50 protein-coding genes (1 of these 50 running past the window's edge) are annotated in these 56,831 nt (G+C 70.2%); 32 read left to right on the forward strand and 18 right to left on the reverse strand.

The annotated features are described in order from the left end of the window. Nucleotides 1–697: 697 nt before the first annotated feature. The 3 genes from AB0E94_RS00005 to AB0E94_RS00015 all read right to left on the reverse strand — a co-directional run bounded on the left by AB0E94_RS00005 (nt 698) and on the right by AB0E94_RS00015 (nt 3,764). The gene (locus AB0E94_RS00005) at nt 698–1,714 is read right to left on the reverse strand and encodes a hypothetical protein (protein ID WP_360319866.1); all 1,017 of its coding nucleotides are present in this window, start codon (nt 1,712–1,714) and stop codon (nt 698–700) included. Nucleotides 1,715–1,893: 179 nt separating this feature from the next. Beyond that, entirely contained in the window at nt 1,894–2,412 is a 519-nt protein-coding gene (locus AB0E94_RS00010; protein WP_360319869.1) for a MarR family transcriptional regulator, read from the reverse strand. Between the two features lie 17 nt (nt 2,413–2,429). Beyond that, complete coding sequence (locus AB0E94_RS00015; protein WP_360319872.1) at nt 2,430–3,764, reverse strand: glutamine synthetase family protein; 1,335 nt, start codon at nt 3,762–3,764, stop codon at nt 2,430–2,432. Nucleotides 3,765–3,928: 164 nt separating this feature from the next. On the opposite strand from AB0E94_RS00015, the gene AB0E94_RS00020 reads away from it, so the two are divergent. The 3 genes from AB0E94_RS00020 to AB0E94_RS00030 are packed head-to-tail and all read left to right on the forward strand — an operon-like array spanning nt 3,929 to nt 6,901. Then, nucleotides 3,929–5,329 carry an APC family permease gene (locus AB0E94_RS00020; RefSeq protein ID WP_360319875.1) on the forward strand — a complete coding sequence of 467 codons (1,401 nt, stop codon included), beginning with the start codon at nt 3,929–3,931 and terminating at the stop codon, nt 5,327–5,329. 50 nt (nt 5,330–5,379) lie between these two features. Then, a complete protein-coding gene (locus AB0E94_RS00025; protein ID WP_360319878.1) occupies nt 5,380–6,531 on the forward strand; it encodes an MFS transporter in 1,152 nt (383 codons plus the stop codon). 22 nt (nt 6,532–6,553) lie between these two features. Then, a complete protein-coding gene (locus AB0E94_RS00030) occupies nt 6,554–6,901 on the forward strand; it encodes a hypothetical protein (RefSeq protein ID WP_360319881.1) in 348 nt (115 codons plus the stop codon). Between the two features lie 5 nt (nt 6,902–6,906). Here the strand turns inward: AB0E94_RS00030 and AB0E94_RS00035 are convergent, their stop codons facing one another. Continuing rightward, complete coding sequence (locus AB0E94_RS00035; protein WP_360319884.1) at nt 6,907–7,176, reverse strand: hypothetical protein; 270 nt, start codon at nt 7,174–7,176, stop codon at nt 6,907–6,909. A gap of 227 nt (nt 7,177–7,403) precedes the next feature. Between AB0E94_RS00035 and AB0E94_RS00040 the strand changes: the two genes are divergently transcribed. After that, nucleotides 7,404–8,108: a DivIVA domain-containing protein gene (locus AB0E94_RS00040; protein WP_360319887.1), complete on the forward strand. Its 705-nt coding sequence runs from the start codon at nt 7,404–7,406 to the stop codon at nt 8,106–8,108. A gap of 57 nt (nt 8,109–8,165) precedes the next feature. On the opposite strand, the gene AB0E94_RS00045 is transcribed toward AB0E94_RS00040, so the two are convergent. Further along, entirely contained in the window at nt 8,166–9,800 is a 1,635-nt protein-coding gene (locus tag AB0E94_RS00045) for a M28 family metallopeptidase (RefSeq protein WP_360319890.1), read from the reverse strand. Between the two features lie 204 nt (nt 9,801–10,004). Between AB0E94_RS00045 and AB0E94_RS00050 the strand changes: the two genes are divergently transcribed. The 4 genes from AB0E94_RS00050 to AB0E94_RS00065 all read left to right on the forward strand — a co-directional run bounded on the left by AB0E94_RS00050 (nt 10,005) and on the right by AB0E94_RS00065 (nt 14,143). Beyond that, a complete protein-coding gene (locus AB0E94_RS00050; protein ID WP_360319893.1) occupies nt 10,005–11,492 on the forward strand; it encodes a hypothetical protein in 1,488 nt (495 codons plus the stop codon). Nucleotides 11,493–11,766: 274 nt separating this feature from the next. Continuing rightward, a complete protein-coding gene (locus AB0E94_RS00055; protein ID WP_360319896.1) occupies nt 11,767–12,939 on the forward strand; it encodes a YbhN family protein in 1,173 nt (390 codons plus the stop codon). Between the two features lie 6 nt (nt 12,940–12,945). Next, entirely contained in the window at nt 12,946–13,731 is a 786-nt protein-coding gene (locus AB0E94_RS00060; protein WP_360319899.1) for a CPBP family intramembrane glutamic endopeptidase, read from the forward strand. Nucleotides 13,732–13,786: 55 nt separating this feature from the next. Then, nucleotides 13,787–14,143 carry a VOC family protein gene (locus AB0E94_RS00065; RefSeq protein ID WP_360319902.1) on the forward strand — a complete coding sequence of 119 codons (357 nt, stop codon included), beginning with the start codon at nt 13,787–13,789 and terminating at the stop codon, nt 14,141–14,143. A 44-nt stretch (nt 14,144–14,187) separates the two neighbouring features. On the opposite strand, the gene AB0E94_RS00070 is transcribed toward AB0E94_RS00065, so the two are convergent. From AB0E94_RS00070 to AB0E94_RS00085, 4 genes are all read right to left on the reverse strand, one after another. Next, a complete protein-coding gene (locus tag AB0E94_RS00070) occupies nt 14,188–17,250 on the reverse strand; it encodes an RICIN domain-containing protein (RefSeq protein WP_360319905.1) in 3,063 nt (1,020 codons plus the stop codon). 155 nt (nt 17,251–17,405) lie between these two features. Then, nucleotides 17,406–22,124 carry a family 43 glycosylhydrolase gene (locus AB0E94_RS00075; protein WP_360319908.1) on the reverse strand — a complete coding sequence of 1,573 codons (4,719 nt, stop codon included), beginning with the start codon at nt 22,122–22,124 and terminating at the stop codon, nt 17,406–17,408. Between the two features lie 1,078 nt (nt 22,125–23,202). After that, nucleotides 23,203–23,868 (reverse strand): hypothetical protein, encoded by a 666-nt coding sequence (locus AB0E94_RS00080; protein ID WP_360319911.1) that lies wholly within the window; start codon nt 23,866–23,868, stop codon nt 23,203–23,205. Between the two features lie 42 nt (nt 23,869–23,910). Next, on the reverse strand, nt 23,911–25,023 hold the full coding sequence (locus AB0E94_RS00085; protein WP_360319914.1) for a LysE family transporter: 1,113 nt from the start codon (nt 25,021–25,023) through the stop codon (nt 23,911–23,913). 77 nt (nt 25,024–25,100) lie between these two features. Between AB0E94_RS00085 and AB0E94_RS00090 the strand changes: the two genes are divergently transcribed. From AB0E94_RS00090 to AB0E94_RS00110, 5 genes are read left to right on the forward strand one after another with little or no spacing between them, the layout of a single operon-like run. Further along, nucleotides 25,101–26,012: a LysR family transcriptional regulator gene (locus AB0E94_RS00090; RefSeq protein WP_360319917.1), complete on the forward strand. Its 912-nt coding sequence runs from the start codon at nt 25,101–25,103 to the stop codon at nt 26,010–26,012. Continuing rightward, nucleotides 26,005–26,766, forward strand: a complete 762-nt coding sequence (locus AB0E94_RS00095; RefSeq protein WP_360319920.1) for an NYN domain-containing protein — start codon at nt 26,005–26,007, stop codon at nt 26,764–26,766. Before AB0E94_RS00090 ends, AB0E94_RS00095 begins: the two co-directional genes overlap by 8 nt. Next, nucleotides 26,763–27,386, forward strand: coding sequence for a TetR/AcrR family transcriptional regulator (locus AB0E94_RS00100; protein ID WP_360319923.1), 624 nt, complete (start codon nt 26,763–26,765; stop codon nt 27,384–27,386). The genes AB0E94_RS00095 and AB0E94_RS00100 overlap by 4 nt, the downstream gene beginning before the upstream one ends. A 22-nt stretch (nt 27,387–27,408) precedes the next feature. Further along, nucleotides 27,409–27,738: a DoxX family protein gene (locus tag AB0E94_RS00105; RefSeq protein ID WP_360319926.1), complete on the forward strand. Its 330-nt coding sequence runs from the start codon at nt 27,409–27,411 to the stop codon at nt 27,736–27,738. Between the two features lie 60 nt (nt 27,739–27,798). Further along, complete coding sequence (locus tag AB0E94_RS00110) at nt 27,799–28,902, forward strand: FAD-dependent monooxygenase (RefSeq protein ID WP_360320812.1); 1,104 nt, start codon at nt 27,799–27,801, stop codon at nt 28,900–28,902. Nucleotides 28,903–29,811: 909 nt separating this feature from the next. Here the strand turns inward: AB0E94_RS00110 and AB0E94_RS00115 are convergent. After that, the gene (locus AB0E94_RS00115) at nt 29,812–30,258 is read right to left on the reverse strand and encodes a hypothetical protein (protein ID WP_360319929.1); all 447 of its coding nucleotides are present in this window, start codon (nt 30,256–30,258) and stop codon (nt 29,812–29,814) included. Nucleotides 30,259–30,736: 478 nt separating this feature from the next. Further along, the gene (locus AB0E94_RS00120; protein WP_360319932.1) at nt 30,737–31,954 is read right to left on the reverse strand and encodes an MFS transporter; all 1,218 of its coding nucleotides are present in this window, start codon (nt 31,952–31,954) and stop codon (nt 30,737–30,739) included. A 30-nt stretch (nt 31,955–31,984) separates the two neighbouring features. Here AB0E94_RS00120 and AB0E94_RS00125 point away from each other — a divergent pair, with 30 nt between their 5' ends. Both AB0E94_RS00125 and AB0E94_RS00130 read left to right on the forward strand, forming a co-directional pair. Continuing rightward, nucleotides 31,985–32,854, forward strand: a complete 870-nt coding sequence (locus tag AB0E94_RS00125; protein WP_360319935.1) for an arylamine N-acetyltransferase — start codon at nt 31,985–31,987, stop codon at nt 32,852–32,854. A gap of 138 nt (nt 32,855–32,992) precedes the next feature. Further along, nucleotides 32,993–33,478: a GNAT family N-acetyltransferase gene (locus AB0E94_RS00130; protein ID WP_360319938.1), complete on the forward strand. Its 486-nt coding sequence runs from the start codon at nt 32,993–32,995 to the stop codon at nt 33,476–33,478. Here AB0E94_RS00130 and AB0E94_RS00135 read toward each other — a convergent pair. Then, nucleotides 33,470–33,991, reverse strand: coding sequence for a helix-turn-helix domain-containing protein (locus tag AB0E94_RS00135; protein WP_360319941.1), 522 nt, complete (start codon nt 33,989–33,991; stop codon nt 33,470–33,472). The two genes, AB0E94_RS00130 and AB0E94_RS00135, sit on opposite strands and share 9 nt — an antisense overlap. Before the next feature lie 56 nt (nt 33,992–34,047). Here AB0E94_RS00135 and AB0E94_RS00140 point away from each other — a divergent pair, with 56 nt between their 5' ends. Beyond that, nucleotides 34,048–34,560, forward strand: a complete 513-nt coding sequence (locus AB0E94_RS00140) for a PaaI family thioesterase (RefSeq protein WP_360319944.1) — start codon at nt 34,048–34,050, stop codon at nt 34,558–34,560. Between the two features lie 49 nt (nt 34,561–34,609). Here AB0E94_RS00140 and AB0E94_RS00145 read toward each other — a convergent pair whose 3' ends face one another. Continuing rightward, nucleotides 34,610–35,152 (reverse strand): DinB family protein, encoded by a 543-nt coding sequence (locus AB0E94_RS00145; RefSeq protein ID WP_360319947.1) that lies wholly within the window; start codon nt 35,150–35,152, stop codon nt 34,610–34,612. Nucleotides 35,153–35,223: 71 nt separating this feature from the next. Here AB0E94_RS00145 and AB0E94_RS00150 point away from each other — a divergent pair, with 71 nt between their 5' ends. Beyond that, nucleotides 35,224–36,183, forward strand: coding sequence for a WYL domain-containing protein (locus tag AB0E94_RS00150; protein ID WP_360319950.1), 960 nt, complete (start codon nt 35,224–35,226; stop codon nt 36,181–36,183). 55 nt (nt 36,184–36,238) lie between these two features. Next, a complete protein-coding gene (locus AB0E94_RS00155; protein ID WP_360319953.1) occupies nt 36,239–36,574 on the forward strand; it encodes an antibiotic biosynthesis monooxygenase in 336 nt (111 codons plus the stop codon). Between the two features lie 34 nt (nt 36,575–36,608). Here the strand turns inward: AB0E94_RS00155 and AB0E94_RS00160 are convergent, their stop codons facing one another. Next, a complete protein-coding gene (locus tag AB0E94_RS00160) occupies nt 36,609–37,190 on the reverse strand; it encodes a DUF2231 domain-containing protein (RefSeq protein WP_360319956.1) in 582 nt (193 codons plus the stop codon). A gap of 202 nt (nt 37,191–37,392) precedes the next feature. Between AB0E94_RS00160 and AB0E94_RS00165 the strand changes: the two genes are divergently transcribed. From AB0E94_RS00165 to AB0E94_RS00185, 5 genes are all read left to right on the forward strand, one after another. Beyond that, nucleotides 37,393–39,414 carry a GGDEF domain-containing protein gene (locus AB0E94_RS00165; protein WP_360319959.1) on the forward strand — a complete coding sequence of 674 codons (2,022 nt, stop codon included), beginning with the start codon at nt 37,393–37,395 and terminating at the stop codon, nt 39,412–39,414. 95 nt (nt 39,415–39,509) lie between these two features. Continuing rightward, nucleotides 39,510–40,238, forward strand: a complete 729-nt coding sequence (locus AB0E94_RS00170; protein ID WP_360319962.1) for a matrixin family metalloprotease — start codon at nt 39,510–39,512, stop codon at nt 40,236–40,238. Nucleotides 40,239–40,276: 38 nt separating this feature from the next. After that, nucleotides 40,277–42,043: a cellulase family glycosylhydrolase gene (locus AB0E94_RS00175; RefSeq protein WP_360319965.1), complete on the forward strand. Its 1,767-nt coding sequence runs from the start codon at nt 40,277–40,279 to the stop codon at nt 42,041–42,043. Between the two features lie 68 nt (nt 42,044–42,111). Then, a complete protein-coding gene (locus AB0E94_RS00180; RefSeq protein WP_360319968.1) occupies nt 42,112–42,966 on the forward strand; it encodes a hypothetical protein in 855 nt (284 codons plus the stop codon). 78 nt (nt 42,967–43,044) lie between these two features. Beyond that, nucleotides 43,045–43,404, forward strand: coding sequence for an STAS domain-containing protein (locus tag AB0E94_RS00185; protein ID WP_360319971.1), 360 nt, complete (start codon nt 43,045–43,047; stop codon nt 43,402–43,404). On the opposite strand, the gene AB0E94_RS00190 is transcribed toward AB0E94_RS00185, so the two are convergent. Then, nucleotides 43,368–44,030, reverse strand: coding sequence for a carbonic anhydrase (locus AB0E94_RS00190; protein WP_360319974.1), 663 nt, complete (start codon nt 44,028–44,030; stop codon nt 43,368–43,370). The two genes, AB0E94_RS00185 and AB0E94_RS00190, sit on opposite strands and share 37 nt — an antisense overlap. Nucleotides 44,031–44,469: 439 nt before the next feature. On the opposite strand from AB0E94_RS00190, the gene AB0E94_RS00195 reads away from it, so the two are divergent. The 5 genes from AB0E94_RS00195 to AB0E94_RS00215 are packed head-to-tail and all read left to right on the forward strand — an operon-like array spanning nt 44,470 to nt 51,173. Continuing rightward, complete coding sequence (locus tag AB0E94_RS00195; protein ID WP_360319977.1) at nt 44,470–45,714, forward strand: glycosyltransferase; 1,245 nt, start codon at nt 44,470–44,472, stop codon at nt 45,712–45,714. After that, the gene (locus AB0E94_RS00200) at nt 45,711–47,315 is read left to right on the forward strand and encodes a phospholipid carrier-dependent glycosyltransferase (RefSeq protein ID WP_360319980.1); all 1,605 of its coding nucleotides are present in this window, start codon (nt 45,711–45,713) and stop codon (nt 47,313–47,315) included. The genes AB0E94_RS00195 and AB0E94_RS00200 overlap by 4 nt, the downstream gene beginning before the upstream one ends. Then, nucleotides 47,312–48,559 carry a glycosyltransferase family 2 protein gene (locus AB0E94_RS00205; protein ID WP_360319983.1) on the forward strand — a complete coding sequence of 416 codons (1,248 nt, stop codon included), beginning with the start codon at nt 47,312–47,314 and terminating at the stop codon, nt 48,557–48,559. The genes AB0E94_RS00200 and AB0E94_RS00205 overlap by 4 nt, the downstream gene beginning before the upstream one ends. A 17-nt stretch (nt 48,560–48,576) precedes the next feature. Beyond that, nucleotides 48,577–50,646: a galactose oxidase early set domain-containing protein gene (locus AB0E94_RS00210; RefSeq protein ID WP_360319986.1), complete on the forward strand. Its 2,070-nt coding sequence runs from the start codon at nt 48,577–48,579 to the stop codon at nt 50,644–50,646. After that, a complete protein-coding gene (locus tag AB0E94_RS00215; RefSeq protein ID WP_360319989.1) occupies nt 50,643–51,173 on the forward strand; it encodes a hypothetical protein in 531 nt (176 codons plus the stop codon). The genes AB0E94_RS00210 and AB0E94_RS00215 overlap by 4 nt, the downstream gene beginning before the upstream one ends. Nucleotides 51,174–51,212: 39 nt before the next feature. Here the strand turns inward: AB0E94_RS00215 and AB0E94_RS00220 are convergent, their stop codons facing one another. Next, the gene (locus AB0E94_RS00220; RefSeq protein ID WP_360319992.1) at nt 51,213–52,367 is read right to left on the reverse strand and encodes a PQQ-binding-like beta-propeller repeat protein; all 1,155 of its coding nucleotides are present in this window, start codon (nt 52,365–52,367) and stop codon (nt 51,213–51,215) included. Nucleotides 52,368–52,438: 71 nt separating this feature from the next. Here AB0E94_RS00220 and AB0E94_RS00225 point away from each other — a divergent pair, with 71 nt between their 5' ends. From AB0E94_RS00225 to AB0E94_RS00235, 3 genes are all read left to right on the forward strand, one after another. Then, entirely contained in the window at nt 52,439–53,008 is a 570-nt protein-coding gene (locus tag AB0E94_RS00225; RefSeq protein ID WP_360319995.1) for a GNAT family N-acetyltransferase, read from the forward strand. Between the two features lie 55 nt (nt 53,009–53,063). Then, nucleotides 53,064–53,540: a DUF4265 domain-containing protein gene (locus tag AB0E94_RS00230; protein ID WP_360319998.1), complete on the forward strand. Its 477-nt coding sequence runs from the start codon at nt 53,064–53,066 to the stop codon at nt 53,538–53,540. Between the two features lie 85 nt (nt 53,541–53,625). Continuing rightward, nucleotides 53,626–53,985, forward strand: a complete 360-nt coding sequence (locus AB0E94_RS00235) for a hypothetical protein (RefSeq protein WP_360320001.1) — start codon at nt 53,626–53,628, stop codon at nt 53,983–53,985. Nucleotides 53,986–54,716: 731 nt separating this feature from the next. Here AB0E94_RS00235 and AB0E94_RS00240 read toward each other — a convergent pair. Beyond that, entirely contained in the window at nt 54,717–55,523 is an 807-nt protein-coding gene (locus AB0E94_RS00240; RefSeq protein ID WP_360320004.1) for an alpha/beta fold hydrolase, read from the reverse strand. 56 nt (nt 55,524–55,579) lie between these two features. Here AB0E94_RS00240 and AB0E94_RS00245 point away from each other — a divergent pair, with 56 nt between their 5' ends. Further along, nucleotides 55,580–56,218, forward strand: a complete 639-nt coding sequence (locus tag AB0E94_RS00245) for a TetR family transcriptional regulator (protein WP_360320007.1) — start codon at nt 55,580–55,582, stop codon at nt 56,216–56,218. Between the two features lie 27 nt (nt 56,219–56,245). Here AB0E94_RS00245 and AB0E94_RS00250 read toward each other — a convergent pair whose 3' ends face one another. Continuing rightward, nucleotides 56,246–56,831, reverse strand: the 3' portion of a protein-coding gene (locus AB0E94_RS00250; RefSeq protein WP_360320010.1) for a hypothetical protein. Its footprint extends 263 nt past the window's final position; the window shows 586 of its 849 coding nt (coding positions 264–849); its start codon lies off the right edge, out of view — the gene reads right to left on this strand; the stop codon is at nt 56,246–56,248.

The raw sequence follows: 56,831 nt of genomic DNA on the forward strand, positions 1-56,831 counted from the left end.
CTCGCTCGCCCGCTCGCCCGCTCGCTCGCCCGCTCGCCCGCTCGCTCGCCCGCTCGCCCGCTCGCTCGCCCGCTCGCCCGTTCGGCTCGGTCGCGGCCGTGACCGCGAGCCGTCGCTGAACACCGGAATGCGGGCGGTTTTACCACGCTGGGCGACGGCCGGGGGCTTTCGGCCCGTTCCGCAGGACCTGCTGCTGCCGGTTGCGTGCGTCGCGGGTCGGCAAGGGCTGCCGGTAGCGTTGACCAGCGCACACACTGGCCGATCGTGTGCTCCGGTACTTGCCCCGGCGGTGACAAGAGCACGCGCACGGCCGATCGTGAGCGTTCAGCCACGCCAGGACCACTACACGAGCACACACAACGTCAACGTGTGCGCCCGTCACCGCTACGGAGCCTGTTGCCTTGGGCCGCGACCTGCGACCTTGGCGCACCGAACATGGATCGCCGAGGCGGGACGCCGACACGGCCTTTTCTGATCGCGGTGAGCGATGCCTCCAAACGGCAGGCCCTACGGCGAGGTCTGCCAGTCGCACTCGACATGCCAGGCGGCGGAAGGTCCGCAGAGCGGGACGCGGCTCCGACCGGCTGTGGCCTCGACCGGCTGTGGCCTCGACCGGCCGTCGTTCAGCGCGGTAAAGCCGCCCGCATTCCAGTGTTCAGCGACGGCTCGCGGTCTCGGGGCCGGCTGCGGACGATGTCTAGCTGAGGGTGGCGGCCTGCAGGTCGATGTTGCCGCAGGTGGGGTGGTAGACGGCGGTCGCTGTCCAGGTCACGGTCAGTTCGGTGCCGGCGGCCGCCCGGTAGTGGATGTCGAAACGGGCCGTGCTGATCGCGTTCCGGTTCTCCAGGGTCTGGGTGGCGGTCGCCGCGCCGGGGACGGTCACCGTCAAACGGCCCGCGGCCATCCACACGCCGGCGTAGACACGCAGCGTCCGGGTGGTCGGGGAAGCCGGGGCACGCAGAGTGAACGTCGCGCCCTGGCCGCACGTGTAGACGCCGGTCGGGGTGCGCGTGGCGGTGTTCGCCGGGCTGCCGCCGGTCCACGTGTACAGCTGCGGGTTGTTGTCGTAGCGGCCCCGGGGTGTGCCGCCCAGGTCCTTGATCGCGGAGGCGCCGCGGCGGCGGTTCACCGAGGTGGCGTCGGTGAGGCCCCAGTGCACCCAGTCCTGCACGCCTTCGGAGCTCAGGTCGACGACCGCGGGGACCGGCGCGGCGGTGACCGAGACCGTGGGGGTCACCGGTTTCGCCGGGGTCGTCGGCGTCCGGGACGGCTGGGCCGGCGGGACCTGGGTGGCGACCGGCACCGACGGGATCGCGGTGGGCACGGGCGGGGCCGGCTCGGCCGACGGCTGCGGGGCGATCGACACCGGCGGGGTCGGCACCGACCACGGGTCGCCGGTCCACAGCGGCAGTGACGTGCCGGGGGTGGCGCCCGGGTCGGAGTCGTCGGCGATCTGCACCGCGGCGATCACCCCGAGCACGACGGCGGCCGATGCGGCGGCCAGGCGCCACCAGCGGCGGACGGCGCGGTGCCGGCCGGTGTGCACGGTTCCGGTGGAGGCGGCGGTGCCGGCGGCGGCTGACGTGGGCCCGGCGGGCAGGGCCAGTGGCCGGGTCGGGCCGGTGAGGGCCCGGCTGTCGTCGATCGGCCGGGCGCCCGGTTCGAGCCATCCGCCGATTCGGAGCGGACTGGGCTCCTCGCCGTTACCGTGCACTGCGGCGACTCCCCACGTCGTCCGGCCAAAGCTGAGAACGCCGACTAACATACGGCCTGCGTTCGCATCTGTCGATCACGTGGGATTCGGTGACCAAAGGCTCCGGCCCGGCGCTCGCGCTATGGCCTTGACCTGGGAAAACGTCGCGTGGTAGGTGGGTGCCTGAGTAGCTCGTACAATTAAGGTTGTTTATCTTTTAGGTCTTCGATGTCGGTGACGATCGTGCGCAGAGACGCCGTGAGGTCCTTTTTCCGGCGTTCCGAGAGGCCGCTGACCACGCGCGATTCGATCGCGTTGAACCGCGGGAAGATCTCTTTCATCAGGTCGATGCCGGCCGGGGTGAGGCGCAGGTCGACGAGGCGCCGATCGTCCTGGCGCTGCTGTTTGGTGAGCAGGCCGCGGGTCTCCAGGGTCTTGACGACGCCGGTGAGGGTGCCCTTGGAGATGGCGGCGGCCTCGGCGGCGTGGCGCGTCTCCAGGCCGTCCCAGATCCAGACGACCCAGAGCACCACGAAACCCGTCCAGCTGAGGTCGACCGGGCGCAGGACCTCGTTGGTGACGTGCCCCCGGACGGCGTTCGCGGCCCGGTAGATGCTGGCGACGGCCTGCGCCGACTCGAAGTCGAGGGCCGGGTCGAGCTGCTCCATGTGGGCGCGCGCGGCCCGCTCGGTCGCCACGAGCGAGTACTGGTCCGTCATGTGGGCGATCGTACGGGTCAGAGGTGGTAGGAGTATTCGCGGAACTCCCAGTCGGTCACGTGCCGATGGAACCGTTCCAGCTCGTTGCGCTTGTAGTCGAGGAAGGTCTTGACGAATTGGGGACCGAGCAGCGTGCCGAAATCGGTGTCCGCCTCCAGCGCGTCGAGGGCGGTCCCGAGGTGCTGCGGCAGGAGTTCGGCCTTGGACCTGTCGTAGCCGTAACCGGCGAGCGGGGCCGGTGGGGCGAGCGCGTCGCGGATGCCGAGCAGCGCCGCGGCGAGCATGCCGGCGATGGCGAGGTACGGGTTCGCGGTCGCGTCGCCGAGCCGGAGTTCGAGCCGGGTCGCCCCGCCACGCTCGGGTGGGATCCGGATCATGGCGCTGCGGTTGTCCAGCCCCCAGTCGATCAGCCAGGGCGCGAGCGTGTCCGGCCCGAAGCGTTTGTACGAGTTGACAGTCGGGTTGTTCAGTGCGGCGAGCGCGGGCGCGTGCGCGATGATCCCGGCGATGGCCGACTCGGCGAGCTTGGACAGGCCGTCCGCACTGGCGAAGGCGTTCCCGCCCTGCTGATCCAGGGCCGAGAAGTGCAGGTGGAAACCCGACCCGCCCTCGTCGTTGAACGGCTTGGCCATGAACGTGGCGAGCCGGTCCTCCATCCGGGAGAGCTCCTTGACCGCGGTCTTGAACCGGAACGCCCGGTCGGCCGCGTCGAGCGCCGCCGAATGCCAGAGGTTGATCTCGAACTGGCCGCTGGAGAACTCGTGGTTGGCCGCGACCACGTCGAGCCCGTACCCGTCGAGCTGCCGCAGCTTGCGGATCAGGATGTTCTGCGGGTCGCCCTTGCGCCCGGTGACGTAGACGTTGCCGGTGGCCTCGCCGTACCGCCGCCAGCCGCCCGCCCCGTCCGGCTCCAGCACGTAGAACTCCAGCTCGGGTCCGACGACCGGGTTCAGGCCGAGAGCGTGGAACGCGTCGACCACCCGTTTCAGCACGTTGCGCGGGCTGGTCTCGCAGACGCTGCCGTCGGCGTCGTGGATGTCGGCGATCACGTGCGCGACACCCTCCTCCCACGGCACGTCGTGCAGCGTGTCCAGGTCGGGGACGGCGATGACGTCGGGCAGGCCGTCGCCGATGCCGCCGTCGATCGGGACGACGTCACCCATCGGGCTGGTCGCGAAGACCGACTTGCAGAACGCGACCCCGCCGGCCGCGGCCCGGGGGAGATGGGTGACGAGCAGGTCGCGGCCGCGTTCGGCGCCGGTCAGGTCGGCGTAGCCGACCCGGAGCACGTCGATGCCGCGCGCGGTGAGCTGTTCGGCCGTCTCGGCCAGGCGAGCGGGGTCGAGGAACACGGCGCCTCCCAGGGTCGTTTGGACCCGTACGATAGGAGTCGGAGGTCCCGTACACAAGGGTCGCCGGTAACAACCGCGAGAATTCGGCAAACCGTTGACATGGGCGAGTTCGGCGGCGCACTCTTCGGACCCAAACGTTCGTAGCCGAACGACCTGGAGCCCGAATGAGCGTCTCGACCGATCGACTGAAACCCAACGCGCTGGGCGTGGTGGGCATCCTCTTCTTCGTCTTCTCCGCGCAGGCCCCGCTGACCGGCATCGCCGGCGCCGCCCCGCTCGCCATCGTGCTCGGCAACGGCGCCGGGCTGCCGATGGCCTACCTGGCGGCCGGCCTGATCATCCTGCTGTTCTCCATCGGGTTCGTGGCCATGGGCCGGCACGTGGTGCACGCCGGCGCCTTCTACGCCTACATCGGCCGCGGCCTGGGGCAGATCACCGGCATCTCCTCAGCTGCAGTCGCTTTATTCGCATATAACGTGATCCAGGCAGCCATGTACGGCCTGTACGGCGTGATCGTCGAAGGCCTCTTCGGGTTCGGCCCGTGGTGGCTCTGGACGCTGCTCACCATGGCGATCGTCCAGGCCCTCGGCGCCCTCGGCATCGACATCGGCGCCCGGGTCCTGGCCGTCCTGGTTGCCGCCGAGTTCAGCCTGCTCGGCGCGTTCGCCCTGGTCACCCTCTTCACCGCGGACAACCTCGCAGCCGGCGAGGTGTTCTCCCTGGACACCGCGCTGGCCGGCGCGCCCGGCGTGGCCCTGATGTTCGCGATCGCGTCGATGTTCGGGTTCGAGTCCACCGCCATCTACGGCGAGGAGGCCCGCGACCCGCAGAAGACCGTGCCCCGCGCCACCTACCTCGCGGTCGTCATCGTGTCCGGCTTCTTCGCGTTCGTGACCTGGATGCTCGTCGCCTACTACGGCCCGCAGAACGTGGTGGGCGCGGCCGGCGCGGCCCTGGACGCCGGGGACGGCGCCGGGTTCGTCTTCGCCGCGGTCGGCGGCCAACTCGGCGACTGGACCGGCAAGGTCCTCGAGATCCTGCTCGCCACCTCGCTCTTCGCCGGCATCCTGGCCTTCCACAACTCGATCACCCGGTACCTCTACTCGCTCAGCCGCGACAAGGTGCTGCACCACTCGGTCGCCCGCCTCAACCGGCGGCACTCGCCCGGCCTGGCCGGTGCCATCCAGACCGCCTGCGTCCTGGTGCTGGTGCTGCCGTTCGCGATCCTCGGACAGGACCCGGTGCTCACCCTCTTCTCCTGGTTCAGCGGCGTCGCGGTGGTCGCCATGATGGTCAACTACTTCCTCACCAGCGTCTCGGTGATCGCCTTCTTCCGCCGCGAGGTCCCCGGCAGCCCGGTCCTCACCACCCTGATCGCCCCGCTGCTCGGCGCGATCGGCATCGCCCTCGCCGTCTGGGTGATCCTCGCCAACTTCACCACCCTGATCGGCGGCACCACGGCCACCGCGGCCTGGCTGATCGGCACGGTGCCGGCGGTCGCCCTGGCCGGCCTCGCCGTCGCGATCGCCCGCCGCGGCGTGATCAACCCGCACGTCGTCGACTAGCGGAAACCCACCGGGCCCCCGGCCCACCGGTCCATCGATACGGTGGGCCGGTGGGCAACCTACTGGCGCTGGCCGCCGCGGCGTTCTGCTACGTCGCCACCGAGACGATGCCTATCGGCATCCTGACCCTCGTCTCGGGAGACCTCGGCGTCCCACCCGAGGCGATCGGTCTTTTGATCACCGGGTACGCCGTGACGGTCGCCATCGTGACCATCCCCCTGACGTTCGCCACCCGGAACGTGCCCCGGCGCCGTCTCATGATCCTGCTGGTGGCCGTCCTGGTGCTGGCCAACCTGCTCTCCGCCGCCGCGCCGTCCTACCCGGTGCTGCTCGGCGCCCGCCTGCTGGCCGCCCTCTCCCAGGCGATCTTCTGGGCCGTGGTCTCCCCGGTGGTGGCGGCCATGTTCGACGTCACGGTCCGCGGCCGGGTCGGCGCCGTGGTCTTCGCCGGCGCGTCCCTCGGCCCGATGCTGGGCGTCCCGGCCGGCACCTGGATCGGCCAGCAGTACGGCTGGCGGGCCGCCTTCCTCGCCCTGTCCGCGCTGGCCTTCGCCGCCTTCCTGGCCCTGGTCGCCGGCATGCCCGCGGTTCAGGTTTCGGCCACCCACGCGGCCACCGGCACCAACCCCGACCGCCGGCGGTACGCGATCCTCGTCGCCGTCACCACCCTCGCCGTGGCCGGGCTGTACGCGTCGTTCACGTACACCGAGGTGTTCCTGACCCAGGTGACCGGATTCGCGGCCGCCGCCGTGGCGCCGCTGCTGCTCGCCCGGGGGATCGCCGACTTCGGCGGCATCGCGGCCGGCGGCTGGGCCAGCGACCGATGGCAGCGCGGCGCGGTGACCGGATCGGTGGCCCTGCTCGCCGCCGCCCTGATCACCATGTACCTCACCGCCGACGACCGGGCCGCCACCGTGCTGCTGCTGGCCGTCACCGGGTTCGCGATCGGCGCGCTCACCCCGGCACTACAGAACCGGGTGCTCGAAGTCGCGCCCGGCAGCACCGACATGGCCTCGGCCGGCAACTCGGTGGCCTTCAACATCGGCATCGCGGCCGGGTCGCTGCTCGGCGCGGCGGTCCTCGACGGCCCCGGCGCCCGGGCCACCACCCTGGCCGGTGGGGTGCTCGCCCTGGCCGCCCTGGCGCTCTTCCTGGCCGAACCGGTGCTCACCCGGCGTACCCCCGGGGTCATCCGCAGGTGATCGCCCTGGCAAGCTTCGGCAGGTGGAAGCACTGCGGCTGATTCTTCTCTTCATTCACCTGGTCGGTTTCGCCCTGTTGCTCGGCGGCGCCGTCACTCAGTTCGTGTCCGGAAAGTTCCGGATCAACCCGGCGGTCCTCTGGGGCGCGATCATCCAGCTCGCCAGCGGCATCGCCCTGTCGGCGCCGCTGCGCGGAGGCGGCGACGACGAGCCGAACCCGGTCAAGCTCGGTGTGAAGCTGCTTTTCGCCGTGCTGATCTTCATCATGGTGTTCATCCCGCGCAAGCGCGAAGAGGTCAACAAGGGGCACTTCATCGGGATCATCACGCTGACCCTGGTGAACGCCGCGGTCGCCGTCTTCTGGCACTGAGAACCTTACGGACAGTACTCTTCCGCGCCCGCCTGGAAGCCCCGGTCGAAGCCGAGGTCGAACCCGCGGGTGTAGTCGGTGGCCTCGTAGGTCTGCGCCCGGATCGGCTTGGCACAGTCGGTCCGGGCGGCAGCCATGCCTCTGTCGAAGCCGTCCTGATAGCCCTGCTTGAACTGGCGGCCGTCAGCCGGAGCGGCGACAGCGGGCGCCGGAGCGACCGGGCCCAGAACCGCCGTGACCAGCAGCAGCGCGATGCCGAATCGTCTCGCTTTCATGACCTTCAGAATCTACGCGGCCTGCTCGCCCCCTGTGCGGCGAACGGAAGAACCCGCGAATGAGTGTGATGCGGACGGCGTGGGCGTGCGCGGCGGGGCGGGCGCCGGTAGTCTCGGTCGGATTCTTGTGGGTAGGAGGCCCGCTCGATCACGCCCACGGCAGGGGCACCGGGCCGTTGCGTAGGATTTCTGGCCGCACGACCCAACCAAGGGAACCGAGGAGCACGATGCCGCTCACTCCAGCAGACATTCACAACGTGGCGTTCAAGAAGCCGCCGATCGGGAAGCGTGGATACGACGAGGAAGAGGTCGACGCCTTCCTCGACGAGGTCGAGTCCGAGCTGACCCGGCTCCTGGAGGAGAACGGCGCTCTCAAGGACCAGCTCCAGCGCGGTGGTGGCGGAGGCGGCGGCAACCCGGCCGCGACGATGGTCCTCAACAACGAGTTCGCCGACCTGGCCGCCCAGCTGGAGCGGCTCCAGGAGGCCCGGGCCCGGGCCGAGCAGAACGCCCGTAACGTGCAGGATCAGCTTCAGCGCGCCCGCAGCCAGGCGCCGTCGGGGGCGCTGCCGGCGCTCAACGCCGCCGACGACGACCGCAACTCGCGGGTGCTGATGATGGCCCAGCGGACCGCCGACGAGCACATGCGCGACGCGCAGCGCGAGTCCGAGACGCTGATCACCGGCGCTCAGGGCAAGGCCGACCAGCTCGTCAGCGAGGCCCAGATCAAGGCCGCCACGATCGAGTCGGACGCCCGGCGCAACCACACCGAGGCGATGGACAGCCTGGTCGAGAAGCGGTCGGCGGCGCTGGACGAGATCGAGCGGCTCGGCCAGCTCGCCACCAGCTACCAGGAGGCGCTGACCAACCACGTCCAGCAGCAGCTGATGGACCTGACCGCGGCGCCCGAGCCGGGCGGCCGCGACATCTGACGCCGTTGTACGGAGAAGGCCCGCCCCGATGGGGCGGGCCTTCCGCGTTTCAGCTGCTTACGCTTCCGGGTGGTGCGGCTCGTGGCCGCCGTCGCCGGTGTTGAACGTGCCCTGCGGACCGGCCGGGGCCGGCAGCTTGAACGGCTTGCCGGGGACCGGCTTGCCCTTCACGCCGTTCACCGGCTCGGTCGAGAAGGCGTAGGTGAGCTGCGCGAACGCGATCAGGTCGCTGTTCACCTCGAGGGCCTTGCGGTCCAGGTTGGTGATGTCGTCGCCGGCCGCGTGGTAGTTCGGGTCGAACGACGCGCCGGCCGTGCCGCCCCAGATCGTGGCCTGCTGCTCGGTCTTGACCACCTCGGCGCCGGTGAACAGGCCACCGGACGGGATGCCCGCCTCGATGAACGCCTGGTAGTCGCTGCGGCCGGAGAACTCCGCATCGTCGTACGGCAGCTTCTTCCACGTGTAGTACGACTCGAACAGGTCCTCGAGCGCGGTCGAACCCTCCGGCACCACGACCGGCGCCGGGAACGACGACTCGTCCGCGTCGTACACCTGGAAGATGTAGTTCGGCGAACCGACCATGTCGTAGTTCAGGTAGAGGGCGATCTTGTCCTTCTCCGCCTGGGACAGCTCCGCGACGTACGCCGCCGAACCGAGCAGACCCTCCTCCTCGGCGCCCCACCAGGCGAACCGGAGAGTGTTCTGCGGCTTGATCTTGGCCAGGGTCAGCGCCGTCTCCAGGATGGCGGCCGAACCGGAGCCGTTGTCGTTGATGCCCGCGCCGGCGGTCACGCTGTCCAGGTGCGAACCGGCCATCACCACGTTGTCCCGGTTCTTACCGGGCAGTTCGGCGATCACGTTGACGTCGGTCCGGGTCTCGGACGGCAGCACCCGTACGTGCGCCGTCGAACCGGCCACGGCCAGGGCGGCGCCGTCGGCGAAGCTGGCGCCCACCACCGGGATCGTGACGCCCGGGTCGTCACCGAGCGTGCCGACGATCAGGCCCTCACGGGTCGGGTCGTTGCCCTGGTTGAACAGGACCACGGCCTCGGCCCCGGCCGCCTGGGCCGCCTGCGCCTTCACGACGAAGTTGCAGGTGCCGCGCTGGATCAGGGCGATGTCGGCGGTCCCGCTGAAGTCCAGGCCGGTGAAGTCGGCGGCCTCGCAGCCGCTGCTGCTGGCCCGGTCGCCGGTCAGGTTGACGTCGACCGGGATGACCTTGCCGGTCACGTCACCGGACGGGCTGTTGGTGAAGGCGCCGGTCTCGTACGACGCGGCAGCCGGGGTGATCTGGTCCAGCACCGCCGGGAACACGAACTGGAACTCGAACGGGTCCAGAGTGACCTTGTATCCGGCCTTACGGAGCAGCCCGGACACGTACTTGACGCTGTCCGCGTAGCCCTTCGTGCCGGCCGCCCGGCTGTCCGGGTAGACCGGGTCGGTGCTGCGGTCGGCGATCTTCTGGAACTCCTTGAGGTGCTTCAGCACCCCGTCCACCGTCACGCATTTCAGCACTTCTGCATAGGTGTCGTTCACCTGCTTGGCGCACGGGTTGTATCCACCGTGCCCATGGTGGTGACCGCCGGCCGATGCGGCGGTGGCCGGGGCGACGGTCAGCACGGTGGCGATCGCCGCCGCACTCAGGACACGGACCGAACGGCGCCGGGTTGGCGCCACGTCGTCGTGACTCATCTACGGATTCTCCTGTCCATTTCGGAGCTCGCATCACCGTAAAAGAAGCGGGTGTCGATGGCCACCGGCTGAAATCGTCCCGTCCTGCGTGATATGCGGCGGACCGGGACTCGCCAGTCGCGGGTTTCGGCCGCCGTCACCGATTACGGGAGGTGTCTCGGGTTATCGGCTAATCATGACAAAGCGGTCATTACTCTCCGTATGGTGCCTTCTTCTGGTCTTTTTCGGTCATTCGGCGCGCTCGTCGCCGGGGTCGCCCTGGCTGCCCTGCCCTGGTCGCCGGCCGCCGCGCATCCCTACGACGAGATCGTGCAACAGGTCCAGCTCACCGCCGGAACCGCCGCGCTCGAAGTCGAACTCGTCGTCACACCCGGGCCGCTCGTCGCGCCGGCCTTCGCGCGGACCTTCGACGGCGACGGGGATTCCCAGCTCAGCGTGGTGGAAACGGGTGCGCTCGTGGCTCGGCTCACCGGGGCGCTCAACGTTCGGGTCGACGGGGCGGACGCGCCGCTCACCATCACCGGGAGCAGCCTGCCGCCCTTCGCCGACCTGGCCGCCGGTGGTGCGATCACCGTCAGCGGCACCGCGCCGATGCCCGCCGGCGCCGGCCGATTCGAGGTCACCCAGGCGTTCGATCCCGGACAACCGACCAGCGTCCAGACCAACGTCGTCCTCGACCGTTCGGCGGGCCGAGGCCCGGGAGAAATCACCCGCAGTGACGATGGGCGGGCGATCAGCGTCCGGCTTTCCCCAACCGGCGACGGTACGGGCCACCGCATGCTCGACGCCCTCCGCGAACCACTGTCGTCACCGTGGGCGCTGCTGCTCCTCATCGGCGTCTGCGTGGTCCTCGGCGGGTTGCACGCCCTCACCCCCGGCCACGGGAAGACCATGCTGGCCGCCTACCTCGTCGGCTCCCGGGGGACACCGGCGCAGGCGCTCGCCCTGGGCGGCGTCATCACCGTCACCCACACCGGCTCGGTGCTGCTGATCGGCGCCGTGGTCCTGCTGGCCGGCCACTACGTGGTCCCGGGCGTGCTGGCCCCACTCCTGCAAACCACCACCGGAGTGATCGTCCTGGTGCTGGGCCTGCGCCTCACCCACCGCCGCTGGTCCGACCGCCCCCACACGCCCGTAGCCGACCCGCAGGCCCCGGTTGCGGCTGCTGTTCCCGGCGCATCGTCCCATGATCATCGCAATGCTCCCTGGTCTCGCCACGGACACGGGTTCGGACATGGACACGGGCACGGGCATGGACAGGGGCATGGACACGGACATGGACAGGGGCATGGACACGGGCATGGGCATGGGCATGGGCATGGGTATGGGCCGGTGAACGGGCACACCGTGCAGGTCCTCGGCGCCGTCCCGGTGAAGGCCCGGATCCGCGAACTCGCCGCGATGGGCGCCGCCGGCGGAATCATCCCCTGCCCCGAGGCGCTCGGCGTGCTGATCCTGGCGGCCGGCCTGAACCGGACCGCCCTGGGCCTCGGCATGATCGTCGCCTTCAGCGCCGGCCTGGCCGCCGTCCTGGTAGCCCTCGGCCTGGCCCTGGTGACCGCCCGGGACCGGATCGCCGCCGCCCGCCCAGCCGCGAACAGCCCCCTGCTGACCCGCCTGCCCCTGCTCTCCGCAGCCCTGGTGACCATCCTCGGCATCACCATGACAGTCACCGGCCTGCTGAACCTCTGAAAACCAAGACCGCGAGCCGTCGCTCAGCACCGGAATACGGGCGGTTTCACCGTGCTGGGCGACGGCTGGGGCCGTGGGCCGTCGTTGAGCGTGGGAATGTGGGCGGTTTTACCGTGCTGGGCGACGGCTGGGGTCGTGAGCCGTCGTTGAGCGTGGGAATGTGGGCGGTTTTACCGTGCTGGGCGACGGCTGGCGGGGTTGCGGCCCGGGCCGGCGGGGTTGCGGCTCGGGTGGGTGTGGTGTGGAGCTGAGGGGCGGCTGAGGAATACCGCGGGTGCGGTATGGCGGAGGCCCGCGCTGGGAGGACGACGGGGGAGCGGACGGCGAGCAGGCTGAAGGCGTGACGTCGATCGTGGAGAGTGCCGCCCGCGGGATATCGCCGGCCGGGTGGCGGTGGCTGCGGGTAGGGCTGTTCCTGCCGGTCGGGGTGGTTGCCGTGGTCGCTCTGCGGGGGCGGCTGCCGGACGTGGCCGAGGTCGGGCGGATTCTGCTCGCGGCTGATCCCTGGTGGACCGCGGCGGCGGGTGGGGTGGCGCTGTTGTCGCAGATGGCGTTCGCGGCACAGCAGCGGCGGCTTCTCGCCGGGCTCGGCGTGGACCTGCCGCGCGGGCGGGCGGTCGCTCTGACCCTGAGCCGGTCGGCGATCAGCATGGCGGTTCCGGCCGGGTCGGCGGTGTCGGCGGCGTTCGCGTTCCGGGTCTATCAGCGGCACGGGGCCAGCAGCACCGTCGCGGCGATCGTCACGGCGGTGTCCGGGATCCTGTCGGCGGCGGCGCTCGGGCTGCTCTACGGGGCGGGCTGGCTGGTGGCCAATCCGGGGACGATCGGGCTTGTGATCGGGGGCGGTGCTCTGGCCGTACCGCTGACGGGTTTGCTCTGGAGTGGTCAGCGGGACCGGATCGCCCGCGTCGCCCGGCGGACCGGTCTGCGGTGGCCGGCCCTCGGGGCGGCCGCGCGGGGGCTGCGTGATCTGCCGCGGCACAGTTGGCTCGGTGCTCTGCGCGCGGCCCTGGTGAACTGGTCCCTGGACATGTTGTGCCTGGCCGCGGCGGCGGTGGCCTGCGGTGGGACGCTCGGGTGGGGGCGGCTCGCGTTGATCTACCTGGCGGTGCAGGTGGTCCGGCAGGTGCCGATCACGCCGGGCGGGGTCGGGCTGATCGAGGCGAGCATGCTTGCCGGTCTCATGGCGGCCGGGATGCCCGAGGCGACCGGGGCGGCGGTGGTGCTGTTGTACCGGCTCGCCTCGTTCTGGATGATGCTGCCGCTCGGCCTGCTCGGATGGTTCCGGCTGCGGGGCGAGCCGGTGCGAGGGCGGGGTCGGGCTGCGCGAGAGCCGGGGCGAGGGGAGGGTCGGGCTGTGCGAGAGCCGGGGCGAGGGCGGGGTCGGGCTGTGCGAGAGCCGGGGCCGGCGGCGGTTGCTGTTCGGGCTGGTGATCGATCATCATGATGCGTCATGGCGGACATGGACGGGATGGTCGGCTCCGGGCTGATCGCGGGGGTCTTCGGCGTTCTGTTGCTGAGCACGGTGCTGGGTGTGATCAGGCGGCGGCAGCTGCTCGAGGCGGTGGCCCGGGATCGCGCGAAGTTCTTCCGGAACAGCATTCTCACCATGGTCGGCCTCGTCGTGAACGGGCTGCTCGCTGTGGCGATCCATCCGGATCTGACGCTCGGTGACGTCGGCTGGCGGGCGCCCGAGGGGAACTGGCAGGACTACGTCTACACCGGGTACTTCCTGGTGCTGCTGCTGGCCGTCTATCTGCGTTCGCGGAAAGGACCGCTGGCCGCGTCGGTCGAGGTGCTGCTGCCCCGCACCGGCCGGGAGCGGTGGCTGGCCGGTGGGACGGCGGTCGCGTTCGGGATCGGTGAGGAGTTCCTGTACCGGGGGCTTCTGCTCGCGGTCGGCACCGAGCTGCTCGGGCTGCCGTTGTGGGTCGCGGCGGTCGGGAGCTGGGTGCTGTTCCTGGTGGCGCACGTCTATCAGGGCGGGCGTGCCCTGATCACCGTCGGGCTGCTCGGGCTGCTGTTCACGATGATCTACGTGAGCTCGATGAGCCTGGTGCTTCCGATGCTCGTGCACACCCTCTGGGACGCCGTCGTGTTCCTGCTGATCCGCCCACGGCCAACGGTCGAGACGCCGATGATCGAGACGCCGATGATCGAGACGCCGATGGTCGAGACGCTGGTGGTGGAAGAACCGGTGGAGACACCGCTCAGGCTACGCGCCGCCGCGCCGGACTGAATTCGATCGGGAAACCGGAACCGGAACGTCCGGAATGCTTTCTAGCATCGCCGGTATGGCTATCGCACGTTTCCCCACCACCGTCATCGACTGCCCGGACCCGGCCGCGCTCGCGAAGTTCTACGGCGAGATGCTCGACTGGAAGGCCGAGGTCTCCGAGGACTGGGTCGATCTCAAAGCCGACTACGGGCAGTGCATCTCGTTCCAGCAGGTCGAGAACTACCGGGCGCCGGTCTGGCCGGGCCAGGAGGCGCCGCAGCAGTTCCACCTCGACGTGGTCGTCGACGACCTCGACACGGCCGAGGCCGCGGTGCTCGCGCTCGGCGCCACCAAACACCCCCACCAGCCGGGGACCACGTTCCGGGTCTTCCTCGACCCGGCCGGGCACCCGTTCTGCCTCTGCCTGAACTGAAACGAACAAGCCTGAGCTGACAGAACGAGCGCCCGGAAAGCGGGTCAGTGCTTGCGGACGAGCGTGACCCGGTAGGTCGTCTGCGCCGAACCGTCCTCACTGGTGGTGACGACGGTGCGGACGCTGCCGGAGCCGGTGACCGCGACCGTCGCGTACGGGTCGGCGGTCACCGCGGTCACCTCGACGCAGGACAGGTCACGTACCGGCACCCGCCAGTTCGTGACGGCCGGGTCGAACCTCGTGATCGGCACGCCGTCGACCAGGATCGACGTGACCGAGGCGTCTGCGCTGCGGCCGGGCGCTGCGGCGTACACCTGAAGCTCGGAGACGGTCAGGTAGCCGTCCGGTGTCGGGGTGAGCTGGAGGCACAGCGGGCCCGGGGTGACCGGGATGTCGACGATCGTCGACGTGACCGCGATCGGTGACCCGCTGACCTGGCAGCCGCCGGAGGCGGTCGAAGTGCCGGCCTGGACGGTGGCGGCGATGCCGCCGCCGGACGAGTTGTCGCGGTAGAAGTGCAGCACCGCCCGGCTCGGCGAGGCGCCGGCCGGCAGGGTCGCGGTCAGTGTCTCGACCGGGTTGCGGCCGGACCCCTTCCAGTTCGACCAGGCCTTGTCGGTCAGGTTGCCGTTGGTGAGCCCGGCCGTCGAGTAGCCGGGCTCGGTGTAGGAGGCGCTCACGGTGACGCCGTCGAGCAGCCCCTCGGACGGCGCGGTGACCTGCACCCGTACGCTCGCCGGCAGGGTCTGTCCGGGAACGATCGTCGCGGTCCCGGCCACCGTCACCACACCGAGCCTGCTGTAGTCGCCGGCGCCCCAGGTGGCGGGGACGGTGGCCCGTCCGCCGTTCCGGCCGATCGCGGTCACCGTGGCGGGCATGGCCGGGAGGCCTCCGGCGAAGGTCTTGGCCCGGGTCGGTTCGGTCGACGTCCACACGTCCACGGTCACCTTGGCGGTCGCGGCGACCGCCTTGCCGAGCACGTCGGTCGCGGTTCCCTTGACCAGCACCACGCCCGGTTTGCGCCATTTCGACGCGGCGGGCAGGGTCCAGGTGACCGGCAGGGCGCGGCTTTCGCCGCTGGGCAGGACGGTGGTCACCGTCGCGGGGAGCGCGGGCGCCAGTCCGGGCACGGTGTGGGCCAGAGCGATTTCGGTACGGCCGACCGTCTCGTCCTTGAGCGTCCACCGCTGGTTCGCCCCGGAGGTGGGCAGATAGGTGCCGACCCGGGATCCGTCGGTGGTGGCCTCCCCGTTCACGTCGAGCAGGCGACGCGCGCCCACGTTGATCAGTGTGTAGGTGCCGTCCCCGGTGGTCGAGAAACGCCACAGTGCACCGTCGTCGACGGTCCCGGCCGTCTCGGCGACCGCGTTTCCGTCGCGGACCGCCAGCCGCTGCCCGGTGCCCGCGTTGATCAGCTGGTACTCCTCGTGCCCGGCGGCCGGCTGCACGGTCCACAGCTGGTCGGCGGCCGTGGTGTCGTTGGTGCGGATCACGATGCCGGTGCCGGACGGTGTCAGCGACCGCCGGCTGGGCACACCTTCGAGGCGGTAGGTGTGGCCGGCCGGCAGGTGCGCCGCGCCGGTGTCGGTGGCCGAGCTGACCAGGAAGGTCGTCACGGACTGGGCCGGGACGGTGAGGGTGGCCCGCTTGTCGCTGACCCGTACGGCGGCGCCCTTGACCAGCTTGCCGCTCGCGCTGGTGACGACCGGGGTGACCGTGGAGCGCTTGCCGATGCCGAGCTTCGACAGGTCGAGGGTCACGTTCTCGGCGGTGGCGGCCGGGTTGGCGTGGACCACGGTCAGGCTGTCGGCGGAGAGCGCCGCGACGCTCCGGGTTCCGTCGACCTTCACCAGGTGGTCGCCGGGGCGGATGTAGTGGGTGAAGTTCCGGATCGTGTCGAACTTGGTGTTCGCCTGGATCGGGCAGGTGGCCAGGGTGTCCGTGGCCGTGCAGTCGAACGGGATGTGGATGGCGCCCCACTGGAGGTTGCCCTCGGCGATCATGTTCTTGGCGTCCTCGACCGGCTGCCACAGCACCCAGGCCGACGGCTCCAGCTCACGCAGGTCGTCGATGATCCGCTGGGCCATGCCGAGGCCGGAGTCCATGCTGGTGAAGTCCTTGCCCCAGCTGCCCTCGACCTCGCTCATCCACAGCGGCTTCTGTTCGGCCTTGGCGATGTCGCGCACGCTGGTCCGGCGGCCGGTGCCGTAGGTGTGCACGTTGATCCGGTCGACCGCGGCCCGGGCGGCCGGGGTGAGGCCGTACCAGTCGGTGACCAGGGTCCCCGGGTTGGTCTCGTCCGGCGCCGCGATGGCACGGTCCGGCGCGGCGCGGTCCAGCGCCTCGATCACCGCGGCCTGCGAGGCGGGCCCGGCGTGGGCGCCTTCCTGGCGGCCCCCGGTGGGCTGGCCGTCCGAGCCCAGGGTGGTACGCCAGTAGTTCGTGTTCGGCTCGTTGAGCGGCTCGATGGTGTCGACCGTGATCTGGTGCGTCTTCTCCAGGAACTCGGTGACCCGGGTCAGGTAGGTCGCGAAGTCGTCGAGTGTCTCGGGCCGGATCTGGTCGGTGTTCGGGTCGAAACCGCCGCTCACGTACCCGCTGACGGTCTGGAACCAGGGCGGCGAGTTGCTGAACGTCTCCCAGTGGTCGACCCGGCTCTTGATCTTGTCGACCCACCAGCGCTGGTTGGCGTCGGCCTGCCAGTTCCAGTGCTCCGGATTGTCCGGGTCCCACCAGTCCTTGTCGGCCGGCGTGTACGTGGCCGGCGCCTTCCACCAGCCCGGCACGGCGCCGCCGGGCCGCAGGTAGGGCTTGACCGTGGGCGCGTTGCCGCCGCCGATGTTGTAGCGGGCGATGTTGAGGTTCAGCCCGTTCGCCCCGAAGAGCATGTCGGCGAGCTTGTTGCGGATCTCGTCGGGGTAGCCGCCGGTGACGTCGGCGAACCAGGCGAGGCTGGTGCCCCAGCCCTCCCACTCCGGCCCGTGGTAGCTCGGGTCGATGGTGATGGTGGTCGCGGCGGTGGCGGCCTCGGCGGCGTGGGCCGCCGGTGGTATGGCCAGAGGCGAGGCGGCCAGCACCGTGGCCGCGAGGAGCGCTCGAATTCTCATCGAAGTCCCTAGGTTCGTCGGCCGGCTTCCGGGGCTGTCCGGAGGACGCCGGAACAGCACGGGAGCCGGCCAGGTGGGATGTTTACGTAAACATTCGGCGATATGGATGTCAACGGGGAGCGGGCCGGGGATGCCCCCGACCCGCTCCCGCCGCGTCAGGAGACGATGCCGCCGCCGTCCAGGCCGGCGTCGCTCACCTCATGGACGACCTTTCCGGTACGGGTCTGCCAGACCCTGATGTGGATCCGGTCCTTCCGCCCGTCCACCGCCGTGACCAGCACGCTGTAGCCGGACACGCCGTTCCACGTCCCGCTGCCCAGCAGCAGCCCGGCCGGCCCGCAGACCAGTGCCGGAGTCAGGTTCGCCGACTCGAAGACACCCTTGGGCGCGCTGATCCACGCCTTCCCGGTGGTCTTGCCGGACCTGGCCACGAACGCGAAGTCCGTCGTCCCGCTCCAGCCGCTGCCCGCCAGGTAACCGGCCTTCGGCTGGTAGACCGCCACGAACGGCAGCACGCCACTCGCGGTGGCCCCGTCGTCGTCGCTGACCGTCACCGACGGCCGGTACAGACCGGCAGCCGTGTACTGGTGACGGACCGTGCAGACGCCCGCGGCCACCACTCCGGCCGACGTCGAACCGTCGCCCCAGGTGGCCGTACAGCTGAGGGTGTCGGCAACGCCCGCGTCGCGGACCGTGACCTTGCGGACGACCTCGGCCTTCGTGGCGACCGGCGCGTCCGGCGCCGGGTGACCGGCCGGAACCGTGACCGACGGGACCGCGTTGACCACCGTGATCGTCGCCGTGTCGCTGCTGCTCCCGGCGGTCAGCGTGACCGTGTAGGAACCGTTGTCGGCGCAGGTCAGCGTGGTCGCCGCAGCGTGCGGGTCGGCGAAGGCGCAGGCGGTCGAGTTCACCGTCCACGTCGGCCGGTTGGCGCTGTTGGAGACCGTGCCGGCCAGGGCGATGGCACTGCCCTCAGGCCCGCCGGTGTCCGGACCGGCGCCGGCGACGGTCACCGGAGCGATGCTCTCCAGCGTCGGCACGACCGGCTTGATCGCCCCGTCCGCCGTGAACTCCAGCCTGTCGATCGTGGTCTCCCGGTGCGTGCCGTCACCGCCCGGAATCGCGAACCGGTGATAGGCCGTGTACCAGTCGTCGGACCCCGGCACCCGGACCACCGAGTGGTGACCGGTGCCGAGGATGCCCAGCGACGTGTCCTTCGACAGGATCACACCGACCCGGTCGCTCCACGGCCCGAGCGGGGACGAACCGGTCGCGTACGCCACCCGGTAGTCGGCGCTGCGGGTGTCGTTCTCCGACCACATGAAGTAGTAGACGCCGCCCCGCTTGATGACGAAGCTGCCCTCGTTGTAGTTCGCAGGCTTGTACGTCTTCACCAGCGCGGGATCGAACGAGACCATGTCGTCGTTCAGCGGCACCTGGTACGAGTTGCCGTTGCCCCAGTACAGGTACGACTTCCCGTCGTCGTCGGTGAACACCGCCGGGTCGATCATCTGACCCGGGTAGGTGCCGCCCGCGACCAGCGGCTTGCCGAGCGCGTCGACGAACGGGCCGGCCGGTGAGTCGGCCACCGCCACACCCAGGTGCTTGGCCGTGTTGCCGGTGGCCAGACCGCCGGAGAAGTAGAAGTAGTACCTGCCGTTGTGCTGCGCGATCGTCGGCGCCCACGCGCTGTTGTCGGCCCACGACACGTCCGGCCCGAGGTCCAGGATCACCCCGTGGTCGGTCCAGTTCACCAGGTCCTTCGAGGACCAGGCGTGGAACTGGGTGCCCGACCAGCCGGCGAACCCGTCGGTCGTCGCGTGGATCCAGAAGGTGTCGCCGAAGACCGAGATGTTCGGGTCGGCGTTCAGCCCCGGGAGGATCGGCGACTTCATGACCAGGGCGCTGACCACCCATGACCGTTTTGTGCCTTTGCTATCGGTCACTTCATAGGTGACCGGGCTGGTGAAGTCCTGCGGTGCGGTGGGGCTGATGCTCGAGCCCGCCGCCAGCACGAACGACGGAGCCAGCCTCGTGACGTCGGTGCCCGGCTTGACCGGCAGCTTCACCGTGCCGTTCGTGTCGTCGATGATCGCGTCGGCCTTCAGCTCCGGCAGCGTGACCCCGCCGATGCTCGTGGTGCGGCCGGCCAGCTCCAGGATCTCCGAAGCCGGCAGCGCGACGTCGTAGATCCGGAAGTCGTCGACCTCACCGGCGTAGTACGGGTCGGCCGAGTAGAGCGAACGCCCGACGTAACCGCTGTAGTTCTTCGACGCGTCGTACAGGTCGGACGGCTTGACCGTGACCCCGGTGGCGCTCGCGACCTTCGTGCCGTTCAGGTACATCGCCGCGTTCGACCCGTCGATGGTGACCGCGAGATGCTGCCAGCTGCCGCCGGGCAGCGCGGCGCTGTACGACATCTGCTTCTCGGCCTGCCAGGACCCGGTGGTGATCGCCGAGAAGAGCACATTGCTGCCGTTACGCGGGCCGGTGAACAGGTACTTGTTGCTGTCCGGGCCGAGCGCGTAGATCCACTGGTTGATCGTGGTCGACGCGGTCCACTTCGCCCAGACCGACACCGTCGCCGCCTGCGCGCCCTTCAGCACACCGTTCGGGATCGTGACGTACGGCGAGCTCGAGCCGCCGGACATCTTGAACGAGCCGTCCTGGACACCGGTGCCCCACGCCGGAGTGCGCACGTAGGTGCCGTTGAAGTCGTTGCCGGAGGTGTCCCGGGCGACCGTGCCGCTGGTCTCGTCGAACTGGTAGCGCAGCCGCAGGCCGATCGACGGGGTGGGCGGCTCCTCGTACTTCGCCGAGATCCGGTCGTACTCGGCCTTCGTGACCGGCAGGATCGTGCCGTGCCGGGGCCGCGACGGCAGGCTGTACGTCGGCTCCGGCGTCCACACCCCCGAGTTCAGGTCGGTCGTCGAGAACGGGACGTAACCGCGGCCGCCGTACTCGTCGATGAACAGGTACCACTTGTCCTCGGTGTTCGACTTGAAGACCAGCGGGCCCTCGCCCTGGCTCAGCGCGCCCGAGCCGATGCATTCGGCCTGGAAGTCCCAGTTCGTGCTGAGCAGATCGGTCGACTTCTCCTGGATCAGGAACTTGCTGCACGGCGAGTTCGACGAGTTGTTCCGCTCGTCCTTGGTGATCCGGTGATAGACACCGTTGTGCTCGATCACCGTCGAGTCGATCACCGAGTAGCCGGGGTCCTTCCACACCTTCGGCTCACTGAACGTGCGGAAGTCACGCGTGGTCGCGTACATCATCTTGTTGTAGGTGCTGCCGGTGTGGTTCGGGTCGCTCTCGGCATACAGCTTCGACGCCCAGAAGACCACGTAGGCGCCGAGCTCCTTCGAGTAGAACGCCTCCGGAGCCCACGTGTTGCCGGCCGTGTCCGGGGAGACCTTCACCAGGCGCTGATCGGTCCAGTTGACCAGGTCGGTCGACTCCCAGACCATGATGGACTTGCTGCCGGTGCGCTGGGACGCGTCCCAGTCGCCGTTGCCGTAGATCTTCAGATCGGTGGCGATCTGGTAGAACTTGTCGCCCTCCGGCGAGCGGATGATGAACGGGTCCCGCAGGCCCTGCGTACCAAGCGTCGACGTCAGCACCGGGTTGCCGCTGTTGATCTCACGCCAGCTCAGCGGGTTGTTGCCGTTGCTCAGGGCGTTGTAGACCTGCTCGCCGTTCGAGTAGCCCTCGCCGGTGAAGTAGCTGAACAGGTAACCCTCGAACGCCTCTTGCGCCGGCAGCGCGGGAACCGTCGCGGTGAACTCACGGGACGCGGTGGCCGTTCCGACCGTGACCGTCGCCGTCAGCGTGACCGTTTTTGACTGCTCGCCGGTGGCGGGGCGGTGCACCACGCCGTCGGTTGCGATCGTCGCCGGGTCACTCGACGTCCAGGTCGCCGTCGTGGGGAGTGTCAGGTTTCCCCGTACATCATCGAGGTTGTGGATCGTCAAAGCCTTGACCGCGGCCTCCGCATTGGCCGCATCGTCGAAGGCGGCCTTGACCGTCACCTCGAAGGTCTTGGTGCCGGACCGGTTGCCGCGGCTCAACGCGGCGGTCAGCGTCGCGTGCGCGTCCGGCTCACCGGCCGGCGGGCGCACGATCTTCCCGGCGTCGCTGATCACGTCCCGGTTGCTGGAGGTCCAGGTGACCTTCGAGCCGTACGGGGCAGTCGACGGCAGATTCAGATCAGCGGTGAGGCCACTCGTGTCGCCCAGATCGAGTGCCGCGACATCGGCCGTGACCGCCTCGGTGTTCGCGCTTACGGCCAGAGTCTCCACCTCGCCCGCGTTCAGTGCCCGGTCGTAGACACGCACGTCCCGCAGACGGCCCTTGAGCAGCCGGTCGCCCGTGTAGTTCGACTTGCCGAAGTAGTTCGCCGTCGTCGTGCCGCCGCCGATCGCGCTCGGCAGCACACTGACCGCGGTGTTCGTGGCGACCGCGACGCCGTCCTCGTAGAGGGTGCCGGTCGTGCCGGTCTGTGTGTACGTGACCGTCTTCCACGTGCCGCGGGCCAGGTTGTGGCCGTCGGCGGGGCGGGTGTTCTGCTCGCCGGTCCAGTTGCTCAGCGAGATCGCGTTCCGGTAGCCGTTACCCGTCGCGAACAGGTAACCGTTGCCGTAGCCGGTGGACGTGTCGGTGTTGCCGAACCCGTAGAGGAAATACGGGGTGCTCTGCGTCGCGTCGATCTTCACGTCGAACGACACACTCACCGAATCGAGCGACTTCAAAAGATCATTAGGGGCTTTGATGTACGTGTCCGAGCCGTTCAGCCCCAGACCCTGCCCCGACTCCCAGGCGGGGGTGCCGACGACAGCGCCGTCCCGCCCGTTCCCGGACGAGTCGACAGCCACCGATCCGGCTGCTTCGTCCAGTTTGTACCAGAGGACCAGTCCGTCGGCGGCTTGCGCGGGCGACGGAACAGTAAAGGAACCGGCCACAACGGCCAGTGCGGTGAGGGGCGTTAACACAAAAGCTCTGCGGCGCCCGGAGCGCCTGCTCATCAGCATGTTTCTCCCAGCCGAGGACGACCGCGCCCACCAGCCGAGACTAGCGCGCGCGTAACGGGGGTGTTGCCAGAGTGTTAGCGCTCACAGCCGCCGCGTCAAGAACTTGTCACGCCATTTGTTTCTCCAATGTGTCCGCCCGCCCGCCGCCGCCCCGATGCACACCGACCAGCGGCGCACCCGAACAGCCGGCCCGGCCGGGACCGTGAGCCGTCGCTGAGCGCTGGAATGGGGACGGTTTGACCGTGCTGGGCGACGGCCGGGACCGTGAGCCGTCGTTGGATGCTGGAATGCGGGCGGTTTAGCCGTGCTGGGCGACGGCCGAGACCGTGCAATGCCACTTAGCTTAAGTTGATCAAGGCTGTGACCTGCAGGTTCTCGGCGATTACCGTCAGCGTCCGGCGCGGCCACAAATTCATGCCGCAGCCGCATGCGTGCAGATAAAGCCCCCCTGGAACCCGAAGTGCGCCCGCGCAAGATCAACTTAAGCTAAGTGGCATTGGAGACCGTGAGCCGTCGCTGAGCGCTGGAATGCGGGCGGCTTTACCGTGTTGGGCGACGGCCGGGCGGGATTTCGCGGGGCTGGTGCCGCCGGATTGCATGAATCGTGGGTCGGCAACGTCGATCAACGCACACGTTGGCCGATCGTGGGCTCCTGCCGTTGCCGCAGCGGGGACAAGCGCACACGCTGCGCTGATTGTGGGCGTTCATCCACGCCGGGGCGACGACACGAGCACACGCAACGTCAATGTGTGCGCTCGTCGTCGCTACGGCAACGCCGAGCCTTGCCGCCCGAGGGCCTGTCCGGTCCGCAGTGAATCTCGCTCGGCTGGTCGTGACCGCAGTCCTACGGGTTTCAGCTACTGCTGGCGCCTGAGGTGCTGGGCTCTGGGTGTAACGGCGAGGCCCTGGTTGCGAGAGTTCTCTAGCTGCCTACGCCGGTCCACTGGCGCCACTGCCGGATGGCGGGCAGAAGTTCCTCGTCGCGGGCGTCGGCCATCATCCGGACCCACATGGACTGGTAGGCCACGTCCAAGGTGGGGGCGGTCAGGTCCTCCTCGAACAGCATGCGCGTGGCGGAGGTGGCCTGACTCGCCATCGCCATGTCGCGGGCGCCCCGCTGTGCTCTCGGGTCGTCGGGACCGTCGAACGGGAACGTCACGATCAGCGCTATCAGCTCGTAGTAGTCGCCGAACGCGAGCATCCCGGTGGCGGTGGCCAGGTAGCGGACGTGGGTGGTCTCGGGGATGTTCGGTGGTTCGGCGCACATCACTCCGACGGCCCGGAGACGCATCCTGGCGGCGTGATGCAGTTGGCTGGCGCGCAACTGCCGGCCGGCCGTGGTGGTGGCGAGCCGCGTCGCGTCCGGACGGTCCACTGAGCGCAGTTGGAGCAGGTGCAGTTCGGCCAGGTCGTGGAGCAGCAGAGTGGCGATACGCGCGATCTCGGCGTCCGGCGGAGTGAGTGTCAGGGGGAGGGTGACCTCCCGGCCGGCGATCACGGTTTTCAGCTCGGCGAGCGCCTCGGCCCGGCCGTCCGGCCCCGCGTCTTCCAGCAGGGCTCGTAGGCTACGGCTCGTCCACGGCGCCATTTCCCAACGATACTGGCCAAAGCGTCCGCATTCGAGCGTCATCTATGTACCGATCGCGACGGCTATGCCCAGGCCGACCATGGTCGCTCCGGTGGCGGCCTGCAGCAGCCGCTGGGTGGTTGGTCGCTCCAGGCGTGATCGGGCCCGGTCGATGGTCCACACGTAGAGGCAGAACCAGGCGCCGGAGACCGCGGCCCAGAGTGCGCCGAGCGTGATCGACGACAGGAGCACCGGTCCGTCCGCGGTCACGAACTGCGGGATCAGCGACACCGCGACCACGCCGGCTTTCGGATTCCCCAGGCTGGTGGCCATCCCGGCGACAAAGTCCCGGCGACCACCGCTCACCGCCACCCTGCTGATGATCATGGAGGCGCCAGGCAGAGAAGTCGCAGGCAAGCCCCGCCCGCATGCGGGGCCGCTGGCCGAGAGGCCGCCGGGCGTGGAGAAGCCGGCCGAGGGATCGCCCGGCGAGGGGTCTGCGGGCGAGGGGTCGCCGGGTGTGGGGGAGCCGGCGGAGGAAGGGTCGGCCGCGGGATCGCCGGGTGTGGGGGAGCCGACGGAGGAAGGGTCGGCCGCGGGATCGTCGGACGTGGGGGAGCCAGCGGAGGAAGAGTCGCCCGAGGGGTCGCCGGGTGTGGGGGAGCTGGAGAAGGAAGGGTCGGGCGAGGGGTCGCCGGGTGTGGAGGAGCCGGGTGTGGAGGAGCTGGAGAAGGAAGGGCCGGCCGAGGGGCCGCCGGGTGTGGGAGAGCCGGCCGCGGGATCGCCGGGCGCGGGGAAACCGGGTGAGGGATCGCCGGGCGCGGGTGAGCCGGGTGGGAGGGCGCCGGAAAAGGACGCGCCGGCCGTGGGGATCGCGGCGGCGGATCGGGGCCGGCGCAGGGTCCGGAGGGTTTGCAGGCCCAGGAGGCACAGCACCGCCGCACCGCCCAACCGCAACGTCAGGTAGGCCCCCGGCCGGGTCAGCAGCACCGCGGACAACCCCACAGCCGCCGCCACCGACCAGATCAGGATGCCCGTGGAAGCGCCCGCGACGGCCAGCAGCCCGGCTCGGCGGCCGCCGGTCAGGGCCTGGCGGGTGATCGTCGCGTTGTTGGCGCCGGGCAGGATCGCGAGCAGGGCGATCGTGGTGACGAAGGCGGCCAGGTGGGTGGGCATGTGACCAGTCAACCCCGGCCCATCGATAGCCGGAAGGTCCGATCGCCACCCACATCGATAGCGCTACCATATCGATCGTGGAGGTCAGGCAGGCGCGCTATTTCCTTGCGGTGGCCGAGGAGCTGCACTTCGGCCGGGCCGCTCAGCGGCTGCACATGTCCCAGCCGCCGCTGTCGCAGGCGATTCAGGCGCTGGAGCGGGAGCTCGGGGTGCGGCTGCTGCATCGCACCAGCCGCCAGGTGACCCTGACCAAGGCCGGTGACGTGCTGCTCGGGCACTGCCGGGCGCTGGTGCGCGAGGCGGATCGGGCCCGGGCCGCGGTTCGCCACGCCCGGGACGGACTGCACGGGGAGCTGGTGATCGGGGCGGTGGCGTCGGCGTTCACCGACTTCCTGCCGCCCGTGCTTCGGCACTATCGAGCGGTTCGTCCGGACGTCCGGTTACGCCTGGTGGAGGTCGACACCGAGGCGGGTGCTCTGGCCGTACACAATCGGGAAATTGATCTTGCATTGGTGCGAAGGTCGGGCGGTGGACTCGAGGTGCGGGCGGTGGCCCTGCAGGCCGACGAATTCGTGGCGGCGCTGCCCGCCGATCATCCGAAGGCTGAGGGGCAGGGTGAATTAGGCCTGGCCGAGCTGGCCGGCGATCCATGGGTGTGGATCCCGCGGGAGATCGCGCCCGGCTATCACGACGAGGTGGTGGCGGCCTGCCGGCGGGCCGGGTTCAGTCCGGACGCCCGCCATCAGGCCAATTCGATCGCCACCCAGCTGGCCATGGTGTCGAGTGGCATCGGGGTGGCGATCGCGCCGGCTCTGACCACGCTCGACCGCGGCGATCTGGTGATCAGGCGGCTGCGGGAGCCACCGGCGATCGTGCTCTCGCTGCTGGCGCGGGCCGACGCCGATCCGCTGGCCGGGCATTTCGTGACCACCGCCGTCGAGTGGGCGACCCGGCCCGGCCTTATCCTCGACGGTTGTGGCGGTGAATGACAACTCGGCGAAGCTGGCGGTTCTGATCGACGCGGACAACGCGCAGGCGTCGATCGTCGACGGCCTGCTCGCCGAGGTGGCGAAATACGGGACGGCGCACGTCAAGCGGGCCTACGGCGACTGGACCGGCACCAGTCTGCGCGGCTGGAAGGATCAGCTGCTGGCCCAGTCGATCCAGCCGATCCAGCAGTTCTCGTACACGACAGGCAAGAACGCCACCGACGCCGCGATGATCATCGACGCGATGGATCTGCTGTACACCGGCCGGTTCGACGGGTTCTGCATTGTCTCCAGTGACAGCGACTTCACCCGGCTGGCGTCGCGGATCCGTGAGTCCGGCCTGACCGTGTACGGGTTCGGCGAACGTAAGACCCCGAAACCGTTCGTGGCCGCCTGTGACAAGTTCATCTACACCGAGAACCTGTCCGAGCCGGAGGACGTGCCGGTGCCCGCGCCGAGCCCGGTGTCGGCGTCGGCCCAGCTCCGCGGCGACACCAGCCTGATGAACCTGATCCGGTCCGCGGTCGAGGCCGCCTCCGGTGACGACGGCTGGGCGCCGCTGGCCGCGGTCGGGCACATCATCACCAAGCAGCGTTCCGACTTCGACCCGCGCAGCTACGGCTACCCGAAGCTGGGTGGGCTGGTCACCGCGATCGGCCTGTTCGAGATCGACAGGCGCGACTCCGGGGACGGCAAGCCGGCGATCATCTGGATCCGGGACAAGCGGCGGCCGGGGAAGAAGGCGGCCGAGTGACCCCGCGGGGGCGGCGGCGGGACGCCGAGGAGAACCGGGACCGGATCCTGCGGGCGGCGCGAGCCCTGCTGGCCCGGCAGCCGGCCGCGAGCATGGACGACCTGGCGCAGGCGGCCGGGGTGGTCCGGCGGACGGTCTACGCCCACTTCCCGAATCGTGACGAACTGCTCGCCGGGCTGGCCGACAAGTGCTCGGCGGATCTGCTGGCGGCGCTCGGGCGTACCGATCGATCAGGTCTTGATCCGGAAATCGCCCTTGCCGATTTCGCGCTCACCCTCTGGACCGCGGGCGAGCAGTATCGCCTGCTCATCTCGCTGGCCGAAAGCAATCTCGGGATGGCCGGCCTGCGTGAGCTGCTGCATCCGATCGCGGCGCAGAGTTTTGCGCTGCTGGAGCGGGCCCGGGACACCGGCCGGTTCGCCACCCATCTGCCGCTGCCGGTGCTGAGCGCCGCCCTGCAGGCGATGACCCTGGCGATGATGCAGGCGGCGAACGACGAGTTGTGGACCGACGACGGCACCCGGGCGGCCACCGCGGTCCTGGTGGCGGCGGGTCTGCCGGCCGCCGCCGCCGAGGAGGCGATCCGGCGAGCCATGTCACAGGATGTTGCACACGGGTGAGCATGAAAACTAGCCTGCTCGTGTGAACACCGTGCTGGCCGGCATCGTCATCGTCTTCTTCGGCGTCCAGGGCATCGCCCGGCTCACCGCCGCCCCCGAGGATCAGCGCGCCGCGGCGTACCACTTCGGGGTCTCGCTCTCCGAATACCGCAAGGTCGCCGGCCTGATGATCATCGGGTCGGCCGGGCTCGCAGCCGGTCTCGTCGTGCCGCCGCTCGGCGTCGCCGCGGCGATCGGCCTCATCGTCCTCATGCTGATCACCGCCGGGCTGCGGCTGCTCTGCCAGGACGGGGCGCTCCGGGTCGCGCTGCCACTCGTCGTCGCCGTCCTGACCGCGGGCTACCTCACCTGAGACAACTCTGTCCGGTTGTGGGCAGTACGCTCTCATGACGGTCGATTGAGGGGACCCTGGATCGTCATGGACGTACTTGTGGTGGGTGGTGGCATCGCGGGCCTCGCCCTGGCACGGGCGCTGCGCCGCCGGGACGTTCCGGTGACCGTCGCCGAACGCGGCGACGGCGACGGTGGCGGCCTCGCGATCAACCTGCCCGGCAACGCGGTCGCCGCCTTCGCCGCGCTCGGGCTCACCGACGGCCTCAACAAGATCGGCCGCCCGACCGAGCGCCGCGAATACCGCTCCAGCCGCGACCGGCTCCTCTTCCAGATCGACGAGGACGCCTTCTGGGGCCCCGAGGCCCGGCCCCGATGCGTGCGCCGCGCCGACCTCCTGACCCTGCTCGCGGACGGCCTCGACGCCACGATCCGCCGATCACTTCCGGTCGTCGCCGTGCAGCCGGTGACAGGTGGCGCGGACGTCGAGTTCGGCGACGACACCGGGCAGCGGTTCGGGTTCGTCGCCGGGGCGGACGGGGTGCGCTCGGTCGTCCGCTCCACCGCGATCGGCGCCACCGCCACCCGCGAAGCCCTCCTCAGCGCGGCCAGCTGGCGGTTCATGGCGCCCAACCCGGGAGTCGACTGCTGGACCCTGTGGACCGGGCCGGAGGGCGCGTTCCTGCTCATCCCGGTCGACGACCAGCAGGTCTACGGGTACGCCTCGGCCACCGGCGGCGGACCGGTGAGCGCCGAACCTGATTGGTTACGGACATCCTTCCGCGACTATCCGGCGCCCGTCCGCAGCGTCCTGGACGGCATGACCGACCTCTACCACTCACCGATCGAAGAAGTCCGTACCCCCTCCTGGTCCGCCGGCCGCTGCGTCCTCGTCGGTGACGCCGCCCACGCCACCGCACCGGTCTGGGCCCAGGGCGCCGCCCTCGCCGTCGAAGACGGCCTGGTCCTGGCCGACCTCCTCGCCACCACCGACTGGGACGACGCCGGATCCCACTACGAACGCCTCCGCCGCGACCGCGTCACCCACGTACAGGCCGCCACCGACCGCTTCTCCCGCGCCGCGGCCCTCCCGGCCTGGCTACGCCACACGCTGCTGCCGCTGATCGGCCCACGCTCCTACCGCGACACCTACAACCCGTTGCGTCACCCTTTCCCAACCCCCTGATCGGGTACGGCCACCCGCCCCGCCGAACCACCCCGCCCCGGACTACGACGCGACGCGGTCCCATCCCCGGACCGCGGCGCGCCCGCCGGGCTGAATCCCGGCGCAAGGTCAACCCGCCAGCCTGGTTGTCACTGTCGACCCTCGCCGCCCGTGGATCTTGCACGAGTTTCCACGCTCGCGCCGATCTTGCAGCCCTTTCCGCCTCCCAGCAGGAAGAAAGCTGCAAGGTCTCCCCGGCGCAGTAGACCTTGCACGACATACCGCACCCAGACGTGAAGAACCTTGCAAGATCGCTGGCAACGTGGAGAACCGTGCAAGATCTACAAGGCTGGCCGGGAACGAATCTCCCACGAATGCGACATTCCCGGCCTCGGGCCGGTGTCTCCGTCGCCTGCGTGATCGGTGCGATAGCCCGAAGGCTCAGCGGGCGAACGTCGCACAGCAGAGGGATCGGCCCCGGATTCGGCGAAAGCCTCGAAGAAGCTTCCCCAACGGGGAAACCCGTGCAAGGTCCACGCCAGGCTGTGGACCTTGCACGATGATCCACCCCGGGACGTGTCCGCCAGGACGTGAAGAACCGTGCAAGATCACGGGCCTTACCCCCGGAACTTGGACAAGTGTCCAAGATCAAGAGGGAAGGCCCCACTTCGGGCGGGGGAAATCTGCAAGATCCCGAAGCCCGTGAGGGAAACGCCGGAGCCTCGCGGCACCACCCGAACCCCTGAAAGCCACATAAACTGCCAAATCTGGCGCACCCTCGAAGCCGTCGCCCAAGGTCCGCCCCCGCAGATCTCGCAAATCCGGCTCTCACCGCCGGCTCGGAAATCCGGCTCTCACCGCTCTCACCGCTGGCTCATGTATGCCGAGGCGGGCAGCGGTGAGGGCTGCGGCTGGAGAGACGTGGGGCTGTCAGTTCGGGGTGAAGAGGCCCTGGATGCCGACGATGATCGCGATGACGCCGAAGACGGCCACCAGCAGCGCGGGGCCGGCGAGGTCGGCCGGGTTCGGGGCGGGAGCGGGTGTCGCCGCGGGCTCGGGAGATCCGGCGCCGGGGGCGGTGGCGGCCGGGACCGGGGTGACCGGGGCCAGCGGGCGGCGGCCGGTGAGCCGGTCCCAGGCGAGGATGACGCCGACGGCGATGCCGACCGCTTCGTAGTGGAACAGGTGCGGGCCGGAGATCAGGTGGATGATCAGGAAGTAGCCGCCGGCCACCAGCGCGACGATGCCGACCAGCCAGTGCCATGGGGCGATCCGGGCGGTCAGCCGGGCGATCACGGGGAAGCGGCCGAGCAGGGGAATGGCGAGCAGCAAGCCGCCGATGATGTTGGCGGCATCGAGCAGCAGGGCCATCAGCATGGGTGTCCGTCCTTCGGTCAGGCGTCCCGCCGCAAGAATAACTTGGAGCGCTCCCATCCGCATCGGTGTGAATACCCGCCCAGCAAAGGCCCTGGCAGAACCTGAACGACGTCGACGGCGGGAGACCACGAGCCGTCGCTGACGGCGGGAATGCGTGCGGTATTACCTGGTTCAGCGACGGCTGGCGGTCTGGGGTGGCGGCGGGAGGCCGCGAGCCGTCGCTCAGCGCGGGAATGCGTGCGGTATTACCTGGTTCAGCGACGGCTGGCGGTCTGGGACGGCGGCGGGAGGCCGTGAGCCGTCGCTCAGGACGGGAATGCGTGCGGTATTACCTGGTTCAGCGACGGCTGGCGGTCTGGAACGGGGGCGGGAGGCCGTGAGCCGTCGCTCAGCGCGGGAATGCGTGCGGTATTACCAGGCTCAGCGACGGCTGGCGGTCTGGGGTGGCGGCCGGCGAACGGGTGACAACGGGAGCCTGTCAGCGTTCGGGCGACGGCGGGGGCGGTGTGGGTGAGGGCGGCGGCAGGAGGGGGCGGGTCAGGTAGGTGGCGAGGAGGGCTACCAGGCATAGGGCGGCCAGGCTGAGGAAGCCCGCCCGGAAGGAGCCCGTCGCGTCCTTGACGGCGCCCAGGGCGTACACGAAGGCGAAGCTGCCCAGGTTGGCGCAGAAGTTGCCGAATCCGCTGATCAGGCCGGCGTTGCGGTCGCCGAGGACCTGTAGCGGGAGGGCGAACAGCGGCCCGAAGTAGACCTGGATGGCCAGCGAGATCAGCGCCACGACGCCCAGCACCCCGAGCATCCCGGGCACATGGGTGAGCAGGGTCAGTCCGAGGGTCAGCAGGGTGAGCGACCCGCCGATGACGAGCAGCGGACGGTTGAGCCGGTCGGAGAGGTAACCACCGAGGTAGTTGACCGGCGCGCTGATCGCGGCCGCGACCGCCGCGACGAGGCCGGCGGTGGCCAGGGACTGTCCGCGGTCGACGACGAGGTAGGTCGGCAGCCAGAACGTGAAGCCCTGGGCGACGGCCAGCCGGGTGAACTGGATCACCCCGGTGAGCTGCACGATCCGTTGTCGGACGAGGTTGGGCAGTTCGGTGAACCGTACCGCTGAGGATGGTTTTCGAAGGGGCGCCGGACCGGCCAGGAACCGGTAGAGGACCAGCGACAGCAACCCGAATCCGGCGAACAGCAGGAACAGCGTCCGCCAGCCGAGCGGGCCGACCAGTAGCGGCCCGATCGCGCTGAGCAGGATGTTCGACGAGAAGCCGCCGACCACGTAGAGGCCCATCGCGGTGGCGCGGCGGCCCGGCGGGAACAAACCGGTCATCAGCAGCATGCCGGGGGTGAAGACCAGGGCCCGGAAGAACCCGGCGAGCGCCTGATCGATCAGGAGCAGGGGGTACGAGTCGAGCACCGCGAACAGCATGGCCAGCAGGTTCATGCCGAGGAGCCCGATCATGAACAGCCGTCGTGGGGTGAACCGGTCGGCGAGGTAACCGGACGGGACCTGCATGAGCGCGTACGTGAGATTGCTCGCCGCGGCGAGGGTGCCGGCCTGGGTGAAGCTGAGGCCCAGGTCGGTGCGGATGAGCGGCAGGAACAGCCCGATCCCGCCGAAGATCAGGCCGATGCTGCTCTGGCAGACGACCAGAACGGTGATGACCGGCCGCCTGGACCGGGTGTCGCTGATCGTCACCCATGGATCGTATGCGGCTAGCGTGTGCGCATGCCCGACGCCATCGACGTACCCGCCTATCTCGCCCGTCTCGGCCTGCCCGAACTGGCCGGTCACGTGCCGTCCGTGCCGGCGCTGAAGGCGCTGCACCGGGCGCATGCCGAGCGGGTGCCCTACGAGTGCCTGGAGATCCACCTGGACCGGCCGACGACGGTCTGCCCGGCTGAGTCGGCGCGGCGGATCATTTTCGGTCGTGGCGGTTACTGCTTCCATCTGAACGGCGCGTTCTCGGCGCTGCTGCGGACGCTCGGCTATTGCGTCACCAGGCATGTCGGCGGTGTGCAGGGCAACGCCGATCCGGTGGCCGGGGCCAGCGGAAACCACCTGGTGGTCACGGTTTCCGGGTTGCCTTCGGCCGAGTCGCCCGAGGGCGACTGGCTGGTAGATCTCGGCATGGGCGACGGCCTGCACGGTCCGCTTCCGCTTGTCGAGGGTCAACATCAGGACGGGCCTTTTCGGTACGGGCTACGCGCGTCTGTGGTCGAGCCGGGTGGGTGGCGGTTCGACCATGATCCGCGGGGCAGCTTCCTCGGGATGGATTTCCGGGCCGAGCCCGCGCGGATGTCGGACTTCCGGGCGAAGCACGAGGAGCTGTCCACCTCGCCGGAGTCGGGTTTCGTCCGGGTGGCGACGGCGGCGCGCCGGGACGCGACGGGCGCCGACGTGCTCCGGGGCTTGATGCTGACCCGGATCGGCGCCGATCCGTCGCGGACTGTGCTGTCCGATGAAGTCGCCTATTTCAATGCCCTCGCCGACGTTTTCGGCATTGTTCTGCCGGGTCCGGATCGGGCCGTTCTGTGGCCGCGGGTCCGGGACGCGCACCGCCGCTGGGAGCAGGAGCAGGCGGATTTGCCAAGATGAATGACCCTCTGGTTAGGTAAGGCTTACCTTATCAAGTTAACGGAGGTTCAGGCGTGGGGGCACGCATGATTCGAAATGTCTAAAAACATCAGTGAAGTCGTCCTTGCCGAGAAGGTTGACATCGATGAACTTGCCAGGGTGTATCGACGGGTCCACGCCGCCGATCTACATCTGATCGACCACAGCGAACCGTCGGCTGAGGACCGTCTCCGCTGGACCGCCGAGGCCGCGGGTTTCCAGGCCGCACTCGGCTACGTGGACGGTGAGCTGGTCGGAGCCGTGCTGGGCTGTCCACTCCCGCCGGACACTCTCTGGTGGCGGGACATGACCGATGTGCACGATCCCGGCCTGGTCGCCGAGTGGGACAATCGCACCTTCGCCATCTGCGAGGCGTTCGTCGACCCGGCCCACCAGCGGCACCGCCTCGGCATCCGGATGGTGGCCGACCTGCTGGGCCAGCGCACGGAGGAACGCGTCTCGCTCGCCGTCGCCGAGAGCAACACGCGGGTGTGGCACGCCCTCCAGCGCCTGAGGTTCGAGCACGCCGGGGACCTGATCCCGTTCCCCGGCTGGCGCCCGCACCGGATGCTGGTGCGAGCACTCCCGCTCAGCTCGTCACGCTGAGCCGTTCGCGGTCTCCGGCCGGGTCGTCCCCTCCGGAGGCCGCCGCGGGCGGGTCCCCGGGCCGGGGCGGGGCTGGATCTCCCGGCGCTTCTCGATCAGGTGCCCGTCGGCGCACGTGACGGCCAGGTGCAACTCGGCGCCGCAGTCGCGGTGGGCGTACTCGATGGGCGGTCCCTCGGGGTCGGCCAGGTAGCGGTTGCCCCACTCGGACAGCGCGATCATCACCGGGTAGAGGTCGAAGCCCTTGTCGGTGAGCCGGTACTCGTGGCGGACCCGGGAGCCCGGTTCGCGGTACGGCTCACGCCGCAGGATTCCGTGCTCGACCAGGTTGTTCAGGCGGTTGGTGAGCACCTGCCGGGGGATGTGGGTGCGGACCCGCATGTCGTCGAAGCGCCGGATGCCGGAGAACACCTCACGCAGCACGACGAGCGACCACTTCTCGCCGAGGATGCCCATCGCGCGTTCGATCGTGCAGTTGTCGACGGACCAGTTCAGGGCGGGGGGAGTGGCCATGTGAGGAAGGCTAAGTCTCGTTGACAGACTCATCAAGTCTCTGCAAGCCTGCATCCATGACGCAGACCCAGGAAGACATGCGTACCCGGACGTTCGGCTGGACCGACCCGGCCGAGCACGCGAGCCAGATCGGCCGGCGCGGCGGGCTGGAGCTCCTCCAGGCGATGTCGGCCGGCGACTTCCCGGCGCCGCCGATCATGCACCTCATCGACATCGTCGGCATGCGGGTCGAGGAGGGCAGCGTCACCATCGAGCTCGACCCGCAGGAGTTCCACTACAACCCGCTCGGCTCCGTGCACGGCGGGGTCCTCTCCACCCTGCTCGACACCGCGGCCGCCTGCTCGGTGCACAGCACCCTGCCGGCCGGGGTCGGCTACACGAGCATGGACCTCAACGTGAAGTTCCTGCGCCCGGCCACCATCGCCTCCGGCCGGCTCACCTGCACCGGCGGCGTGCTCCAGCGCGGCCGGCGGACCGCGCTCGCCGAGGCCCGGATCACCGACTCGGCCGGCCGTCTGATCGCGCACGCCACCTCCAGCTGCATGATCTTCGAGATCCCCGGGGCCTGACCTTTCGGCGGCTCGCGTCGCCCGGCCTACTCCGGTGGGTCCTCACCGGTCAGGCCTGTTCCTGGTCCGGTGGGTCCTCGCCGGTCAGGCCGTCGATCGACTCACGGATCAGGTCGGCGTGACCGGCGTGCCGGGCATACTCCTCGATCATGTCGATCATCATTCGGCGCAGGCTCGGCGTACGCCCGTCCGGCCAGGTGAAATCGGCAGGCGTGTCCAGGCCGCCGGCGCTGATCGCCGCGGTGATGCCGGCGCGGGAGCGGTCCACGCACTCCTGCCACAGCCCGTAGAGGAACTCCGGGCTGTCACCGGCCGCGCTCCGCCACTCCCAGTCGGTCTCGTTGTCCCAGTCGACGTCGCGCCACAGCGCCGCCGGTTGCCGCCCGAGCCGGATCGAGAAGTACAGGTCCTCGCAGAGCGCCAGGTGTTTGAGCAGCCCGCCGAGCGTGATTGTGCTGGCCGCGGTGGTCGCGTTCAGGCCGTCTTTGTCGAGCCCGCCGGCCTTCCAGGCGAAGATGCGCCGCTGCCGCTCCAGCGAACCGACAAGGGTCTCCACCTCAGTGCCCGCCGCGGGCGGTCCCATCGGAATCATGCCCGCACGCTAACCCCGATTCCGGACGATAGACTTCCGGAATCAGCCAGGCCTTCGGTAGGGGGCGGACCTTGGAGAGCCCGACCGCGCGTGCCCTGATGGCGTTCGAAGCCGTGCAGGGCAGCCCCGGCATCACCGCCGACCGGCTCGCCGACCGGCTCGGCGGCATCTCCGAACGGGCCGCCCGCCGCTACATCGCCATCCTCCGCGAAGCGGGCATCCCGATCGAATCGGTCCGCGGCCCGTACGGCGGCTACCGCGTCGGCCGGGGCGCCCGTCCCGCGCCGCTGATCTTCACGCAGGCCGAAGCGCTGGGCCTGGTGATGGCGGTGCTCGACGGCCACCACGCGGCCGGGGACAGCACCGATCCGGTCGGCAGCGCCCTCGGCAAGATCGTCCGAGTCCTCCCGGAGGCCTTGGGCGCCCAGGTCGAGGCGGTCCGCCGCACCGCGGCGCCCGCGCCCGACCGGGCGGCGGCACGGCCCGACCCCGAGATCACGTCCCGATTGGTGCAGGCTTGCGCACAGAATCAGGTGGTACGGGTGAGCTACCGCTCAGAAGCAGGAAACGACTCGACAACCGACGCCGACCCGTGGGCGATCGTGGTCCGGCACGGCCGGTGGTACCTGCTCTGCCACGCACACCGCCCCGCGGCCCGCCGCGCCTACCGGATCGACCGGGTCACCCGAGCCGACATCCTGCCCGAGATGTTCGTGCCACCGTCCGGACTGGACCCGATCGCAGTCCTCGACGAACACCTGGCCGCCGGCTGGGAGTACCACGCCGAGATCCTGATCGACGCCGAACCCGACCAGGTGGCCGAAAGCGCCGGAACCGCACTGGGCACCCTGGCTCCCGGCCCTCACCCGGGAACCACCCTGCTGACCGGCACCACGAGCGCCCCCTACTGGTACGCCCGCCAGTTGACCGCGATCCCGGTCCCGTACCGGATCCTGGGCGGCCCGGAGATCCGAACCGCTGCCCGGAACATAGCCACCCGGCTGCTGAGCGCCACCACCTCACCCACATAGCCGGTGGCCATCGGGCTCGGTGGAAATGTCGTAGGTGGCGGGTAGCGTCCGTGGCATGACTGATCCCGAGAAGGGCCGAGACACCGGGCCGGTCATCGAGCTGGCGCGCTTTCGTGTCGCCGAGGGTTCCGAGGGGCAACTGGTCGAGGAGCGGGCGACCATGTTGGCGGCGCTGCGACGGCGTTTCCCAGGTTGCCTGGCGGCCTATCTGACCAGGGAGGACGACGGCGGCTGGCTGGATGTTCTGATCTGGCGGACCCGTGCCGAGGCGGAGGCCGCGGCTCGGGAGGTCGGGTCTGTTCCCGAGTGCGCCGCGTGGTTCCGTCACATCACCGAGTCCGGCGGCCTGCGCCACACCGAGATCGTCTCCGCCTGGCCACCCCTCGCCTGACCGCCCTCGACGACGCTGTGGGGGCTGGCGCTGATCAGGTCCGGGCCGGACTGCGTTGGCGTGCGGGCGAGGCTGCAGTAAAGGGCGGGCTGGGGACGGGCGGGGGCGGCGCCGGTGGGTAGGCCAGTAGCTGGTTGAGGGTGGTGGTGGCCGGGGCGTGGCTTCGGCGGCCGGAGGGGTGTGGGGAGTCGGCGACGGGGGCGCCCGGGGCGGCCAACCGGCCACTGAACCAAGCGCTGAACGCGGCCGCGACCAGGCCGGTCAGTTCGAGGGACAGGAGGGTGGCGGAGGCGGTTCGGTGTGGGTCGCGGACCCGGGTCAGGGTCAGGACGGCGTAGACGATCAGGATGCCGACGTCCAGGAGCAGGGCCAGGACGAAGGTGCGCACGCCGGCCGGACCGGTCGCCGACACCGCGTCGGCGATCGCGGCCACCGTGGCCAGCAGGCCGCCGCCCAGGCCGGCCACCAGGTTCCAGAAGGCGACCGTGCCCAGCAGGGTGGGTGCGCCCAGCAGGGTGGCCAGGTCGAGGACGAACGCCATCCAGAAGAGGCCGAGCGGGAACATCAGCAGCAACGGCTGCATCCCGTGGCCCGCGAGGCGGAGCCGGCTCTGCATGCGACGGTCCCCCCTGCCGGGTGCTCGGTCCTACCCAGCCTCGGCGGAAACGTCCGGAAACGGATGGTCTCGTGCGGGTGATTCGCTGTGCGTCCGGGTGATTCCCCCTGACGCGGGTGGGGGTGGGTCAGGGAAAACCTCAAGGGCGGTATGGCTTCGCCGATGTTGGCGGGGTCCAGCTCAGCCAGGGAGGTGCCGTGTCGTGAAGCGCGATTCCCTCGGCACGGTCCAGCGGTCGCGCCGGCAGTCGTTGCGGTCCTCGGCTGCCTACGGCGCGGTGCCGGCGGTGCTGGGGGCGGCGTATTCGATCGGCACCTGGGATCGGCCCGACCGGCTGCCGATGCTGCTGGTCGCGGCGTTGATGGTCGGGTTCGCGGTGCTCGGCTGGGTGGCGGCGGGACGGATCGCGCGGACCCGGTGGTGGATCTGGATCCAGCTGAGCGCGGCCGCGCTGAACCTGGCCGGGTCGGCGGTCCTGGGGATTCTCGACAGTGGCGTGGCCGGGCCGCTCGGCACGTTCATCCCCCTGTCGGTGGTGCTGCTGGCGATTGTCACGCCGCCCCGGGCATTCCTGGTGACGGCCGGGTTGGGGCTTTTCGCGTACACCTCGGTGATGGTTTTGGGTGACACCCCGCCGGCCGGATATCCGCTGGTGCACGGCCTGGCCTTCGCCTGCGTCGCATATCTGTGCCTGCGTCATTCGGCGGTGCTGGCGTCGCTGCGGCGGCGATTGGCGGACAGCTCGCGCACCGACCCGTTGACCGGCTGCCTGAACCGGCGCGGGTTCGACGAGCGGATGGCGGCCGAGCTGGCCGACGCCGAGCGGGGCGGCAGCCCGGTGACGCTGGTGCTGCTCGACCTGGACCATTTCAAGGAGGTCAACGACACGCACGGCCACCGGGCCGGTGACGAGCTGCTGGCCTGGACCGGTCAGGAGCTGCGGGCCGATCTGCGCGCGCACGACGCGGTGGGCCGGCAGGGTGGCGACGAGTTCGCGATGCTGCTGCCGGGCACCGACGCGGCGGACGCGGAGGGTGTGGTCGAGCGGCTGCGGGAGCGGTTGCGGGTGTGTTCGCCGGCCAGTCTGGGTTCGGCGACGTTCCCGGACGACGCGAGCGACCTGGCGGGGCTGCTGCTCGTCGCCGACCAGCGGTTGTACCGGGACAAGGCAGCCCGGGTGCGGCACGCGCCGAGCGCGGAGGCGGTGGCCGGGGCGCGGGACGGTGTGCGGCCGTCGGGTCCGGTGGCTGCGGTGGAGGCGCGGGAGCGGCGGCGGCACTCGATCGCCGACCCGGGCTGGGTGTCGGTGACCCAGACGGTGGTGGCGCTGGTCTACGTCCTGCTGGTGGCCAACGATCACGTGCACCGGGCCAGCATGATCGCGATCTCGGTGTGGGGTTTCGCCACCGGTCTCGCGGTGGTGCTGGGCGCCGACTGGCTGAGCCGGTCGCGGCTGGCCCGGCCGCTGATGCTGGCGTTCGCGTTCAGCGCGTTCGTGAGCTGCGCGGCGATCGCCACTCTGGACGGTGGCGCCGATCAGCCGTTGGGTATCGGCGTGCTGATCGGGATTCCGTTGCTGATGCTGGGCATGCGACCGGAGGTCGCCGCGCCGGTGGCGCTGGGCGCGGGCGGGTTGTATCTGCTGGTGGGGCTACGTGTCGGCGATGTCAGCGGGTGGTACCTGACGGTTCACCTGCTGGGCACGGCGGCCGCGGCGACGGCGTGCGCGTTGCAGGGCCGGGCGTCGGCCCGGCAGCGCCGGATGCTGACCCGGCTGTCGCGGGTGGACGTGCTGACCGATGTGCTGAACCGGCGGGGTTTCGCGGAGCGGTTCGCGGCCGAGGTCGCGGACAGCCGGCGGACCGGCCGGGGCGCCGCCCTGCTGGTGCTCGACCTGGACGGGTTCAAGCTGCTCAACGACGCGCAGGGGCATGCCGCCGGCGACGAGCTGCTGAAGTGGGTGGCGGTGACGCTGCGGTCCGAGGTGCATCCGCACGACATCGTGGGGCGGCTCGGCGGTGACGAGTTCGTGGTCCTGCTGACCGACGGTGACGCCTTCGACGTGGCCGACAACCTGCGGACGGTGCTGGGCGCGCGGATCGGGGCGAGCGTCGGCGTCGCGGTTCTCGGCACGGACGGCGACGACTTCGACGGGCTCTACGCGGTCGCGGACGCCCGGCTCTACCAGCAGAAGAAGCCGACGCCGCGGTACGTCCGGAGCTGACTTCCGGGGCAACCGGTTCGCAACCGGCGGCCACCCGGGACGGCACCTGAGCCGATCACAGAATGGGGCCTCCCTTCGATCGATCGGACCCCCGTATGAAGCGCGTACTGCTCCTGCTCGCCGCGGTGTCGACGCTGGTGGCGGCTCAGCCCGGAGTGGCCCTGGCGGCCGCCGGAAGCGCGAAGGCCTACGCCTTCATGAGCCAGTCGCACGGCAATGCGCTGATCGCCCGCTGGAACCCGTGCGGCGGCGCCATCGACTACCGGGTCAACCTGGACCGTGCGCCGAAGGATTCGCTGGCCGAGGTGAAGACGACGTTCAGCCGGATCTCCGCGGCCACCGGCCTGACGTTCCGCTATGCCGGGACGACCGATGTGATCCCGCAGGCGAAGTCCGGTTACCAGGGCGCGTACCCGGCGGGCACCGAGATCGTGATCGCCTGGGCGACGCCCGGCAAGCACAGCAAGTGGCTGCCGAAGGGCACCCGGGTGCTGGGCATGGGCGGCGGCTCGTGGCAGACCGCGTACGCGGCGGACGGCGCCGACGCGCTGATGATGCTGACCGGCGCGGTGGTGCTGAACGCGTCGTCGGTGAAGTCGCTGGACCGTGGGTTCGGGGCGTCCGGGCACGGCACGACGGGCGCGGTGCTGATGCACGAGATCGGACATGCGATCGGCCTGGCCCACCCGGAGCAGAACGACCAGAACCAGATCATGTACCACACGATCACCGCGAAGAAGGCCGTGTGGGGCGCCGGCGACCTGACCGGGCTGCGCAAACTGGGGAAGTCGGCGGGTTGTCTGTATACGCAGCGCCCGGCATAGCCGGTGGCAGATTGTGAACAAGTGATTACCGTCAATACATGCGGGCCTTCTTCCTGGCACTTCTGCTGGTGGTAGCGGGGATCGTGGCGCCGGCTCAGCCGGCCGTCGCCGCGATGCCCACCGATGCCCATGGTCGCGAGATCGTCCTGCGCGGCTTCAACGTCTCCGGCAGCACCAAGCTGTACGAGAACGGACTCCTCCCCTTCCGCAGCACCGCCGACGCGGCGGCCGCGGCCACCCAGATGCGCGAGCTCACCGGCGCCAACGCGATCCGCTTCCTGATCAGCTGGGAGGGGGTGCAGCCGGCCCGCGACCGGATCGACACCGCCTACCTGGACCGGGCCGCCGACCAGATCCGCCAGTTCACCGACCGGGGCATCCGGGTGCTCCTCGACTGGCACCAGGACCTGTACTCGTCGCATCTGTTCGACCCGGACAGCTGGTACACCGGCGACGGCGCCCCGAAGTGGGTGATCGACGCCGCCACCTATCCCGACGAGTCGTGCGGCATCTGCCTGCTGTGGGGGCAGAACATGATGAACAACGGCGCGGTCCGGGCCGCGATGTACGACTTCTGGCGCAACCGGTACGGCGTGCAGGACGCCTACCTCGCGCAGGCCCGAGCCGCCCTCACCCACCTGCGCACCCGGGTCGACTACTCGATGATGCTGGGCGTCGACCCGTTCAACGAGCCGTTCGACGGCGGGCTGGACGGCGCTTCCGGCACCACCTGGGAGACCACCTGGCTGCTGCCGTTCTACCAGCGGTTCCGGGCCGTGATGGACGCCACCGGCTGGTCGTCGCGGCCGCTCTACGCCGAGCCGCTGGTCTTCTGGAACACCGGGTTCTTCGAGCAGGGCGGTCTCGGCACGGCCGGTCAGCTGGGCTCCCGGTACGTGTTCAACAGCCACTACTACGACGGCAGCCGGATGACCCTGGACCCGTCGGCGGCCGGGGACGGCACGTACAACTCGGCGATGAACCGGATCCGGGACCGGGCCACCGCACTCGGCACCTCGGCGTTCGTCTCCGAGTTCGGCAACGCCATGTCCGGCACGAGCAGCAGCGCCCGTACGCCGTGGATGGTCCGTTCGATGTATCAGAGCCTCGACTCCCGGGTGTCCGGCGGCTCGTTCTGGAACAACGCGGCGAGCTCCGGGCAGGTGCTGTCGTCGACCCAGTGGCACTGGGACGTCTACAGCGGGAAGCACAGCGAGCTGATGAACTTCAACCCGGACAAGGTGCAGACCACCGGGGACGCCTGGAACGGCGAGGACCACTCGGTGATCGCGAACGGGGCGCTGCGGCTGGACCGGCGGGTGCTGGACCGGCTGTTCCCGAGCGCGGTGTCCGGGACCACGGTCGCCTTCGCCTACGAGGACCTGGCCCGGGACGGGTTCGCCGGGGCCGGCCGGCAGCAGGCGTGGCTGACCGTCCCGTCCCGCCTGCCGTCGATCGCCGGGCTGGTCGCCGGCCGGCAGTACGGCGTGCTGGTCTGGCGGGAGCCGGCCGCCCCACTGGGTGCGCCGACCGAGCTCCACCTGCCCGGGTCGTTCCCGTCCGCGCGTACCGTCGTGGTGTCCGATCTGGGGGTGGTCTCCGGGGTGCCGGCGACCGGACCGGTCGCGGTGGCCACCGAGGCGGGGGCGACGACGGCTCGGCGTCTGCTGCTGGACGCGACCGGGTCGGCGGCCGGGAAGGTGCACGTGGCACTGGTGGTGAACGCGTCCGATGTGGCCTCGGTGCCGGCCGCCACCCTGACCGCGGCCCGCACCGAACTGCTGAACTGGGCGGCCGGATTGTGATCAGTCCTCACCTATGACATGACTTCTGCGACTGTGAGAGCACCCGGGGCGGCTGAGATCCTGGTTCGATGAACGTCCAGGTCCTGCCGATCACGTCCGCGGACGTGTCCCGGGTCGCTCATTTCCTGAACGCCCATCTGAATCCCCGGCTCAGCGCCGACCTGTGGGCCCGTGCGCTCACCCCGCCCTGGAAGGCCGCCGCGCCGAACCACGGCTTCATGCTCCTGGCGGCGGGCGTGGTCGTCGGCGTCTACCTGGCCTTCTACGCCGAACGCACGATCGGCGGGACACGGCAGCGGTTCTGCAATCTGGGCGGCTGGTGTGTGCTTCCGCAATACCGGCTGCTGAGTGTGAAACTGCTGCGGGCCCTGCTGAGACAGGAGGGTTACCACTTCACCGATCTGACCCCGAGCGGCAGCGTCATCGCGATGAACGAGCGGCTCGGATTCCGTCATCTGGACAGCGAATTGGTGGCCGTACCCAATCTGCCCTGTCCGCCGTTGCCCGGGCGGGTGGTCACGTCGGATCCGCGCCGCATCGAGGACCTGCTCGCCGGCGACGACCTGCAGCTCTATCTGGATCATCGGGAAGCGCTGGCGGCCCGGCACGTGGTGCTCGCCGACCGGGCTGGTGTCTGTCATGTGGTGTTCCGGCACGATCGTCCGCGGAATCTGCCCTGGTTCGCCTCGTTGGTGCACGTCAGCGATCCGGTGGTGTTCCGCCGGATGTTCCGGTCGTTCGCCGGCCACCTGCTGACCCGGCACCGGCTGCCGGCGATCCTGCTGGAGCCGCGGGTCGCCGGGTTCCGTCCGCGCGGCGCGATCCGGGTGCCCACCGACCGGCGCCGGATGTTCCGCAGCGACACCCTGGAACCGGACCGGATCGATCTTCTTTACAGTGAGCTGGTCTGCGTGCCGTTCTGAGGTTCACCATTGTTGGCTCGGTCACCGTGTCATCGGGATTTCGGCTTCCGGACACATTTCGCGAGTACGACTTCAGGTATGACCGACCCGTCTTACGAGATCGACCGTACGAACCACCGTACGGGTTCCACAGTCCACCTTCACCTCATCGGCGCCTTCGACCGGGACGCCCACCGAGTCCTGCGGGCCGCGATGCGGGACGCGTTCGCCTCCGGCCGGCGTGGCCACGGTGTGATCGTCGACATGGCGCAGGTGGAGACGATCGGCAGCGAATGCATCGAGTTGCTGCTGATCGGCTACACCCGCGCCATGCGGGGCGGTCACGGCTACGACATCGTCAACGCGGCCGGCCACGTGCGGCAGGCCCTGGCCCTGACCGGCCTCTGTGCGGCGGAGACCTTCTACAGCACCGTGACCGTGCCGGTGTCCAGGTCGTAACGGGCGCCGACCACCTGCGCGCCACTGTGCGCGACGATCTCACTGCGGGTGACCAGAGCCGAGACCTGGGCCCGGATGTTGGCCCGGACCGCCTTCTCGACGCCGTCCGGGTCGTCGACGAACGGCTCGACGATCGGCGTCAATGCCTCCACGATGGCCGCGATGTGGCCGGGGACCTCGGCGCCGGTCTTGACGGCGTTGATGGTCGCCGACACAGCGCCGCAGCGCTCGTGACCGAGGACGATGATCAGCGGCGGGGCGAACTCCTCGACCGCGTACTCGATGCTGCCGAGCAGCAGGTCGTCGACGATGTTGCCGGCCACCCGGTTGTCGAAGAGGTCACCGACGCCCTGGTCGAAGAGGATCTCCGGGGCGACCCGGGAGTCCGCGCAGCCGAGGATGATCGCGAACGGGTGCTGACCGGCGGCGATCTCCCGGATCCGGGCCGGCGACTGGTGCGGGTGCCGGCCGTGGCCGGCGACGAACCGGCGGTTGCCGGCCAGGAGCTGCTCCAGAGGGGTGCCCACGGGGTGGGTGGCATGGGCGGCCGGAGCGAGTGCCATCGATCCGGCGAGGGCGCCGCCGACAGCGAAGAGTGACCGCCGGCGAACAGTTGAGTCCAGCATCTTTTGCTCCAAAGAGAGAGGGACGCGGACCATCATGCACCCGTCGATCAAGGACGCCCAGTGACTATGGCGATCAAGACATCCAGATGCCGCAATGGCGGCAAATCGGGCGCATGACGCATTTCTCGGAACATCCGGAGGTCATTCCCCCGGACGCGTGACGCGAGAAAGAGCCGACGTGTCTTATCTTCTTTCAGCGGGCTTCCCGGCCCGTTGCCCGGTCGCACGCCGAAGCTTGCGCCGGGTCATTTTTCGTCCCGACGGACGATTGATGTAATGCGTTTCGAGAGAAACATATTCGAAACAACTCACCGGAAAGCGGGAATCGGCGAGATCGACTTGAATATGCCGCCGCCGATCGCGATATGGTCGGCGCGCTCCATTTCTGGTGGCGTAATTCCCTCATTTCTGAAAGGCGACGACCTTGGCTGCCGCCGTCATGATTCTGATTTCCGTCGTGCTGGCCACATTTGCGGCGGTGACCCTCTGGTGGACCATGCACGCGTGGCGCACCCCCGAGACGCTCGCCGCGACCCGCTTCGCGGAGCCGGACGGTGACCACCGGCTGACGTTCTCCCTGCTGCTGCCGGCCCGGCACGAGCAGGCCGTGCTGGAACACACCATCCAGCGCCTGCTCCGCTCCACCCACCAGGGCTACGAGATCATCGTGATCGTCGGCCACGACGACCCGGACACGGCGGAGGTGGCCCACGCCGCGGCCGAGCGGGCGCCGGGCCGGGTGCTGGTCGTCACCGACCACAACGAGGTGAAGAACAAGCCGCGGGCCCTGAACACCGCACTGCCGTTCGTCCGCGGCGACGTGGTCGGAGTCTTCGACGCCGAGGATCAGGTGCACCCGGACCTGCTGGAACACGTCGACCACGCGTTCCGGTCGACGGGCGCGGACGTCGTGCAGGGCGGCGTGCAACTGATCAACTTCCACTCCAGCTGGTACAGCCTGCACAACTGCCTGGAGTACTTCTTCTGGTTCCGCAGCCGGCTGCACCTGCACGCCGACAAGGGCTTCATCCCGCTCGGCGGCAACACCGTCTTCGTCCGCTCCGACGTGCTGCGCACCGCCAACGGCTGGGACGGCACCTGCCTGGCCGAGGACTGCGACCTCGGCGTGCGGCTGTCCAGCCGGGGCGCCAAGGTGACCGTCGCCTACGAGGCGTCCCTGGTCACCCGGGAGGAGACCCCGGACACCATCGGCAGCCTGCTCAAGCAGCGCACCCGCTGGAACCAGGGTTTCCTCCAGGTGCTGCGCAAGGGGGAGTGGCGTCGGCTGCCGACCTTCGGGCAGCGGCTGCTGGCCCGGTACACCCTGCTCGGCCCGTTCTTCCAGGCGTTCTCCGGCCTCGCGATCCCGATCGGCATCGCCGCCGCGATCTTCGCCGACTTCCCGATCGGCATCGCGCTGGCCACCTTCGTGCCGGTGGTGCCGATGGCCGCCAACATCGTCTTCCAGACGGTCGGCCTGCGCGACTTCGGCCAGCAGTACGACCTCAAGATCAAACCGGTCCACTATGCCCGGCTGATCCTCGGCGCCTTCCCGTACGCCCTGGTCCTCAGCGTCGCCGCGCTGCGGGCCGTGTGGCGCGAATACACCGGCCGCCGCAACTGGGAGCTGACCGCGCACGTCGGCGCTCACCTCAACGCCGGCGCCGAGGTGGGCGCCGCATGACCACCACCAGCACCGCTCTCATTCCCAAGGCGCGAGGCGCGCAGCCCGAGACGCCGCCGGCGCGGGCCCTGGTCCAGATTCCCAAACCCCCGGGTGGGGTACGGCGACGCGAGCTCACCGGCGGCGAGGGCCTGCTCGCCGGTCTGCTGACCACGCTGGTGATCGTCATCCTGACGGTGAACATCAGCGGCTTCCCGATGGCCAGTGACGACGAGGGCACCTACCTCGCACAGGCCTGGGCGGTCGCCACCGGCAAGGGCCTGGCCCACTACACCTACTGGTACGACCACCCGCCCCTGGCCTGGATCCAGCTGGCCGCGCTGTCCTGGATCCCCGACCTCTTCGGGGTCACCGGTCCCGCGGTCACCGCCGGCCGGGTCGCCATGATCCCGGTCGTCGCGGCCTGCCTGCTGCTGGTCTACCTGATCTGCCGCCGGCTCGGCATGGGCATCCGTGCCTCCGCGATCGGCCTGCTGATCTTCGGCCTGTCCCCGCTGACCATCACCATGTACCGCGAGATCTACCTGGACAGTTTCGCCGTCGCCTGGATGCTCGGCGCGCTGGCCCTGGTGCTGTCCCCGCGCCGCAACCTGTGGCACTACACCGCGGCCGGGGCGGCCACCGCGATCGCCGTGCTGAGCAAGGAGACCATGCTGGTCACCCTGCCCGCGGTGTGCGTGGCCCTGTGGCAGAACGCGGCCCGCAGCTCGACCCGGCCCTGGGCGGTCGGCGGCTACCTGAGCGGACTTGTGCTGGTCGGCGTCTTCTACCCGCTCTACGCGGTGCTGCGCGGCGAGCTGTTCCCCGGCCCGGGGCACGTGTCGCTGATCGGCGCGTGGCAGTTCCAGCTGGCCAACCGGTCCGGCACGGGCAGCGTCTTCACCCCCGGCTCCGGGTCGTACGAGCTGGTCCAGTCGTGGCTGTTCTACGACCCGGTGATCCTGGTCGCCGGTCTGGTGGCGACGGCGCCCGCGCTGTTCGTCCGGCGGCTGCGCCCGGCCGCCATCGCCGCGCTGATCCTGGTGCTGGTCGCGGTCCGCCCCGGCGGCTACCTGCCGGCCATGTACGTGGTCCAGCTGCTGCCGTTCTTCGCCATCGTCACGGCCGGGATGCTGGACGTCGCGGCCCGCGCCGTGCCCCGCAACCGCCGCTGGTGGCGGCCCGCGCTGGCGGCCGTGGCGGTGCTGCTCGCCGCGACGCTGGTCGGCCCGCGCTGGGTGGCCGGCCAGCACCGCAACCTGACCGCCGACGACAACGCCGGGTACGCGGCCGCAGCCGAGTATCTGCGCACGTCGGTCCCGGACCGGACGAACACCACGGTGGTCGTCGACGACGTGCTCTGGCTCGACTGCGTCGAGGCGGGTTTCCCGGAGGAGCAGGTCATCTGGTTCTACAAGCTCGACCTCGACCCGGCCGTGCAGGCCCGTCTGCCGAACGGCTGGCGCGACGTCGACTACCTGATCTCGACACCCGCGCTGCGCCAGGACCCGAGCTCGCTGCCACTGGTCACCGCCCTGCTGACGAACTCGACGCTGGAGGCCTCGTTCGGCCCGGCCGACGCCCGCATCGAGATCCGCCGCATCGACAAGGAGAATCCATGACCACCCAGGCACACGGCCGGGCGGCGGTCGGGCTGCCGCACCAGGCGACCGTCACCCCCGGCGAGAAGACGCTGTCGCTGAAGGCGTTCCGTCAGACCGGCCGCACCCGGGCGGTGCTGCCCGGCGAGATCGGCGTCCGCCCCGGGCCGGCCACGCTGCGGCAGAGCATCATCGTGCCGACCTACAACGAGCGCGACAACGTGCCCGCGCTGCTGGCCCGGCTGGCCGCCGCCCTGCCGCACGACGACACCGAGATCGTGTTCGTCGACGACAGCACCGACGGCACCCCCGAGGTCATCGAGGAGGCGGCCCGGGACTACCCGATCGCGATCACCGTGCACCACCGTGACGAGGGCGCCGGCGGTCTGGGCGGCGCGGTGGTCGAGGGCATGCGGATCGCCCGCGGCGAGTGGATCGTCGTGATGGACGCCGACCTCCAGCACCCGCCGGAGATCGTGCCCGACCTGATCGCGGCCGGCCTGCGTGACGGCGCCGACCTGGTCGTCGGCAGCCGCTACGCGAACGGCGGCAACACCGGGGGGCTGGCCGACGGGTACCGCAAGCTGGTGTCGCGCGGGTCGACGCTGCTGGTCAAGACGCTGTTCCGGAACAGTCTGCTGGCCGTCAGCGACCCGATGAGCGGGCTGTTCGCGATCCGGGCCAGCTCCCTGGACGCGGCTGCGCTCCGGCCGCTCGGCTACAAGATCCTGCTGGAGCTGATCGTCCGCAACCGGCCCGGCCGGATCGTCGAGGTGCCGTACGGCTTCCAGGCCCGGCACGCCGGCGAGTCGAAGTCGACAGCGGCCGAGGGCCTCCGGTTCCTCAAGCACGTCGGCGGGCTGCGGTTCGGGGCGGCCCGGCTGCGGATGCTGGCGTTCGCGCTGATCGGGCTCTCCGGGCTGCTGCCCAACCAGGCCGTGCTGTGGGCGCTGCTGCACCTCACCGACGTGCACTACACGGCGGCCGCGGTGGCCGCCAACGTGGTCGCGGTCGGCTGGAACTTCGCGCTGACCGACACGCTGCTCTACCGCAACCACCGGCGGCGCGGCCCGGCCAGCCGGTTCGCCAGGTTCTTCCTGATGGGCAACGCCGACCTGCTGTTGCGCATCCCGCTGCTGGCCGTGCTGGTCAGCGGCCTGCACCTGGGCGTGCTAGCCGGCAACCTGCTGACCCTCGTCGCGTCCTTCGTCATCCGATTCCTGATCTCCGACAGGCTGATCTACCGAGCGGGAAAGAAACCATGAACCGATCACGTCCGCTGATGAGCCGCAGCAACCGGCTCCGCATAGCCCAATTCCTGGTGCTCGCGCTCGTACTCTTCCTGGCTCTTCCGGAACGCCCGGCGTCAGCCGGCGCCAACCTGATCGCCAACCCGGGCCTGGAGTCGCTGGCCGCCGACGGGTTCCCGGTCTGCTGGGAGCAGTCCGGCTGGGGCGCCAACGGCCACACGTTCGCGCTGAGCACCGATGCGCACAGCGGCGCCCGGTCGATGTCGGTCACCCTGACCGCGGCCGGCCAGGGCGACCGCAAGGCGATGATGCTCGAGGACACCTCGTGCGCGCCGAACGTCACGCCGGGCCACCAGTACGACCTGTCCGCCTGGTACAAGACGACCACTCCGAACACGGTGATGACCGTCTTCCGGCACGACGTCGCGCAGGGCTGGGTGTACTGGACCGACCTGGCCACGCTGCCGGTCACCGACGTGTGGACCAAACGGACCGTGCGCACCCCGCAGATCCCGGCGAACACCGACCAGATCGTCTGGGGCGTCACCATCTACGGCAACGGCACCCTGAAGACCGACGACTACAGCATGGTCGACGCGACCCAGACGGTGCCCGACGAGTCGTGCAGCGCCGGTGACAAGTGCGTCAAGGGCGACTGGCAGGTCATGCCGTTCGAGTCGTCGGTGCGGGCCATCCACGCCGTGGTGCTGCGCAACGGCAACGTGCTGCTGATCGCCGGCTCCGGCAACGACCCGGCCGCGTTCGCCGCCAAGACCTTCACCACCGCCATCTACAAGCCGGGCACCGGGCAGTTCACCGCGGTGCCGACGCCCGAGGACCTGTTCTGCTCCGGGCACGTGCAGCTCAAGGACGGCCGGGTGCTGGTCATGGGCGGCAACAAGGACTACCCGGCGGCGGACGGCAGCCACGGCTACAAAGGGCTGAAGAACTCGTACATCTTCGACCCGGCGACCGGCGCCTACACCCGGGTCAACGACATGACCGCGGGCTCCTGGTACCCGTCGGCGACGGCCCTCGGCAACGGTGACGTGATCTCGCTCGGCGGCCTCGGCGAGGACTCGCACGGCATGGTCGCCACCCAGTACTTCAACTCGGCCCAGCAGCGCTGGCTCGGCATCAACGAGGCCAACCAGACCTGGAACTTCTGGGGCCTCTACCCGTCGATGATCCTGATGCAGGACGGCCGCCTCTTCTACACCGGCAGCCACGTCTTCGGCAACGGCACCCCGGGCACCGGCTCGTCCATCTACGACTACGGGACCAGCACCATCACACCGGTGCCCGGCCTGCGCAAGAAGGACGAGCGCGACCAGTCGATGAGCGTGCTGCTGCCGCCGGCCCAGGACCAGAAGGTGCTGACCCTGGGCGGCGGCAACATCGAGACCAACCCGGACGCGCACCGGCTCACCGACCTCATCGACCTGAAGCAGGCGGCCCCGGCCTACACCGCCGGGCCGCCGATCCCGCAGGGCACCATGACCGGCGGCGTCCCGCAGACCGGCGACCAGGGCAAGATGTACGTGTCCGCGGTCCTGCTCCCGGACGGCAAGGTCTTCGAGACCGGTGGTGCGCTGCACAACCGGGCCGACCCCGTCTACGAGGCGTCCATGTACGACCCGGCCACCAACACGTTCACCGCCGGGATGGCCACCGACCCGGTGCCGCGCGGCTACCACTCGTCGGCGTTCCTGCTGCCCGACGGCCGGGTCATGTCGGTCGGCGACAACCCGGGCAACGGCACGTTCGACAAGCGGGTGTCGGTCTACTCACCGCCCTACCTGTTCAAGGGCGCCCGGCCGCAGATCACCGGCCTGTCCACGCCGAACTGGGCGTACGGCAGCTCGAACACGATCACCGTGGACGGCCCGATCCTGAAGGCCGAGCTGATCCGCCCGGCCGCCGTGACCCACTCCAGCGACCCGAACCAGCGGTTCGTCGACCTGCCGATGACGGTCAACGGCAACTCGATCAGCCTCAACCTGACCAGCAATCCCAACCTGGCGCCGCCCGGCTGGTACATGCTGTTCGTGGTGGGCACCAACGGCGTCCCGTCGGTTGCGAAGTGGGTGAAGGTCGGATGACCAGGACACGTATCGCCGCGCTGGCGCTGACCGCGGTCGCCCTGGTGAGCGGCACGACCTGGGCGGTCACCAGGGCGCCGGAGCCCGGCGCCGCCTTCGTCGCGGCCACTGAGGTCGCCGCGCAGCAGACGTTGCCGGTCAGTCCTTCGCCTTCGGCTATGTCTTCGTCTTCGGTGGGCTCGGCCCCGGCCCCGGCCCGGGCCCAGGGCTCGGCCACGACTGCGCCCGCCAAACCTGGAAAGCATGCCGCCCCGGCGCCGTTCGTGCAGACCTTCGCCGCCCAGCCGGGCGTCACCAGGCAGAAGGCGAAACGCAAACCGACGGCGCCGGTCAAGGTGGCCCCGGCGGTCGACGGATGCGACCGCAATTACGGTACGGTCGCGCACTGCATCCCGATCCGGTTCCCGGAGGGCGTCACCGACAAGTGCGCCTGGCTGCGTGATCACGGGTACCGGAACGTCAAGGTGGCGGCCAGGGACCGGCAAGGCCTCGACCCCGACCGCAACGGCGTCATCTGCGACAAGTGAGCCGGGTGCGGGGCACGCCCATCGTGCCCCGCATCCCCATCACCGTTCGGCGTCCTCCGCCGGACCCACCCCGACCAGCTCGGCGCCGTCCAGGTGGACGAGCCGGTCGTGGCCCGCGATGAACGCCGGTTCCGGCCCGGTCCAGCGAACCCCGTGCCAACGGCTCCACAGCGTCAGCCCGTCACCGGACCGCAGCAGCCAGAGGCCCAGATCGGGCTCGAACACCCCCGGCCGGCCGTCCGACGGCGGAGGCACCTGCGCGGCCGGGGCCTCGCGATCGGCCAGGTCGCGATAGCCGGCGCCGGGCGTCCAGGTGATCCGGTCGGCGACCAGCGTCTCGCCCGCGCCGAGCGGGACCGTGCGGTTGGCGCCGGTGTAGGTGTCGACCAGCTCGACCCCGCCCGCGACCGGGATGGCCAGCTCGTCGCCCGGCACCGGCCCGGTGACGTCGCACGCCGTCTTGATCTCCCGCGTCCAGTGGGTCTGGCCGAGATCGGTGCCGCGCAGGACCACGGCGCAGCCCGGCCGGGCCGGTGGGGAGAAGAGAATCAGCCGGTACAGCGCCGGGATCAGGCGGGTCACCCCGCGCGGCCGCGCCATGCTCCACGGGACCCGGCCGGTCTCGAGAACGACCTCGCTGACGGTCCGCTCGCCGAGCAGGAACACACACCCGCACTGGTACGGCCCGGAGTGCACCGGCTCGACCCGCTCACCGGTCTTCCGGGTCCACCGGCGCTTGCCGTTGTAGAGATCCCAGGCCGACAGCTCGCAGCCCGTGTCGCGGCACTCGGCGAGGAACAGCCCGTCGGCGTCGGCCACCACCGTGCCGGTCGACTCGTGCTGCCACAGAACCGTGCCGTCACCCGCGTTCACCACGCGGAACCCGCTCTGCCCGCGGATCACCACCGCGCCGGCCGCCGTGGACACCGAGTCGCGAGTGATCCGGTAGCCGTCCGGCAGGTCGAGCGACCAGCGCAGCGTGCCGGACGCCGGATCCACCGAGACCAGCCGCCGGTCCTGGCCGATCAGGCCGAACTCCCGGTCGGTGAAGTCGAGGCCGGCCACCGGCGACGGGATCCGCCAGCGCTCGACCAGGTCGGAGCCGTCGCCGAGATCTGGCAGGTCCGGCTGGGTGCAGCCGGCGAGCAGCAGGACGGCCGTCAGGAGCAGCGACGTGAGCGGGCGGCGTGACATGCCATTCAGCATGGCCGATGGGTGCGACAAATCCCGTCGCGTGGCCGGCGGTGCTGTGTGATCGTGGGCGGATGCCGCAACCTGTCCTGCACACCGAGCGGATGATCATGGTCCCGCTCGCCGACGAGCACCTGGAGCTGGAGGTCGGGCTGGACGCCGACCCCGAGGTGCTGCGTTATCTCGACGGCCGGGCGCGGACCCGCGAGGAGGTCGCCGATTACCACGTGAAGCGAATGGACCTGGGCCGCCGGATCGACGGGCTCGGGTACTGGGTGGCGTTCGGGCCGGGCGACGACTTCATCGGCGTGATGATGCTGCCGCCGGCCGCGGACGAGTCGGTGGCCGAGCTCGGTTACCGGCTGGCCCGGCGGCACTGGCGGCAGGGCTACGCCGCCGAGGCGTCCCGGGAGTTGCTGCGGCACGGCTTCGAGACGGCCGGGCAGAGCCGGGTCATCGCGCAGACCATGACCGTCAACGCCGGCTCCCGGGCGGTGATGGCCAAGGTCGGGTTGCGGTACCAGCGCACCTTCTTCCCGGACTATCCGCCCATCCCGGGGTCCGAGGAGGGCGAGGTCGAGTATGCGATCACCCGTGACGAATGGCTCGCTCTCACCCGTACGCCCGAGGCCGGCGGGGTCTGATCTTCTGGGACACTACGTTCCCGTGTGAACGGGCGAGTACTGGTACGGGGTGGCGATGGCAGCGGTCAAGGTGTACTTCGATCTGCCGCGTGACGGTGACGACTGGCCGCCGGTCGAGGTGGAGAGTCTGTGGGCCGACACGGTCGGCGACGGCGTCGTGCGTCTGACCAATGTGCCCTGGTTCGTCCGTGGGGTGGCCAGCGGCGACCTGGTCCGGGTCGAGGCCGATGCGGACGGTGTGCTCTGGGCCGCCGAGCATCTGGAGTGGTCCGGCAACTGCACGATCCGGGTCGTCCCGTTCCGTAGCGGCCCGCTGCACGGCTCCCGCCAGCGGGTGCTCGACGCGTTCGAGCCGTTCGGCGTGACCGGCGAGGACATCCAGCAGTACGGCCTGGTCGCCCTGGAGGTGCCGCCGGGCGCCGACCTGGCCGGCGTCCAGCGGGTGCTCCGGGCCGGCGCGCGCGACGGCTGGTGGGACTACGAGGAGGGCTGCGTCAGCGACGAGTGGACCGCCGCCGCACGCAGCCGCTAGCCCGGCCTGCCGCGATCTCGTTCGTGTACAGAACCGGTTCAGTGATCCGGTGTAGGGCGGCCGCATCGCGGGCATCCATGTACGCATGTCGATTGATCGCGAGGACCCGGTGAACTGCCCCGCCCGTGTCACGCTCGACGCGGCACAGCTGGCCTTCTTCGACGCGCTCCCGGCCGAGGCGCCGAGCGTGCAGTCGGAGCTGGGCTGCGAGCTCGAATTGGGTCACGAAGGCTCACACGCCGCTCTCGGCCAGCAGGTCGACGTGACGATGTGGTGGATCCAGTGGACGCTCAGCGCTTCGGAGGTCAACCCGTACACCTGGTGTCCGGGCCGTCAGGTCGCTCCCGTGGTGGACCGTGACGAGCTGGACTGCGCGCTGTTCCTGGGCCATCCCGGTGAGCACTCGCCGGCCCGGCGCTCCGGACAGGCCAGCCACGCCTCCTGAAGCGATTCAGCACGATCTTGTGGAGTTCGGCGGCACTCGAGTTTCGCCATTTGGGCAGTGACCTTGCCGATCAGGGCCGCGGCCGAAGTGAATCTTGCATTCGCCCTGGTCAGGGTTATCCCCAACGAACTCCGCAAGATCATCGTGAGGTTCTATGACCTTGGGTGGCCGTCCGGAGGCGGTGCCGGGAGCGGACCGCCGAGGGCGGGCCCGCCGGCCGGAGCGGTGGTCAGCGCACACGTTCGCCGATCGTGTGCTGCTGCTTCGCTCTGACGGGGACAGGCGCACACGTTGTGCCGTCCGTGTGCGCCTGTCGTCGTCCCGGCGAGGGTGAAGTCGCACGTTGCCGCATTGTGTGCGCTGGTCGTCGCACGCCGGCCGAACACCGCCGACCGCGTCTGGCCGCCCGCCGGCGACCACGCCGGACCAAGCGCCGCCGACCGCGCCTCGCGGAAGGCCGCCGACCGCGTGTGGCCGAGCGCCACCGACCGCGTCTCGCGGAAGGCCGCCGACCGCGTGTGGCCGAGCGTCGCCGACCGCGTCTCGCGGAAGGCCGCCGACCGCGTGTGGCCGAGCGCCACCGACCGCGCCTCGCGGAAGGCCGCCGACCAAAGGCTTGCGACGACGGACGCCGGTGCGCCATCACCCAGACGATCCCCGAAAATGGCGAAACTCGAGGGCGGCAGGTGTGGCGGAACTCCACAAGATCGCGGGTGGCGGCGGGTGGGTGGTCAGCGCCTGGCGAAGAACTCGGCGAACGGCTCGACGATCTTCGGGGTGGCCCGGGCCAGGCCGTCGTGGGTGCTGCCCGGGATCTCCAGGGTGCGTGCGCCGGGAATCACCGCGGCCAGCGCCCCGTGGATCCTCGGGTAGTAGGGTGGCCCGCTCGCGCCGCAGACCAGCAGCACCTCGGCGGTGATGCCGGCCCAGCGTGAGGCCGGCCCGACGAGCTCGCTGATCGCGGCCGACTCGTCCAGCGTCATGGCCACCAGGTCGCCCATCATCCGCCCGATCGGCGTGCGCAGGAACATCCTGGTGATCGCCACCTGCACGCCGACCGGCAGCTTGCCGGCCGCCGACTGGGTGTTGAGCCCCGCGCCGACCAGCGCCAGGGCGCGGGCCGTGTCGCCGGCCTGTGCGGCCGCCCGCGCGGCCGGCAGCCAGTCGGCCGGGAACAGGCCGTCGACCGGGAGCGGCACGTCGTAGACCGCGAGCCGTCGCATCGGCACCTGCTGCCGGGCCGCCTCGATCGCGACGACCGCGCCGCCGCTGTGACCGAGCACGTCGACCGCCCCGGTGTGCGCCAGGATCTGGGCCAGGTCGTCGACATCCTCCTGGATCGAGTAGGGCACGCTGCGCGGCGGCGCGTCGGCCCGGCCCCGGCGGTTGTAGAGGTGGACGGTGAAGCGGCCGGCGAGCCGGGCGGCCAGCCGCCGGTAGATCTCGATGGTCACTCCGCCGCCGTGCACCACCACGAGGTCGGGCCCGCTGCCCGTGGTGTGCAGGGGAATCCTCGCCCCGTCTCTCATCTCGATCATCTCGGTGCCTCCCGTGCGTAAACCGCGAACGACGTTCGCAGTTTACAGTAGTGCACGTGAGTGACGCACCTCCGATCTGGTCGAGACCCGAACGCGGCAGCCGCGGACCGCAGCCGGGGCACAGCCGGGACGAGATCGTGGCGGCCGCCGTCGCGCTGGCCGACGCCGACGGGCTGGCCGCGGTCTCGATGCGGGCGGTCGCCGGGGCGCTCGGCACCGGTGCGGGCAGCCTCTACCGCTACCTGTCGTCGCGTGACGATCTGCTCGACCTGATGACCGACCGGGTGATCGGCGAGCTACGGCCGTTCCCGGAGATCGGGCCCGATCCGATGACGGCGCTGCTCGGGCTGGCCGGCCGGCAGCTCGACCTCTACCGGCGGCACCCGTGGCTGATCGACCTGCTCGCCCGGCCCAGCGGTCTCGGGCCCGAGGGGCTGGCGTGGTTCGACCACTGCCTGCACGTCCTCGAGCCGGTGCGCTGCGGCAGCGCCGCCAAATTCGAGGCGCTGGCCATGATGACCGGGGTGGTGACGCTCTTCGCACGTCAGGAACGGGCCGCGCCGCCTCCGGCTTTCACCGGGTTCGACCTCACGGCGTACCCCCATCTGATCGCCGCCTTCGCCGACCCGGGCGCGCCTCGCGAAGATCTCTTCGAACGGACCCTGCGGGGTCTGCTCGGCGCTCTGCTCAGCTGATCTTGTGGACCTCGCGGGAGGTGGAGGTCAGGCGGCGCGTTTCCACTCGCCGCAACCGGCCGAGAGGAAGAACGCGTCGCTGGAACGCACGGTGATCGTGGCCTTGGCGCCGGGCGCGACGAACTTGCTCTCCAGGGCCTTGCCGGAGCTGGACTGCCGCTCCCAGTAGCAGCCCTCCTGGTCGACCGTGGTGTACGTGCCGGCCTTGACGAGCCTGCCGACCTGGTGCGGCCCGTCGCCGACCGCGCCGCCGGCCGTGGCCGGACGGTCCTCGCGCTGGATGAGCTGGCGCCACTTGGTGGACAGCGGCTGGTCCGGGCAGAGCACGAGGGCGCCGGTCAGTTCGCTGACCTGCTCGGTGGTCATCGCGTAGCCGGGTTTCAGGTAGTCCTCGGCCGGGTTCACGTCGGCGCAGATCGAGAACAGGCTGGCGATGTCGTCGTCGGCGTACTCGCTGGCCCGCAGCGCGGTCTGTTCGCGGTCGCTGACCGGGTTGACGATCTCCAGCTGGCTGCCGCCGACCTCGAAGACGTCGCAGAAGTAGCCCTCGGCCTTCCAGGTGGGACTGAAGTCGTGCCGGCCGGTGCGGTCCGGCTTGATGGTGAAGTTCTCC

Origin of the sequence: Actinoplanes sp. NPDC026670 (genome assembly GCF_040638175.1) — a bacterium.
Classification (GTDB): domain Bacteria; phylum Actinomycetota; class Actinomycetes; order Mycobacteriales; family Micromonosporaceae; genus Actinoplanes.

Excerpts from the sequence above, each read along its gene's own strand:
- AB0E94_RS00210 (WP_360319986.1), top strand. The coding sequence starts at position 48,577 with ATGAGCCGCAGCAACCGGCTCCGCATAGCCCAATTCCTGGTGCTCGCG.
- AB0E94_RS00180 (WP_360319968.1), top strand. The coding sequence starts at position 42,112 with ATGAACGTCCAGGTCCTGCCGATCACGTCCGCGGACGTGTCCCGGGTC.
- AB0E94_RS00070 (WP_360319905.1), bottom strand. The coding sequence starts at position 17,250 with ATGAGAATTCGAGCGCTCCTCGCGGCCACGGTGCTGGCCGCCTCGCCT.
- AB0E94_RS00160 (WP_360319956.1), bottom strand. The coding sequence starts at position 37,190 with ATGCAGAGCCGGCTCCGCCTCGCGGGCCACGGGATGCAGCCGTTGCTG.
- AB0E94_RS00140 (WP_360319944.1), top strand. The coding sequence starts at position 34,048 with ATGACGCAGACCCAGGAAGACATGCGTACCCGGACGTTCGGCTGGACC.
- AB0E94_RS00010 (WP_360319869.1), bottom strand. The coding sequence starts at position 2,412 with ATGACGGACCAGTACTCGCTCGTGGCGACCGAGCGGGCCGCGCGCGCC.
- AB0E94_RS00125 (WP_360319935.1), top strand. The coding sequence starts at position 31,985 with ATGCCCGACGCCATCGACGTACCCGCCTATCTCGCCCGTCTCGGCCTG.
- AB0E94_RS00220 (WP_360319992.1), bottom strand. The coding sequence starts at position 52,367 with ATGTCACGCCGCCCGCTCACGTCGCTGCTCCTGACGGCCGTCCTGCTG.
- AB0E94_RS00205 (WP_360319983.1), top strand. The coding sequence starts at position 47,312 with ATGACCACCCAGGCACACGGCCGGGCGGCGGTCGGGCTGCCGCACCAG.
- AB0E94_RS00135 (WP_360319941.1), bottom strand. The coding sequence starts at position 33,991 with ATGGCCACTCCCCCCGCCCTGAACTGGTCCGTCGACAACTGCACGATC.
- AB0E94_RS00085 (WP_360319914.1), bottom strand. The coding sequence starts at position 25,023 with ATGCCCACCCACCTGGCCGCCTTCGTCACCACGATCGCCCTGCTCGCG.
- AB0E94_RS00035 (WP_360319884.1), bottom strand. The coding sequence starts at position 7,176 with ATGAAAGCGAGACGATTCGGCATCGCGCTGCTGCTGGTCACGGCGGTT.
- AB0E94_RS00235 (WP_360320001.1), top strand. The coding sequence starts at position 53,626 with ATGTCGATTGATCGCGAGGACCCGGTGAACTGCCCCGCCCGTGTCACG.
- AB0E94_RS00170 (WP_360319962.1), top strand. The coding sequence starts at position 39,510 with ATGAAGCGCGTACTGCTCCTGCTCGCCGCGGTGTCGACGCTGGTGGCG.
- AB0E94_RS00175 (WP_360319965.1), top strand. The coding sequence starts at position 40,277 with ATGCGGGCCTTCTTCCTGGCACTTCTGCTGGTGGTAGCGGGGATCGTG.
- AB0E94_RS00185 (WP_360319971.1), top strand. The coding sequence starts at position 43,045 with ATGACCGACCCGTCTTACGAGATCGACCGTACGAACCACCGTACGGGT.
- AB0E94_RS00040 (WP_360319887.1), top strand. The coding sequence starts at position 7,404 with ATGCCGCTCACTCCAGCAGACATTCACAACGTGGCGTTCAAGAAGCCG.
- AB0E94_RS00020 (WP_360319875.1), top strand. The coding sequence starts at position 3,929 with ATGAGCGTCTCGACCGATCGACTGAAACCCAACGCGCTGGGCGTGGTG.
- AB0E94_RS00115 (WP_360319929.1), bottom strand. The coding sequence starts at position 30,258 with ATGCTGATGGCCCTGCTGCTCGATGCCGCCAACATCATCGGCGGCTTG.
- AB0E94_RS00225 (WP_360319995.1), top strand. The coding sequence starts at position 52,439 with ATGCCGCAACCTGTCCTGCACACCGAGCGGATGATCATGGTCCCGCTC.
- AB0E94_RS00060 (WP_360319899.1), top strand. The coding sequence starts at position 12,946 with ATGGCGGACATGGACGGGATGGTCGGCTCCGGGCTGATCGCGGGGGTC.
- AB0E94_RS00190 (WP_360319974.1), bottom strand. The coding sequence starts at position 44,030 with ATGCTGGACTCAACTGTTCGCCGGCGGTCACTCTTCGCTGTCGGCGGC.
- AB0E94_RS00195 (WP_360319977.1), top strand. The coding sequence starts at position 44,470 with ATGATTCTGATTTCCGTCGTGCTGGCCACATTTGCGGCGGTGACCCTC.
- AB0E94_RS00215 (WP_360319989.1), top strand. The coding sequence starts at position 50,643 with ATGACCAGGACACGTATCGCCGCGCTGGCGCTGACCGCGGTCGCCCTG.
- AB0E94_RS00230 (WP_360319998.1), top strand. The coding sequence starts at position 53,064 with ATGGCAGCGGTCAAGGTGTACTTCGATCTGCCGCGTGACGGTGACGAC.
- AB0E94_RS00045 (WP_360319890.1), bottom strand. The coding sequence starts at position 9,800 with ATGAGTCACGACGACGTGGCGCCAACCCGGCGCCGTTCGGTCCGTGTC.
- AB0E94_RS00155 (WP_360319953.1), top strand. The coding sequence starts at position 36,239 with ATGACTGATCCCGAGAAGGGCCGAGACACCGGGCCGGTCATCGAGCTG.
- AB0E94_RS00240 (WP_360320004.1), bottom strand. The coding sequence starts at position 55,523 with ATGATCGAGATGAGAGACGGGGCGAGGATTCCCCTGCACACCACGGGC.
- AB0E94_RS00080 (WP_360319911.1), bottom strand. The coding sequence starts at position 23,868 with ATGGCGCCGTGGACGAGCCGTAGCCTACGAGCCCTGCTGGAAGACGCG.
- AB0E94_RS00200 (WP_360319980.1), top strand. The coding sequence starts at position 45,711 with ATGACCACCACCAGCACCGCTCTCATTCCCAAGGCGCGAGGCGCGCAG.
- AB0E94_RS00065 (WP_360319902.1), top strand. The coding sequence starts at position 13,787 with ATGGCTATCGCACGTTTCCCCACCACCGTCATCGACTGCCCGGACCCG.
- AB0E94_RS00145 (WP_360319947.1), bottom strand. The coding sequence starts at position 35,152 with ATGATTCCGATGGGACCGCCCGCGGCGGGCACTGAGGTGGAGACCCTT.